The sequence below is a fragment of the Vibrio sp. 10N.261.51.C6 genome, from assembly GCF_041471785.1.
In the GTDB taxonomy this organism is placed as follows: Bacteria; Pseudomonadota; Gammaproteobacteria; order Enterobacterales; family Vibrionaceae; genus Vibrio; species Vibrio crassostreae_C.
Genome location: NZ_JBFRPB010000013.1, coordinates 1 through 57,671, shown reverse-complemented (window position 1 = coordinate 57,671; position 57,671 = coordinate 1). Strand labels below are relative to the sequence as shown.

Sequence of the window (57,671 nt, the reverse complement as noted above, 5' to 3'; positions counted from 1 at the left end):
CAGCGATTTCAGAATCGACTTCAAGGCTCTTCTCCTGATTTGCAGCCTTAGCTTGTTGTGTCGCCTTATCCGTAACGGAAACTCCTGCAACAGAAGCACCGGTGATATTACCTTGGGCTTGTTCTACCTGACCTTGCTGAGGCAAGCCTTTGCCGTTTGGCGCTTGATTTAGGGTTTTGTTTGCCTCATCCAATTGACCAAGCAATTTATTGCCTTCGCTCATCGCTGCATTGGCTTGCGATGCCTGCGTAGCACCATCTACCGCTGATGGACCCTGAGTTTGGGATTGAGCAATATGTTCTTTAGACTCGTTAGTCGTATCCTGCGCATCTTTACCATCTGCCTTATCTGCAACAGTCTTATCAGCGACAGTGCTATCAGTGCCCGAATTGGCTTTGAGCTGAGCCTCAGATCCAGACGCAGCCTCTGCTGATGTTTTATCAGCAGCTTTCTCGCCTTCTACTTCTGAAGCTGCTTGCTTGCTTTGCGCTTCGCTCGCTTCGGCTGACGCTTCACCTTCGGTAGATGGCTGTTTAGTATCAGGTTTCGCAGTGCTTTCTGTGTCTTTTGCTGCGACTTTACTGTCACTTTCTTCAAAGCCGAGCGCTTCTTTAAAGGACTCAAAGAAACCTTTAGAGTCGCCGGTTTCTTCTACCTTGGAAGAGGCAGAACCGGTGTCCAACAACGATGACATTTTGTTGGTCGCTGAATTTGAGGAAAGACTAACATTCATATATACAAGCTCTATCTACTAGCTTTGCTGCCATGAATCAGGCAACAAAAAGAAAGTCGGATGCTTTTCATGCCTTTGGTGGGCATAACGCGCAATTTTATATAAAACGGAGCAAGAAACATGCCTATAAGTTCGGTTCTCACAATATCAAGAACAGCACCTACGTCGTTCGTGGCTTAGGATCACATCTTCTTTCGGCTGTATAACAGAGTCGAGAACTCATCCATTTGCTTTTGTTCTCTTTGATCTTGCAGCTTTGCTTTCTCTTTCTGCTTTTTCTCCATCAACCACTCGTAGGATTTACGTTTTTTGCGTAACTCCATCCAGTAGTTTTGGCAGTTGTCGACTTGATTTTTAAAGTGGTGCTCGGCTTCTCTCTGCTTGGATAATGTCTCATCCAACTGAGTTAAGAAGCGATTCAAGTGACCATATTGGCTCGCCGTTAAGCCAGCCTTACCGCGGTCAACGAGCTGCTGACAATAATCCAGTCGATACTTTTCAATCTGCGCAACTTGCTCATAGTAACCTTGCAGCTCTGAGTTCGCTTTGTTGAGCGCAAGTACCGCTTGGTTCTCTTGATCTTTGGCTTGATCGAGCAAAAATTCTAATGCGTTATCCATGACTAACCTTATTCACTCGTTAGCCACCCAATACATGCTTCAACATGTTGACACACATGTCGTATGGAACGGTCTCTTTCATCCTCTGCTGCAAGTACTCATCCAGTTTTGGCTTCAACGTGAAGGCACTATCGATTGCTGGATCCGTTCCTGGCTTGTAAGCACCAATCGACACCAAATCTTGGTTTTTACGACAGATAGACAGCACTTGCCTTACCGCTTTCGACATCAAGACATGTTCTTCAGTGGTGATTTGCGGCATAACACGACTGACGGATTTCTCAACATCAATCGCAGGATAATGACCGGCATCGGCCATTTCACGCGACAACACAACGTGACCATCAAGGATCGCTCGCGACGCATCCGCAATCGGATCTTGTAAGTCATCACCTTCGGTTAACACGGTAAAGAAAGCCGTGATAGAACCTTGTTCATCATTGCCGTTACCTGCTCGTTCCACCAGCGCAGGAAGCTTAGCGAAGACGGATGGCGGGTAGCCTTTGGTTGCTGGCGGCTCACCCACAGACAGAGCAATTTCACGCTGAGCCTGAGCAAAACGGGTCAATGAATCCATTAGAAGCAGAACATCTAAGCCTTGGTCGCGGAAATACTCGGCGACAGCTAGGGCGGTTTGACAGCCTTTTAAGCGCATCAATGGTGATGAGTCGGCAGGAGCGGCCACAACAACCGAACGTTTACGGCCATCTTCACCAAGAATCTCTTCAATAAACTCTTTAACTTCTCGTCCACGCTCACCGATTAAGCCAACAACAACCACTTGCGCAGTAGTACCTCGAGTCATCATCCCGAGCGTGACCGACTTACCCACACCAGAACCTGCAAACAGACCGATACGTTGCCCTTTACCCACGGTTAGCAAACCATTAATGGCTTTCAAGCCGACATCAAGTGGTTCAGAAATCGGTTTACGAGCTAACGGGTTGATTGGCTCCGCATTAAATGAAGCGCGTTGCTCAGTATAGATTGGACCTAACCCGTCGAGTGGATTACCTACGCCGTCGATCACTCGACCGAGCAGTTCCATTCCAACAGGGATACCACTTTCGGTAGTCATTGGCGTGACGCGAGCGCCAGGTAAGATCCCGGTGATTTGTTCACTCGGCATCAAAAATAGATTATCGCCAGAGAAACCGACGACTTCGGCTTCCATCTGACCAGACATGGTTTCCACTAAACACAAACTGCCGATTGGCGCTTTACAGCCGGTCGCTTCAAGCGTTAAGCCAACAACGCGTACTAATTTACCAGAGGCAATTGGTCGCGATTTTAGCCCCTCGACTTTGTACTGACTGAGACGATTCACTAACTCAAGCATTACTCATGACCTTGGTGACGATTTGCGCCGCAGAAATTTTGAATAACGTTCTTTACACGATCTTCCATGCGGTAGTTAACGCTCGACTCACCCGCTTCAATTTGTACATCACCACGGTTGAGTGCTGGCTCTGCGACCAGCGTCCAATTACGGCAGTCCAATTCAGTCTCGCCATACGCAGAGCGAATGATCGCCACATCTTCCGGATTGAGTTTCAATGTGATTGCGTGACCAGAAATCGGCAACGACTCTACCGATTCTTTAACGGTATCTAATATGATTTGTGGGTTGGTTTGCACTTCAACATGAACCACTTCTTTGACCATGGTAAGCACCATGTCGACCAATTGCTTCTCCACCTGAGCGTTCATCAACTCTAATGGTTGAGCGAACTGGTTTGCCAGCCCCATGAAGACGGCCACCTGCTGTTGAATGTACTCTTGACCCGCGGTTACGCCTTCAAGCTTGCCGGCTTCGTTGCCTTCTTCGTGACCGGCAGCAAAACCTTCTTCTTTGCCTTTTTCATAGCCTTGCTTAAAGCCCGCCTCTTGGCCTTGATGCAGCCCTTCCTGATAAGCGCCTTGTTTAATCAGCTCGATTTGCTCTTCAGTCAGAACCAGCTCTTCATCTTCAATGGCTTCTTCAACCGTTGGCATCCAACTAGGGTCGTAGTTAAAAGCGGTTTCTTTGGCTTGTTTGCTCACGTCAGAGGTGTAGTCAGGCAGCCCCCATTTCTGAGGTTGGGCAACCGTATTATCTTCTTCAGGGCGAAGGAAGCCGCGTTTTCTATCACCTGACATATCAGTACCTATCTATGAGTGGCTTAACTGTATTGTGAATTCAAGCAGTTAAACTGAGTTAATCTGTAGTTCGAGATTGGATAAAGAAAAGCCCCAACAGTGTGGGGCTTTTGAGATTTCTGTATTAAAGGAACTCGTCGGCGCCACCAGACAGCATAATTTCGCCACTGTCTGCCATCTTCCTCGCGATACCCAAAATCTCTTTCTGAGCCGCTTCAACATCAGAGACTTTGACTGGCGGCATCGCCTCAATATCGTCTCTCATCATATCGGCAGCACGTTTAGACATGTTCTTGAAGATCTTCTCACGTAGACCTTCATCTGCACCTTTAAGTGCTTTCTGTAGAATATCTTGTGGAACATCACGTAGTAGTCGTTGAACACCTTGGTCATCAACTTCAATAAGGTTTTCAAAGACAAACATCAGATCTTGAATCTGTGTTGCCATGTCTTCGTCTTGGTCACGGATTTGATCCATCAAGACGCCTTCCACGTTGTTATCCATGTAGTTCATGATCTCAGCCGCGGCTTTCAGGCCACCAATTTTGGCAGCTTGAGCACCCGCTTGACCCGCGAACTGTTTCTCCATGATTTCATTCAGTTCAGCAAGCGCCGAAGGTTGAACTTCTTCAAGGTTGGCAATACGCATCATCAGATCCAGACGAACTCGCTCTGGGAACTGAGACAGGATCTCAGCCGATTGATCGGCATCGAGGTACGACAACACAATAGTTTGAATTTGAGGGTGCTCGTTGATGATAATGCTCGCCACCTGACGAGGATCCATCCACTTAAGCGAATCCAAACCTTTCGAACCTGTGCCGAGAAGGATTTGGTCAACAAGGTTATTCGCCTTGTCTTCACCCAGAGCAGCAACTAACGCATTACGCATGAAGTCTTCGCTGCCCATACCAATGTTGGTGTACTTCTGAATATCATCTAAGAAAGCACGGTGCACAGCGCCTACTTTCTCTTGGGATAGGTCTGTAGCTCGCGCCATCGCACTACCCACACGCTGAACCTGCTTTGGCTCTAGGTGACGAATAATACCAGCAGCATCTTCTTCATTTAAACTGAGCAACAAGATCGCAGCGCGCTCATCGCCTGAGATAGAGCCGATATCCACGCTAGAGACATCAAGCACTTCACCGCCTTCAGTTTGTTGTGGAACTATTTCGTTAGCCATCTACCATCCAATTCTTAACTACTTGAGCTGCTAGCTCTGGTTCATTCGCTACAAGTGCACGTACTGCTTTCAGCACGTCCTCGTCTTTATGAAGGTTTGGTAAGTCGATACTTGAACCAAATTCAAACAGCTCACCACCTTCAATATCACCACCAATTAAGCTGGTTTCGCCGTTGGCACCAATTGGCATGCCATCAGGTCCGTACATCTGTTCATCGTTGTCTGCTGCTGGGTTAAGCAGTTTCTTCATTGCAGGGCGAACAAGTACCAACACCACCACAATGATAACCAAGGCACTTGCAAACCAACGAACCCAATCATTGAAGTTTGGATGCTCCCAGATTGGCACATCAGCAACAACATCTGTTACTTGAGGTGCAAACTGCATGCTTAATACGTTGAGCAAATCACCACGAGTTTCATCAAAGCCCACCGTACCAATCAGTACTTGGCGAATCGCATTGATCTCGCTCGCCGGAATCGGAGTATGAACCACTTCACCCGTATCTGGGTTCAAGGATTGGCGGTCTTTGATCGCAACAGAAACCGTCTGACGATTAACCGTGCCGCTCTGTTTACGTTCATGACTGATGGTGGTGTCTAGCTCAAAGTTTCGAGTCGCTTCTTTGTGAACAGAGCCTTGACCTGTCATCGCGCCGTCTTTCATCTGAGCCACATCTTGTGGAATTGAGGCATCCGCTGGAGGCTGGTTACTCAACGCACCCGGAATACCCGCCACCGTATTTCCATTGTTGTAATCTTCTAAGGTGTATTCACTTCGAGTCGCCGGTGTATTCGGATCAAAACGTTTTCTGGTTTGCTCCACAGCACTGAAATCGAGCTGGATATCAACCTGAGCGGTGTAGTTACCAAACCCAAGAATAGGAATCAGGATGGAGTCAATTTTTTCACGCAGCGCTTGTTCTTGATTGCGCTCTAACTCGTGTTCTTTACGACGCGCCGCTGACATAGGGTCTTGAGAGCCTGAGCTCAACAATCGGCCATGCTGATCGGTCACCGTAATACGTGAGGTTTTCATTCCCGGAACGGCACTTGCCACCATATCCACAACAGAATCAACTTCTTGCTGCTTGAGGTTAGTACCTGTTTTTAGAGTTAGGAATACAGAAGCAGAGGCTTCTTGATTATGACGTACAAAAACACTCTGCTTCGGCAGGGCCAATAAAACCTGAGCTTTACGCACCTGTTTCATCTGCTCAATGGCTTTGGCAAGTTGTCTTTCGCGGCTTAATTTAAGGCGTTCTTGTTCTAAACGTTGTGATACACCAAAACCCATGTCTTGCATGAGGATGTCATCACCCGCGTTTCGCTCTTGATTCAAACCCGCTCGTACCATATTAAGCTTTAATGAGTTGTACTCACTCGCCGGTACTGAGATGGTATTGCCTTCAAGCGTGTAATCGATCTTTTGCAGATCTAAGTAATCAAGAACGGGGATCAATTCTTCTGTTTCGTAAGCCCCTAATGGACGCATTTCTGGCTCTTTTACCCAGAAAAACAGCATCACAATCAGCGCTACACAGATAGAGATAGAAAGGACTAAGACGACCTGACGAAGTAAATCGAGATCACCGACAGCCATATCGAACTTCGATGAACTGCGTTCACCTAGATCGGGATTTTGCCCTTCTCCGTCTAGCTCAGAGCCTGCAATCAGTGCGTGGTCGTTGCTATCGCTTACGGTTAAATCTGTTGTTTGACTATTATCTGCCACTATTTAACTACCCAACTTATACCGGCATATTCATCAGCTCTTTGTAAGATTCGACCAATTTATTTCTAATTTGGATCGTCGCCTCAAAAGCCACACTAGATTTATTACGAGCAATCATCACGTCCGATAGGGATACGCTTTGGTCGCCACTATCAAAACGAGCTTGAAGATCACCTGAAGTCTTTTGTAATGAGTTCACATTATTGATGGCATTAGTCAGCATGTTGCCAAAATCTGCACCGACCGCTTGCCCCGTTGCTGCGGGACGCGCGCTGGCAGCTTCGACCATCATCGCCTGCATTTCGCCTTGTAAACCATCTATTCTCATCTACTACCTCAGGAGTCAAAATTATGACCATCTATTTAGCTATATTATTGACAGAGCAATTAGCGTGCCACACATTTAATTGACTAGATATCGTATTACACTAGTCAGAAAGCTGACACTACTAATCTATCCTCAGTTTGGGATATCTATTCCAGCATCGCGCATTTTAGCCAACTTGTAACGCAGTGTACGAGGGCTAATGCCCAGTTTTTCAGCCATATCTTTGCGTCGGCCATTACATGCAATCAGGGTTTCAAGAATGATCGCATACTCTTGATCTCTAAGCTCATTACCTAACCCTTCGCTGCTAGCCGCGATTTTATTGATTGGGTTTGCTTCGGCAATAGGCTTAATTTCTGGCGCAGCTACGTCACTGCCTTCGACGATTTGTTGTAGGCTGCTTGCGTCTTGCCAATCGACACCTTCAAGAAGGATATGCTCACCAGAGATGTTCTCTTGTTCGCTCAATATTAGCGCACGCTGTACCACATTGTCTAATTCGCGAACATTGCCCGGCCACGGATAATTGACGAGTTTGCTGATCGCTTGTGCTGACATAACGGGTACAGGCATACCAAGTTTGGTGCAGTGGCGCTCAACTAAGTGCTTGGCTAAAGGCTCAATATCGCCTTTACGCTCGCACAATGGAGGCCAAGAAATTGGGAATACATTCAGGCGGTAGTATAAATCCTCACGGAAATTCCCTTCAGAAACATACTGTTTAAGGTCTCGGTTACTGGTCGCTAATACACGAACATCCAATTTGATGCTCTTACGACTACCTAATCGCTCAACTTCGCGCTCTTGCAAAACACGCAGTAGTTTGGCTTGTAGGCTAAGATCCATTTCACTGATCTCATCCAACAGAATTGTACCGCCCTGCGCTTGCTCGAATTTCCCCGGGCAAGCTTGAATAGCGCCAGTAAATGCGCCTTTTTCATAACCAAACAGGGTCGCTTCTAACATGTTGTCTGGGATCGCCGCGCAGTTAATCGCGACAAACGGGCCATCTTTTCGGCTAGAAGCATTGTGAATGTAGCGAGACATCACCTCTTTACCAGAACCACTCGGGCCCAACACCATGACGTTGGCATCGGTTTTCGCAACTTTATCAGCCAGCATCATTAGCTTGATACTTTTTTCATCAGCAACGATAGCGTCACCATTGTCATCCGACTTTACAGGCGCATAACGGCTGACCATGTTGAGCAGCACTTCTGGCGCAAATGGCTTTGCCATATAGTCGATAGCGCCCTCTTTCATTGCAGCAACGGCATCTTCGATGTTGGCGTACGCTGTCATTAGCAATACCGGCAAATTTGGCCAATGCTGCTTAATGTTTCTCAATAGTGCCAAGCCACCCATGCCCGCCATCTGCACGTCAGATACGACAATATCAACGGAGTTCGATTTTAATTTGACCAGAGCATCTTCCGCACAATCCGCTTCCAGCCATTCATAGCCAGCAAGCGCGAGTGTGTCGACAAGGGCTTCGCGTAGACCTTCATCATCTTCGACGATTAACACTTTGCTTTGAGCCATAGGATTCTCCAGTGTAAATTCAGTTAAAACTTATTAGTCTTCAGAAGAAGCACTTCTTTCAAGCGGTAGACACATGGTAAAGCATGCGCCGTCGCCTTCTTCTGATATCAATTCCAGTCGGCCTTCATGTGCTCGACATACCATTTGTACAACCGCTAAGCCTAGACCTGTACCTTGTGAACGAGTGGTAAAGAAGGGTTCCATTATTTTACCTTGAAGCTCTTTCGGTACGCCGGGGCCACTGTCTTGCACTGATATCTTAAGCTCGCCATTTACGGGCCTAAAAAACACATCGATCTGTGATTCCTTACCCGCAATTTGAACCGCGTTCAACACTAGGTTGCTTAACGCTGAGGCGATAGCATTGGCGTTGCCGAACATTTGAGTCTGTTCGCCCTCAACTTCTTGGCAATAATCAATCTGGTTAGTTTTCAATGCCGCTTCCACCATAGGGTGAAATTCAGTGATCAATTCAGCCACAGTAAATGGCTTAACGACTTTGTTGTCACCACCTTTGGCAAACAACAGCATGTCGTTCACTTGCTTCTCTAAGTCATGCAATCTATCCATAAGCTTAGATTGAAAACGCGTTTTTGTTGCCGGCGGCAGATTTGGCGCGGCAAGGTTTGATGCATACAGCATCGCACTTGAAAGCGGCGTTCGCACTTGATGGGCAAGCGAGGCCACCATTCTACCTAATGAAGACAAACGCTGAAGATCACTCACGCGAGACTGCAATAGTCGGGTCTCGGTCAGATCGGTAATCAAAATCAGCTGACCCGTGGTAGAGGCTGAAATCGCCAAACGCACTTTTCGCCCGTTCTTCAATGAGATCTCATGACCGTCATCGTCTTTTGGGTCAAAGGCACTTTGAATCACTGAAAACCACTTCTCGCCAACCAACTCAACACCAAGAATACGATGCGCTTCAGGGTTCGCTTCTCTCACTTCGCCGTGTGTATCTAACAAGATAACCCCTGCTGGCATCACGTCGAGTACTTGCTTATAGCGCTCAACCTGCTGTTCAACAGAATCTAGGTGTGATTGATTTTCTGGTTCGTTAGATACGCGCATGTCAAAAATTTGCCTCAAATACTAAAACAGCCTGAGACGTACAACACGAGTCAGGCTATTTGCTATATTTATCACATAGTTAAGCAAGCAACAACTCGACTATGGTTTATCTGTTCACTTAGCTAGAGTTACCAAATAGCTAAAAAGTGTGTGCTAGTTTTTCGTTTTCATCGAAAACTGGACACTATCGCTGCAAGTTATATTTACGCATTTTTTCAACCAGAGTGGTTCTACGCATTCCAAGCATGTCAGCAGCACGAGCAACAATGCCGCCCTGCGCTTCCAACGCTTGATTGATCATATTCACTTCCATATCCGCGAGTAGCTCTTTCAAGTTAACCCCTTCTGGCGGTAACTCTTGAGGCGCATTAGCATTGTCGGCAATATCATCTTGCTGATCAAAACTGAAATCTTCTGAGAATAAGTCAGCAAGTGCATCACGCTCTTGCTCCTCTTCAGATCCAAAGCTATTAAACTCTGGCTGGAACTCAGGGATATCGCTGTATCGATATTTAGTTGGCAGGTGATTCACATCAACCAAGCTGTTTGGATACAAGATAACCATTCGTTCAACCAGGTTCGCTAGTTCACGAACGTTACCTGGCCAGTAATGCTCCATCAAAGAGTTGATAGCACGAGCCGTGAAACAGATAGGCATGCTGCCTTCCGCTTCCATTCGAGTCATCAGCTCTTGAAGCAACAGTGGAATATCTTCTTTACGATCTTGAAGCGCCGGCATTTCAATCGGGAATACATTTAAGCGGTAGTAAAGATCTTCACGGAACGAATCATCGTCGATCATATCTTCAAGGTTGCGGTGGGTTGCCGCAATCACTCTAACATCAGCTTGTATGGTGCTATTGCCACCTACACGCTCAAAGCATCGCTCTTGCAGTACTCGTAGCAGCTTAACTTGCATCGCCATCGGCATATCGCCAATTTCATCAAGAAACAGTGTGCCACCTTCAGCCAATTCAAAACGGCCTTTACGTGCGGTAATCGCCCCAGTAAATGCGCCCTTCTCATGACCAAACAGTTCACTTTCAAGCAAATCAGGTGGAATCGCGCCACAGTTTACAGGAACAAAAGGCCCTGAACGACGTTTAGAGTGATAGTGAATGTTACGCGCTACGACTTCTTTGCCTGTACCAGATTCACCAAGAATCAGCACGTTCGCTTCCGTAGAAGAGACTTGTTCAATTAAGTGACGTACTTCTTGAATGCCAGCACTTTGTCCTACTAGGCTGCGAAACAGGGTGTTCTTGCGTGCCGAAGACACAACTTGAACACCTTTGCGGCCTAAGAAGTCTTTACAGTGTCTTAATGCATCACTTAATTGCGGGTAGTTAAGAGGAAGTTCAAGCTCACCAACATAGTTAGTCAACTCGTCAACCGGGTGATTGTTTTTGCCAATCACCAGTAAAGGGATGTGATTGGCGTGAACAAGCTTCTCATTCAGTAATGCGTTGAAGCCTTTACCTTTAATGGTACCAATAATGCAGCCGGCCCACTGTAGTGACCAGTCAACTTTACGTGCTTGTTCAGAGCTGATTACTTCGCAGCTCTCTCCTACAAACTCTAATATTGTGCTTAAATTGTGACGATCTTGAGCGTTATCGTCGACGACAAGCAGTTTTGCCAAACCTTGCATAAGTAGGAATTATTGCCTTTATTTTGGTGCGATGCGGAAAAACGGTGAGCAACGTAGTCTATAAAACAGTGAGATGTATCAATGATTATGGTCTACGTGGACAAATTTAGGAAATCAGCAACGAAAAAAGCCATTAGGCTATCTAATGGCTTCTATTTTATTTGATTAAAAAAATAAGGCAACCAACCAATCAAGGGATATGAGATTGGTTAAAACTGCAATTTTTCTTTAAATACCTACGTCAGCGGACGTCAAGTTGTGATATTCGTTCGGAATTTGGTCCCAAGCGCTCTTAATTTCGCGAATAATATCGATAACATCATCAATAGGCTGTGGGTCATTTTTGTGATTTGCCGCAGAAATTTGCGTGATCATGAACTCATAAAGTTGATCTAGGTTTTTCGCAATATCGCCACCATCGTCCATAGATAGGCAACTACGTAGGCTAATAATGATATCTAGAGCCTTACCAAGTCGCTCACCTTTCACTGGGATGTTGCCTGCTTGCATTGCCGCTTTGCCTTGAATCAAACGCTCGATAGCACCGGCCATTAGCATTTGTACAATCTTATGCGGTGAGGCAGCCGTTAGCTGACTATCCACTGATACCTTTTTATATGCCTGTAAAGAACCGCGCATAGTAAACCTCTTCTATAAAAACTTTTTGTATTGTTGAACTGATTTAGCGCCGTGACGGTATTTATGTAGGGTCTTACCTACTCGACTCGTCTCAGACTGCATCAATTCGACTAATTTTCTGGTTCTGGTAATGGCTTCAAACCATTCAGAACTTTGCTTAACGTCGGGATGTGAGTCGATTATTTGAAGCACGTTTTGCAATAACTGTTCTCTGTTATCGACAAGCTGCGTTATTTCTTCAGCATTAATTTCACTAAATTCCAGTTTAGAGATAATTAGTTGATCGAGTTCACAAAGCTCTTGTAGCTGGCTATTCATCTATTAGCCCAACGCATTCATCATACTGCCCAGCTGAGATTGCATCTTACTGGTCGCATCTTGCATGGCTGTGAACTTAGAGTGGGTACGGCTCTCTAGGCTGTCCATGCGGCGGTCGAGCGCGCTTTGGTCATCAACCAAACGGTAGTTTTGCTCGACCAAGCTCTTTTCTCTAGTACGGATTGAACCCGTGATACCTGTGATACCTTGAATCGCATCTTCCACTTTTTTGGCGAAACCGTTGTTGCCACCAAAGAACTCACCCAACTTATCAAAGTTATTGTTGAGTTGACGGTCAAGCATATCGTAGTTGATTTCTAGCGAGCCTTGTCTTGTGGTCGTGATACCAAACTCGGTCAAAGATTTTAGGTTATCAGGCGCGCCTTCAATGCTTGATGAGAACACACCTTTTAATCGTGAGTCGGCGTTACGCACGGTACTGTCACCAGACAGCGGGCCTTTTTGGCCAGTCGTTGGGTCAACACCCGCCAAGTTTTTAGACACTTGGTAAAACTGATTATAAGAATTAACAAAAGCTTCAATGTCTTGGCGAACACTATTACGGTCGTACTCCACACCAATTTCTGCCGGCGGCTTATCTTTTGGCGTTTTTCCTTTCACCGTAATATCAATACCTTCAATGGCATCTTCAATCACATTGTTATTACTAGAGAGTTGAGCAACACCATCTAGGACAACCATAGAATCTTGGCCAGCCTGAACTTCAGTCATTCCACTATAGGTATCAAAAGATTGCTGTGCTTGTTCAAGGTCTGCTTGCGCTTTATCGACCTTCTCTAAGAGCTCGCGCTCTTCGGGTTCTAATTTGGCACGCTCAATTTTCTTGGCTTGCTCTGCGGTGAGTTCGCCTTTTTGAACTTTCTCAGCCAACTCCGCTTTTTCTTGTGAAATCTTCTCTTCGATACGCGCTTGCTCAGCCTCAAGCTTTTGTTGGGCTTCTTTCGGTGTCACGTATGAATCGGTCAGAGTACCTGAGGCAGCATTTGACCACCCCGGCACATCGGGTGCCTTCTCTATCGCTTTTTCATCAAGCTCAAGTTCTGGTGTGTAGTAAGAATCTAAAAGCGTACCTGACGCGGTTTCAGTCCAGCCAGGGATATTATCTTCAGGCATCACAGATTTTGCCGCTTGAGCTGCGTCTAGGGCGGCTTGGCCGTCGGCGGCTGCTTGCTCACCGTAGCTGAGACTTTTAGAGTCTCCGTCAACATCTGAAGTAGAATCGGTTTGGGCTGCTGGGATGATATTGCCATCTTTATCGAGTGTTTCATTCGCATTTGGGTCATCGCTAGCGATCACTTCATCGATGAGTTCAACGGCTTTTCCTGCAGGGGTTAGAGCTAGAATAGCTTGAGCAGCAACACGCGCTTTCTCTAGCGCTTTAACACGTTCTTCAAGCGTTTTGTATTCGAGTTTTTTTAAGGGATTGGCAGCATCTGACTCAACATTAATGCTGATCTGCTGATCTGAACCAGACTGGTTCGAGGCAATAATAAGTCTTGGACCTTCGACATCGTTGATAATAGATGCACGAACGCCTGGGTTGCTATCTGCACCGTTGATACCACGAACAACTTCGATAAGTCTCGATCTGTCGCCAACTTGCACGTCAAAGCTGTCATCACCAAGCGAAACCTGCAGCTTACCTGGGCCAAATTTCATGTCCTCTGACAGTACATCAGAAGCCACTTTATGGCTTTGGGCAAGCTGCAACACATCGATGGCATATTTGCCAGCGATCGCTTCGGTAGTCGCGGTTGCAGAGACAAGACCTTCATCGGTACTTTCGACTGTTCGCACAGCAAAAGCTTTTTCCTGACGAAAGTTTGTCATCAGGTTTTTCATCGAATCAAGGGATTCTCTGAGTCTTCCATAGGCACTAATGCTGGTATCGATTCGCGTTCGTTCATTGTCGATTCGTTGCTGTTTAGGTACACGCTCCGAATCAACAATTTTGCTGACCATGGAATTGATATCCATGCCAGACGAAATCCCCATTGGGCCAAAACTCATTAAATCACCTCAATAATACGACTTAAACCTTCACCTCAAATATTCGACTATTCGAGTTTTGGGCTGCTAGGCGTCTTAGAATTTCAAGCATTTCTTCATCAGGGATCTGGCGAATAATATCACCGGTTGTGGTCTCATAAATGGTAACCACATCTCTCCCAGATTCTTCATCGACCTTAAAAGCCACACCTTTATTGAGAGAGGAGATAAACTCGTTTACCTTCTCCACCATTTTGACTCGCTCTTCATCATTTAACTCTTGTCTATGTTGAGCTAATTGAATCGCCGCTTCGGTAGCTTCCTCTTTCGATTTCTCTACCTTGTCATAAGATGTTGCTTCTTTTAGTCGCGAAAGACTCGACGCACTACTACCTTCATCGCTTGCAATTTTAATGCCATTAGGTGAGCCATAAGGCTGGATGTTCGATGCGTTGGATGATATTTCCATAACACTCTCCCTCCCTCCTTTATGAGCCAAACAGTAAAACTCTACCCAGAGTAGAGTTTACCGCTACTTACCGAGGTAAGTTTAGCCCAATAAGCTTAGAGCTGCTGATGGTGACTGTTTTGCTTGAGCTAGGATAGAAGTACTCGCCTGTTGTAGGATTTGAGACTTCGTCATAGCTGTTGTTTCTTTCGCGTAATCGGTATCTTTGATACGGCTCTTAGACGCATTAACGTTTTCGTTGATGTTGTCTAAGTTGCTGATTGCATGGTCAAAACGGTTTTGGAAAGCACCTAGAGAAGCACGTTGGCTATCAACAGATTTTAGAGCACCATCAATGATAGATACTGCTTCGTTTGCACCTGCAACAGAAGTTACGTCGATATCGTTAACGGTAACGTCTTTACCAGCACCGATACCTAGTTCGCCCGCAAGGCTGCCGCCAAACTCAACATCACCTTCAACTTTTTGGCTTGAAGCGAAAAGTTGCAGTTTACCGCCTTCACCCACAGACGCTTTAACGTCTTGGCTTTGACCATTGATGTAAGTTGCTAGCTCTTCGATATCGTTGCCTTCTTTAGCAGAGATAGATAGCTCTTGCGCTTCACCAAACTTATCGTTGTATTTGATTGTTAAATCAGCACCCGCACCTACACGCCAAGAAGCATCTTTGCCTTCTTCTACGCCGTAGCTCTTACCGCCCATGTCTTGAGTATCGGTGCGCATGTTCCCCATAGAAAGCATTACCGCCTCACCAGAATCTGCACCGATTTGGAAAGATTGACTACCGTAAGTTCCGTTAAGAAGCCTGTTACCACCAAAAGAAGTTGTTTCAGCGATACGGTTAAGTTCTTTGTTCAGAGCAGAGACTTCTTCTTGGATCGCAACACGTTCAGATTTGCTGTTTGAACCATTTGAAGATTGAAGAGAAAGGTCACGCATACGTTGTAGAATGTTGGTTGACTCATTCATTGCACCTTCAGCTGTCTGTGCAATAGAGATACCGTCATTCGCGTTTTTCACAGCCATATCTAGGCCACGACTTTGCGACGTTAAGCGGTTAGAGATTTGTAGGCCTGCAGCATCATCTTTTGCGCTATTGATTTTATAGCCAGAAGACAAACGCTCCATTGATTTTTGAGTACCTTCAGCCGCGCTATTTAGGTAGCGCTGAGCCGTCATTGCAGACACATTTGTGCTTACATTAATCGCCATAGTTGATCTCCTTTAGGCATTTTTTAATGTACTTATGTGACTCTCACCTCACACTAATACATGTCAATTTTGTTTATGCACCAGTGTCTCTCTCACCTTACATTGGTACATATCATTTCTCTCAATCCCTTTAACGGCCCCTTAATTAGAAGCTTTAATAAAAAATGCGATTTTTTTCGTATTCTTTTCAACAACAAAGGAAAGTGTGATCGGGCTTCAATTAATAGGGCGACATTCGCTAAAGTTGCCCCATTATTTAAGTTAATGAGCGTAGTGTTGAATATAAAGTCAGAAGAGATCCCTGATATCTCGTTCTACTCGATTCTGGGGTGACGAAAGACTGCTTCGATGTAGTAAGCGAGGAAACCATCATTTCCCAATTCCCGTCACTCCCTACAGTGAGGAACGAACGCGATAGGGAATCTCGCTTTTGCTCCTGCTTACCAACATTGCACTTTTTCAAATACACCTTCGCCAAATTGCAGGCAATAAAAAACCCAGCCGAAGCTGGGTCTGTTTAGCGCTCATCTCTCACCACGAGCTAATTTGTGGAAGCCTTGCGTCAACACTATTGGTCAACGTGGCTTTTTAATCGATTAACCTAGTAGGCTAAGTGCCGAGTTCGGCGCTTGCTTCGCTTGAGCAAGAATCGAGCTTGAAGCTTGAGAAAGGATCTGAGACTTAGTCATCTGAGTCGTTTCTTTCGCGAAATCGGTATCTTTAATACGGCTCTTAGATGCGTTAACGTTCTCGTTAATGTTGTCTAAGTTGCTGATAGCGTGGTCGAAACGGTTTTGGAAAGCACCTAGCTCAGCACGGTGGCTATCTACATACTTAAGTGCCGCATCGATAATAGCTACAGACTCTTGTGCGCCGCCAACTGATGTTACATCGATAGTGTCAACCGTTACGTCTTTACCTGCTTGAATACCTAACTCACCAGCAAGACCACCAGAGAAAGACACATCGCCGCTCACTTTGTTGTTGCCAGTGAACATTTGTAGCTTGCCGTCTTCAGTTACAGATGCTTTAACAGAATCTTGTTGACCGTTGATGTACGTTGCTAGCTCTTCAATGTCGTCACCCGCTTTTGCGCTGATGTCGATTTCTTGTGCTTGACCGAAGTTATCAGTGAACGACATTTTTAGGTCGTTAGAGCCTGCTTGAACGTTCCAATCTTTATCTTTCGCGTTCTCAGTTTGGTAGCTCTTACCACCCATCTGAGCGTTATCAGAGCGCATGTCTTTCAGTTGAAGCATTACCGCTTCACCGTTGTCTGCACCGATTTGGAATGATTTAGTACCGTGAGTACCGTTAAGCAACTTGTTGCCACCAAAAGACGTCGTTTCCGCGATACGGTTCAGTTCGTCGTTCAGCGCTGTTACTTCTTCTTGAATCGCTACACGCTCAGATTTTGAGTTTGAGCCGTTTGAAGACTGTAGAGACAAATCACGCATACGTTGCAGGATGTTAGTCGTCTCATTCATTGCACCTTCAGCTGTTTGTGCAATTGAGATACCGTCGTTCGCGTTACGTACAGCAACATCAAGACCACGACTTTGAACGTTCAAACGGTTCGAGATTTGTAGACCCGCAGCGTCATCTTTTGCGCTGTTGATTTTTGAGCCAGAAGCTAGACGCTCCATTGATGTTTGTTGTGCGCTGTTTGCGTTGTTTAGGTAACGTTGCGCTGTCATCGCTGAAACGTTTGTATTTACATTCACTGCCATGGTGATTTCTCCAATTGATTTTCCGGTATAGCGGTTTCCGACGTCTCGGAAAACCAAGTAGTTCTCTCAAAGTTACTTTTAATAACGGCGCGAAAATCAGAAGCTTTAGAAAAACTTTCAAAAAACCACAAAAAAATTATTAATTTAATATTTATCAACAACTTAATTTTCATCACTTTCTAATACAGCGATAGCTTTCAATTGAGAAAAGATCTTAATCTGTTTGAGAAATGTACGAATTTCAGTCTAAGTTACTCAAGGTGGAGAAATGATCAATCGCCAAAGATCTCCGAGTTAGGCAGATCTTGTGTAATAGATGAGATTATTTATCGTGAAGAAGAACAGTCAAATAGAGATTTGAAAAAGGTAGTGCGAGAAAGTTCACAGGAAAATAAATAGCAAAAACAAGAAATACAGAAAGGAAAAAGCCCCTTTTCCTTTGAGAGAACCGGGGCTAGTTGGCGCGTCAGAGCCTGTGTGGAGATCATCGAGAAATGAACACATTTCCGACTTGCCGTTGCATTCTTACTGCAAAAATGGATAGCAGGTGAGAGATGAGAGAGCTAAACATTCAATAGTAAGTATGCTTGCCAGTTTCCCTTGCTGCATGGCTCACGTCTGAACACGAGCAGCAAGTTCAACCAATAACTATTGCAATAATGACATTGCAGAGTTAGGCAACTGTTTTGCTTGAGCAAGTATTGAAGTACCTGCTTGTTGCAGAATTTGTGATTTGGTCATTTGCGTCGTCTCTTTCGCAAAGTCCGTATCTTTGATTCGGCTGTTTGAAGCGTCTACGTTCTCTTGTACGTTTGCCAAGTTATTAATACTGTGGCTTAGACGGTTCTGTTTTGCACCCAAATCAGCACGCTGTGAATCCACGTACTTCATTGCAGAATCGATCACGCTGATCGCGTTCTGTGAACCCGCAACGCTGGTTAAGCTAACATCTTGAACCGAGGTTGCGCGGCCTTCACTCTTAATACCTAGCTCAGACGCTAGACCACCAGAGATAGACATTGGGCCGTCAAGGTCAGGTTCAGCAACGAACAGTTGAATGCGACCATCATCAGTAACCGATGCGTTCACAAGATCAGACTGACCATTAATGTAAGTCGCAAGCTCTTCGATATCATCGCCCGCTTTGGTATTGATATCTAAAACGATGTCTTCACCCGCTTTGGTTTTGAATTCGAACTTAAGATCGCTCGCTGTTGGCGGCACTTCCCAGTTCTTATCTTTCGCGTTTTCTGAATCGAACGTAGTACCACCCATACGGTAGTCATCTGCACGGATACTTGTCAGAGCCATGATCATTGCTTCACCAGAGTTAGAACCGATCTGGAATGAAGCTTCACCGAATGAACCGTTCAGTAGACGACGACCACCAAACGATGTGGTTTCCGCAATACGGTTAAGCTCATCTTGAAGTGCCATTGACTCTTCGTTCAGTGCAGTACGCTCTGCCGGCGAGTTAGTGCCGTTTGATGATTGAATCGCTAGATCACGCATACGTTGTAGTACGTTAGTCGATTCGTTCATCGCGCCTTCTGCTGTTTGAGCAATCGAAATACCGTCGTTGGCATTACGCATTGCCACATCAAGACCACGAGACTGAGCGGTTAGACGGTTCGAGATTTGCAGACCTGCCGCATCATCTTTCGCGCTGTTGATCTTGTGACCAGATGACAAACGCTCCATAGAAGTCGCTAAGTCATTAGATGCTTTATTCAGGTAACGCTGTGCTGTCATAGCAGATACGTTAGTGCTTACATTGATAGCCATTTTGCTCTCCTTATGAGTTCGCAAAGTTTCTGCGAAGCGGCCAGCTTTACTCTCATATGGATAAGCACTGACCGTGTATTACTCGATAAACCCTATACAAGGTTTAAGATCTGTATTAATCATTTATAACCAACACAGATACAAGTTGTATGCCAAGTTTAATATCATATAAATAATTTTTTAATTATCTAAAAATCAGAAGCTTACAAACAACACTGCGCAATTATGATTTTCTACTATTAGAAGATGAAAAACATTCACCTTCCTTATTGCCGTTTTTTGCCGCTATTCTAGAAACATCATGCTTCGTACAAAAAAGCGGCAAACTGTGGCGTCATTCGCACGTATGGCATAGCACATACGGCAAGGAATCAACGCCATGGTGATCGACAAGCCACCATTAAATACCGATTGATCATTAAATATAGTTAAACAAGGTCAGGTCTTTGGTTTTGCCAAACGCTTGTTGAGAAGCTTGTAGTGCTCGAGAGTTTTCATTGAACTCAATGATCGCTTTCGAGTAATCCAAGTCTTCAAAGTTGCTTTTTGCTTTTGCTAAAGATAACTTGAAATCTTCATGTTGTTGCTCTTGAATATCCAAAGTACTCAAGCGTGCACCAACATCGGTTCTTGCCTTGGTCAAATGGATAAACGCAGCGTGGAACTCTTCAGTTACTTGGTGCAGTTTCGCTGTTGCTGATGCATCCGATACCGGGTTTTCAGCCTGCTCAGCAGCCTCTTTGAACGTATCAAAGATAGAGAAAGTCTCTCGTGGTTCTAAGGTGATCGAATCACCTTTAGTGATTTGGCCTTTGATTTGAATATTCAGCCCTTCATAAACAATGCCTGTCGAAGGATCAAAATCTTCTGCCGCAACCACTGCGCCGTCTTTTTCAAGCTGATAAGCGAAATTGCCCGTCTGCATGTCGACAAACGTCACTTTATAAGTAGACCCATCTTCATCGCTGTTGGTCGCACGCCCGAGCAATAACTCAGACGCAGGTTCAAGCTCGTACTGAGGTTCGTAGTCACCGAACGGGTTGTCTATTTCCATAAACATCTTGCTGCCCGGATCATTCATTGCCATTTCAAAGCTGCTTGCCACACGCATCTTGCGTTGGTAGTCATCACCTTGATATGTCACATTCCCTTCGTTATCTCGAAAGAAAGGCTGATTTTTCGGCTTAGTGCCTGCAAACGTGTAGTTACCCGACTCATCTTGAGAGTTGGCTAAATGCAGGAAGTTATTCGCCAGTTCTTGAATTTCACGCTTCTTAGCTAAACGGTCTTCCGGAGAAAGCGCACCGTTGATCATTTCCATCACGGTTCGTTTTGCTTCATCAGCAAAGCCTTCAGTGTTAGAAACCAATACTTCATGATGCTCAAGACGGTTTCTGACTAGAGTAATCGCATCGACATACTGTTTAAGCTGTTCTGACTGCTGACCAATGTTCTGTAAATAGTGCGTCGCTAATGGGTCATCACTTGGCGACTGTAACTTCTTACCCGAAGCAAGTTGTGCTTGGTTGTGATGCACCTTGTTCTCTTGACGGCGCAAGTCGTTTTGTACTGACTGATAATTATGGAAGCTAGAGATACGATTCAACATTTATACCTTCCTATCTCAGAGCCAAAATAGTGTTAAACGTATCGTTGGCTGCTTGCATGATACGTGAAGAAGCCATATACGCTTGCTGAAATTTCATCATGTTTGCCGCTTCTTCATCGAGGTTTACTCCCGAGATAGAAGCAATACGTTCTTGAGCCGACTGTTTTTCTAATGTCGCAATATCACTCAGGCGATTTGCCGTTGAAGACTTCAAGCCCGTATTAGTATTCAAGTTGTGGTAAAGGTCTAAAATCGTAGACTCACCATCATTCAACAGCTTTCCTGTTTGAAGATCTTGTAGCTTACGCAGGTTACCGTTGTCACCTTCTGATGGGACAAGGTTTGCCGTAAACTTATCATTTGCCACCGCACCGGGTGTGAGCTCAAACGTTGTACCGTTGATGGTCACTGGCCCTTGTGGCGGATACGGTTGAGGCTGCATTAAAATGTTACCCTTCGGATCCGTCACAGCAAACTGCTCACCTTTTGGTGAGACAATCACTTCAAACTCACGCAGTTGACCTGCTTCTAGAATTTTGAAACCAGCAGTACCCTTGGCAAACGTGGTCGATGCCTCATAACTTTGCGCAGCAATGTCTTTCGGGTCTTTGGTTTCCATATGAATCTGCGCAGCAAAATTACGCGTTGGACGCAGTAACAGTTTCTCTCCTAGTTCAGGAGGGTTACGTACTTCCACTCGCATGCCATCAAGATAAAAAGCACTACCGCTAGAGTCGGTCGCCATCTTAACGGTCTCACCGTTCGGCTTAGTCACGACATAATCACTGCCATCGTATTTCAGTCCATACTCACCGCCTTTTAAGGCAGAAGTATCATCAATGTATACCGCAACATCGGCTTTCGATTGCCCGCTAGCCGTGACACGAGATTTTGCCACCAGCTCTGAGTTCACGTCGGTAAACAAGTCCTTACCTACGTTGCCGTTAAGATCCAAACCTTGTTCTTGAAGACTATTGACCTCATATGAAAACGCGGTCGCCAAACGACCAAGCTCATCCATGATTGCTGGGATATGTTCGTCACGCATGTCTAGCATGGCGCCGATTTTTCCGTCGATATCACTGCTGGTGATCGGTTTTAAAGACTTACCTTCAACAATCGCTAGGCGGCGCTGATGTGCATCGGGTAAGCCATCAACCATCTTCAGCTGACTCGCTTCACTACCAGAGACCAAGGTATGGCCATTACCAATATGGACATTAAACCCTTCGGCATTTGAGCGTGGTGTCACCGTAACTTTGGTGTAACCAGAAAGCTCATTAATCAACTTTTCATGCTGATCTCGTAGGTCATTATGAGGCCCGGGAGTTCGCATCATTAAACGCTGAACATCACGGATCTCGTACGCAAGTTGGTTAACTCGCTCGATACCCATATCTAATTTTTTATTCGTAGAATCAGACTGTTGACGAACTGTTTCATGAAATTCATTCAAGGTTTTAGTTACAAGCCCTGCTTTCTCTAACACGACCTTACGCGCACCCACATCATTTGGGGTATCGGCGAGAGTCTTAACGGAATCAAACCATTCGTTGAGGTTTTCTGGAATCTTCTTTGAAGCGACCGACGACAACATGCTCGACAACATATCGAGGTTGGCTTCGGTATCGCCTTTGTTGGCGGCATTGGTTGTCGATAAGTTAAGTTCTTTGACGGCAAACTGATCCCAAGAGCGGCGAACATTTTCCACATGTACACCCATACCGTAGGATTGCCCACCGTACTGGCGCGGGTCATTCACACCTTGAATCACAGACTGGCGGCTATAGCCCTCTGTGTTAGCGTTAGAAATGTTATGACCTGTGGTGTTGAGCTGTCTCTGAGCCGTAAGAACACTTTGTGCCCCTACATTCAGAAGATCCGACGCCATAATGCCCCCAAAAAACTTAACAAAACCAGAATGAACTGATTAACTACAACCGTATATTACTAAGATAAAAGCAATATATGTGCCAACAAAAACAATAGGAAATTAAAAGACGATAATTTATTGAAGTGTAAGGAGATAACTATGGATTACGCGTAAGAACTGAAGGGGCGGAGAAGAAAAGAGCCTGCCAGTAGCAAGCTCTCTATGTTGATTTATGACGCTAGTTCATCTCATCAATCTTGGCTTTAACTCGTAAAACCTTGTCTGCATAGTTAGGGTCAGTTGCGTAACCAGCCTGATGAATACCTTTGATGAAATTCTCTGAATTGCCTTGATGCTGTAGCGCCGTTTCGTATCTTGGATTTTCGTTCAAGAACTTCACGTAATCATTAAAGCTATCTTCGAAATTAGAGTAAGAACGGAAGGAAGCTGACTCTTTAACGGCGGTTTTGCCATGGAACTCAAGAGTTTGAGTCGCGACCTTATCGCCCTTCCAACTTCTATCTGCTTTGATGTTAAATAAGTTATTGCTGTTGCCCAAAGAGTTCTTAACCATTTTAGAACCCCAACCCGTTTCAAGGGCAGCTTGTGCCAATAGAAGAGACGAGTCCACACCAAGCGCACTTGCCGCTTTTTCCGCGTAAGGCTTCATTGAGGTCACAAACGATTCTGGAGAGTCAAAGGATACTGGCTGTTTTGCTGCTTGCGCAGGTTGAACGTCTGACGCTCGCTCTTCCGAACGGCCTGAATATTGCGGTCTTTGCAATGAAGCATCAAAGCCTTCACTGCGAACCTTCTCTTCAGACGTATCGCTTGCTTGGCCAGCGCTTAGTTGAGCCACGATCATATCTGCAAGACCTAATGAACCTGAAGCGCTTAACTCACTCGCCATTTGGTCATCTTGCATCTGACGATAGAACTGCTCGTTCTGGCTGTTCAACATATCCGACTTAAAGCTCGAGTTAGCGTCGCGCATTGACTTAAACAACATCGAGGTGAAAATCGATTCAAACTGTTTTGCCGCCGCGGTTAATGCTTCTTTCTCGCTACCTTCTTCACCGTTTACCGCTTGTTGACGAAGACGGTCTAAACTACCGATGTCGTGAATAAAGCCGATGTCATTGTTATTTTTAATCATGCTTTACCCCTTCTTAGATAATGATCAATTGGCCTTCAATTGCACCCGCTTGTTTCAGTGCTTGAAGGATTGCCATTAAATCAGAAGGTGCAGCGCCCACTTCATTGACTGCGCGTACCAAATCGTCCAGCGTTAGGCCAGGTTCAAATTTGAACATCTTACCATCGCCTTCCGTGATTTCGATATCAGAATCAGGGACCACTACCGTTTGGCCACCAGAGAATGCATTCGGTTGGCTTACGTTTAGATTTTCTTTAATTGCAACCGTCATACCACCGTGGGTGACCGCCGCCGCTTTTAGGCGAACGTGCTTACCAACCACAATCGTACCTGTACGAGAGTTGACGATGATTTTTGCAGAGCCTTCAGCAGGGTCGAACTCGATGTTTTCGATAGCCGACAAGAATGCTACACGCTGGCTGATTTCACGCGGTGCACGAACTTTTACTGAAGTTGCGTCTACCGCTGAAGCCATTTGTGGGCCTAGGAAATTATTAACCGCATCAGCCATACGCTGAGCCGTTGTGAAATCTGATTGGATTAGGTTGAAGGTGATGTAGTCACCACGACCGAATGGCGTTGGGATCTCTTGTTCAACCGTCGCACCGCTAGAGATGATACCAACGTTAGGGTTGTTACCGACAATCTTAGAACCGTCGTTACCTTGTGCACTAAAGCCACTTACCACCAAGTTACCCTGCGCGACCGCATACACTTGACCGTCTAGACCTTTCAAGAAGGTCTGTAGCAAGGTACCACCACGAAGGCTTTTTGCTGAACCGATAGAAGAAACGGTTACGTCAACTTCTTGGCCTTGCTTAGAGAATGCTGGCAGTTCAGCAGTCACAATAACAGCCGCGACGTTTTTGGTTTTTGGCTTAGTGCCGGGCGGCAATTGGATGCCAAAATTTTGCAGCATTGCGTTAAATGTTTGATCGGTAAAGGGAGTTGTCTCACCAGTACCCGGCAAGCCCGTGACCAAACCATAACCGACAAGTTGGTTACTACGAACACCCGCCACTTTTGCCACGTCTTTGATTCGCGCAGCATGGGCACTGGTGGCAAGAAATAGCATGCCGAATAGTACGAGTGTCAGTTTTTTCATTGAGTAACCTGTCTGTATTGCTTTAATTTATAATAGCTTAGCTAAATGTGGCTGAGTGATAGAGGCTGTCAGTATATCGTCGTCCTATCAAGCTCTACAGAGATACATTAAAGAATCGTGCCAAGAATCCAGGCTCTTGCATATCTTTCTGTACGCCAGTCCCTGAGTACTGAATTCGTGCGTTAGAAACACGGTTTGAAGCAATGGTATTTTCGAAATCAATATCGTCTGGACGGATGGTACCGCTTAGACGGATGTACTCATCGCCGGTGTTCAGTGTCATCCACTTCTCACCACGAACCACTAGGTTGCCATTGGCTAATACTTCGATCACTTCTACGGTGATATAGCCGCTGATGCTGTTACTTTGGTTGGCTGATGCATCACCAGCGAAGGTATTGGTGTTGCTCAGATCGTAAGAGAAGTTGTACTTATCGATCGTCAGCTCTTGACCACCAACAGCCAGCGGCTCCATCGATGCATCATTCGACTTAGACATGTCTGCGTTGGCTTTTTTGGTCGCTCGAGTACTCTCATCTAGCGCTACAGTGATGATGTCACCAATACCACGAGGCTTTGAGTCGTCATACATGCTGCCAATGTGGTTCACATTAAACAGTGAGCCCGTTGCCGCTGCATAATGCTCTGGCTTCTGCTTGGGGTTGATTGGCGCCCATGCAGGGTCACCAGCAATTGGATCGGTTCGCCCACGAAGCGTGTCGATGATTCCTGAACTTTCTTCTGCCGACTTATCGCCTTCAACCGCATCAACCACTGTGGTCGCGTTCTCTTGTGCTGGCGTCTCAATTGGATCCAGTACTGTACAACCAGTCATCGAAGCTAACAGGGCTAAACAAAAAATACGTTTCATGGCGATATACTCTCAGCAGGCAGTGGTAAATGGGTCAATTAGCAAAAACAGATAGATTAATTAAAAAAGTAAACGGCGAATAAACCAATTACAGCTGTTGGTTAACAAAGCTCATCATCTTGTCTACTGACGAGATAACTTTCGAATTCATTTCGTATACACGCTGAGCTTCAATCATGTTTACCAGCTCTTCGGTTACGTTTACGTTCGATGTTTCTAGCATCGATTGGCGGATGTTACCCAGGCCATCAAAACCCGGTACACCCTCTTGTGGGTCGCCACTCGCGCCAGTTGGCAAGTAAAGGTTTTGACCTACTGGCTCTAGACCACCTGGGTTTACAAAGTCAGTAATGGTAATTTGACCAACCACGACGTTGTTTTGCTCGCCACGTAGACGAACCGATACTTCACCGTCGTTACCAACCGTTACCGAGATCGCGTCTTCAGGAATCACAATTTCTGGTTGTAGAGGATAACCTTGGCCCGACGTTACGATCGCGCCTTCACCGTTCAGTGTGAACTGACCATTGCGGCTGTAACCTGTTTCACCGTCTGGCATTTCAACTTGGAAGAAACCGTCGCCTTCAATCATCATGTCTAGGCTGTTAGATGTCGTTTGTGCGTTACCGTGAGTGTGCACTTTTTGAGTCGCGACGACCTTAGAACCGGCACCCAGCATCAAACCACTTGGCAGCTCAGTATTCTGAGACGATTGACCACCCGGTTGATTAATATTCTGGTAGAACAGATCTTCAAATACCGCGCGGCTCTTTTTAAAACCAATGGTTGAGGCGTTGGCAAGGTTGTTCGAAATCGTTGAGATATTGGTTTGTTGGGCGTCTAAACCCGTTTTACTTACCCATAATGCTGGATGCATAGCAATGTCCTTTAAATTCTATTAGCTCATACGAAGCAGTGAATCAGACGACTTGTCCATTTCCTCTGCTGTGCTCATCATTTTGACCTGCATTTCAAACTGACGTTGTAAGTCAATTAGGCTGGTCATTTCACCTACGGCATTTACGTTACTGCCTTCGATAGCACCTTTTAGCAACGTTACCGCTGCATCTGCTTCGTATGCCTGATCTGGGTTTTTCGAACGGAATAGACCATTCGTGTCTTTAAACAAACTTTGGTTGTCTGGACGTACAAGCTTAATACGATCAACCACGGCCAATTCTTCAGCTGGAGCGCCTTGAGGAATCACCGAAATCGTACCGTCTGTACCAATTTCTACTTTGCTGATTGGGATTGGCAGCGTGATTGGTGCATCGTTTTCACCAAGCACTAAGTGACCGCTTGCGTTGGTTAGTAAACCGTTTTGGTCAACCCTTAGGTTACCGTTACGTGTTAAACCTTCACGGCCAGTATTGTCCATCACTGAAATCCAACCATCACCTTGAATGGTAACGTCTAGATCTCGGCCAGTAGTAACCACACTACCCTGAGCGAAATTATGACCCGGACGCTCTGTCATGCTGAAAACACGAGTAGGCATGCCTTCGCCATACGCTTGCATTGAACGTGCCTGTGCTAAATCAGCACGGAAACCCGTTGTACTTACGTTGGCAAGGTTGTTTGCACGTAGCTGCAAAGCTTGCATATTTTGCTTAGCGCCACTCATGGCAAGAAACAGTGCGCGATCCATAATTTTGCTCCAAAAATCATCTTCTGGGGCTAATAAAGCAAACACTGTGCCAATATTTTTAACTGTTATTTATCAATAATTTAAATAGAAAACGAACGAAGATGGGTGATCGTCAAAGGATCATTGAGGAATAATTGTTGCCAGAGGCATTACCGGGCGGCAATAGGGGCGGCAAATAAGAAGACAAACAACAATACCCAATTCAATAACATTGAATTGGGTATTCGCAGATGATTCAAACGCTCGAAACGATTAACGAATCTGAAGAATATTCTGTTGTAGCTGGTTGTGTACTTCTAGAGAACGCGAGTTCGCTTGGAAGTTACGTTGAGCAGAAATCAAATCAACCAGTTCTTGAGTCATATCGATGTTCGACTGCTCTAGCGAGCCGTTGTTGATGCTACCAAATGAACCTTTGTTCGATTCACCCCAGATCTTGTCACCAGAGTCGTTGGTAGAATCCCATTGAGTACCGCCTTTCTTATCCAGACCTTGCTCATTTGGTACACGAACCAAGCCTACACGGCCAAGCATCACGTTTTCACCATTTGAGTAAGTACCTAGAACACTGCCGTACTCATCGAAATCGATTTTTGTTAAGAAACCTGTTGTCGCGCCATCTTCATCAAACTTAGTCAATTCAAACGGGGCGGCAAACTGAGTTGACGAATCTAGACCAAACTTAAGCACTTGAGTTGGATCAGCACCGTTCAAGTCAATTGGGTTCGCGCCAGCACCCAGTGGTTCCGAGTTAATCGGCTGACCATTGTTTAGGCTTGCTAACGTACCGTCATTGTTGAACTTCATTGTGTGACCAACATGACCTTGTGCATTCGTCGCATCACCACCAGTAATGTTGACCGGCTTTTCACCGTTCTCATCTGACATGGTGTAGTACGTTTGCCAAGTGTTTGGTTGAGTCTGATCTTTGAGGTAGTAAGTCGTTAACTTGTAAGACTGACCCATAGAATCGTATACGGTCGAAGACGTTGCACGGTTATAAGTATCAGCATCTTTGAAGTTAAATGCAGCCGGGTCTTTAAGATCACCGTTTGCAGGAAGGTTAACCCCTACTTCAATGTTTTCTGTCTGTTTTGGCTTACCAAACTCAGCAGGAATGTCGAGAGGCTTTGGCGCGTAAGAAAGAACTTCACCCGAGTTTGGATCAACATCGTAACCTAAAAGAAACTCATCGTTAGCGGTAACCATGTAGTTGTCTTTGTTTAGGTGAAATGCACCATTACGCGTTAATTCGTTAATCTCTGGCACCATGCGGTCTTTCGATACTGCAAAGAAACCTGTACCACTTACACGTAAGTCCATTGGGTTGTTCGTATAAATACTTGAACCTTCGTGGAACTGTTGCGCCACTTGGCTAGCTTGCGCACCGCCACCTGCCGTCGTTTTTGCGTTAGTGAACAACGAGCTTGAATAAACATCACCGAACTCGGCACGAGACTCTTTAAAGCCAAATGTGTTTGCGTTCGCAATGTTGTTACTGGTTGTATTAAGGTCTAATTGTGCAGCGGATAGGCCGCTTAAAGCTACATATGACATTCCATTATTCTCCTAATCTATCTAGCTAGCATAGTCACTCAATAAAGAGCTACGCTTTACCAACTTCTAGTACTTCAGCAAGTCGTACTGGCGATGTGAAACCAGCCAGATTGAGTAGTACGTTGCCATCGCCCTTACCAAGAAGCACACTGTTCACGTTCGCATAACTGGAAACTTGGAACTCTGTGTTCTCGCCATCCAGCAAACCCGACGCTTTCACGTTGTATTTACCGGCCGGCAATGGGTTACCGTCTTCGTCTTTTCCGTCCCATTCAACACGTGTATCACCAGATGGTTTAGAGCCGATATCAAATGTGCGAACCAATTGGCCAACTTCGTTCTCAACACGGACCATTACATTGTCCATTGCCTGAGGAAGCTTAACCATTGCCGCCATACCGCCATCACCGGGTTTTACACCTGCCGCACCAGGAACCAATACATCACGCCCAACTAAAGAGGAGGCCTGAAGAGCTTGGTTAGAGGTCATTGATGAATTCAAGCTTTCAAACTGTGTATTCATTTTGCCAATGCCATCTACGGTCGCAAATGAAGCCATTTGCGCAATCATCTGGTCATTACTAACCGGCTTGAAAGGGTCTTGTTGTGCTAGTTGCTTAGTCAACAAAGATAAGAAGTCTTCTTGTTTAAGATCCTGCTTACCTGTTGTTTCGTCGGGCTTTTTAGCGCCATCTTGAAGACTCTTCAGCTGGTCAACATAGGACAAGCCGCTTTGACCAACATTGTTGTTGATTCCAGCCATGTGCTACCTCCTTATCCTTATTGACCCATCTGCAGCGTACGCAGCAGCATTTGTTTACTCGAGTCAGCAACCTGCACGTTTGTTTGGTACGCGCGTGATGCCGAAATCATGTTTGCCATTTCTTCCATGACGTTCACGTTAGGCTTGTAGATATAGCCTTCGTTATTCGCTAATGGGTGATCTGGGTTGTACTCCGCGCTCAACGGCTTATCGCTTTCCACAATACCTAATACTTTCACAGGCACAGTGTGACCACTGTTGCGTGCTTTATTTAACTCAGCGCCGAACACTGCGTGGCGAGCCTTGTAAGTTTCTTCAGCAGAACTACTTACACTGTCCGCGTTTGCAAGGTTGCTCGAGGTCGTATTTAGACGAACAGATTCGGCACTCATCGCAGAACCAGTCACATTGAATACATTGAATAAACTCATCTAATTATTCCCCTTTAATCGCTTTAGTTAAATTCTTGAACTTACTTCCTAAGAAGTCGAGAGAGGCTTGATGCCTAATTTGGTTTTGCATGAAAAGGTTTCTTTCCAAATCCAAATCAACCGTGTTGCCATCTCCTGTATCAGGTTGGGTAGGAATGCGATACTTCGTTTCCCCGTTCACCGTTGTTGAGGCAGAAATGTGCCGACCATCTGTACGGCTAAGACCAATGCTTGCCCCAGAACTTGCCGCTTGCAGTGATTTCTTAAAGTCTAATCCCTTTGCTTTATACCCAGGCGTGTTTGCTTGCGCGATATTGGTGGAAAGCACCTCAGCGTTACGCTCACGTACACCAACTGTGTGCTGGTGAATGCCCAAAGCATTGTCAAAAGAAATAGCCATGTAAACCTCAACTCAAGAACTGACTGTTATGAAATAACCAAAGCAATATATATACCAACTTTTGAAACAAGGCGGTCTATCAATGCTTTTACAGGTTACTCGTGGGTAAACTTGCAATAAACAAGCCAAAAAATAGAGTAAATTGGAATGTCACTCTGACTTAAAGATATAGCTTAAGCAGGAAAAAGAAAACCCAGCACTTGGCTGGGTTTTAAATTTAGACGGTAACCTTACACCTAATATCGGTGCCGCTCGTTACTTTAATTTGTAGATGATGCCTGGATTACAGCGAACCATTTCAAAACGATCGGTTAAGCCTGTTAACGATTCAGACGCGCCCAATAGTAAGTACCCACCAGGGTTCAGGCTATTTGCCATCTGGTTAAGTACCTTTGACTTCATATCAGGCGAGAAGTAAATCAGCACGTTACGACAGAAAATAATGTCGAACTTGCCTAACAATGCATAGCTGTCCATCAGGTTCTGAGGGCGGAAGTTCACCATGCGCTTGACGTTATCTTTCACTTTCATACGGCCATCGCCCGCATCTTCAAAGAAAGTACGACGGCGCTCTGGAGAAAGTCCACGTCCCAATGCAAGGTTGTCGTAAGCGCCAGTGCGGCACATATCCAACATACTTGCTGAGATGTCAGTTGCGGTAATCGATACATTTGGCAGCATACCTGGCTTACGAGCTTGAGTTTCAAGAATCGTCATTGCCATTGAGTATGCTTCTTGGCCTGAAGAGCTTGCCGCAGACCAAATCTTAATAGGACGTTTATTTGCCGCTATTTCCGGTAGAAGCTTATCCGCAAGCACAGCAAACGGGTAAGTATCACGGAACCAAAGTGTCTCGTTCGTCGTCATGGCATCGACAGCAGCCACACGCAGCTCACGGTTTCGACCTGTTACTACATCTCTCAACAAATCAGACAAAGAAGCTAACTTAAACTTCGTTACTAATGGGCTTAGACGACTGCGCACTAAATACTGCTTGCTGTCACCTAATACAATGCCACATTGAGATTCTAAGAAACGGCTGAAATCGCGATACTCTTGATCACTTATTGTTATAGCAGTCATTAATGTCTCTTTTAGTTAGTTAACGCAGCTTTTACAGCTGCACCAAGCTCATCTGGGTTGAATTTAGCGATGAAGGAGTTAGCTCCAACACGCTCAACCATGGCTTGGTTAAATACACCACTCAACGATGAGTGTAAAATTACGTATAAATCTTTAAGTTCGGCGTGACGACGAATCTCAGCAGTCAGCGTGTATCCATCCATTTCTGGCATTTCGATATCAGAAATCACCAATGAAATCTGATCGTAAATACTGCCTTCTGATGACATCTGTATCAGCTTCTCGTAGGCTTCTTTACCATCCTTCACCGAGATAACTTCAAAACCAATCGACTCAATAGCACGTTGAACCTGCTTACGAGCAACGGTCGAGTCATCAGCAATCAAGATGCGGCGAACCAGTTCTTTCTCTTGTTCTACTTTCGCAATATCTTCAGCAATCTTGCTGTCCATTGTTTCATCAACAGGAGAAATTTCTGCAAGAATCTTCTCAACATCAAGAATTTCTACCAATTCATTATCAATGTTGGTTACCGCTGTCAGGTAGTTAGCTCTACCTGCGCCATCTGGCGGCGGAAGAATCGATTCCCAGTGCATGTTAATAATGCGCTCAACTGAACTTACCAAGAAACCTTGAATGGTTCGGTTAAACTCAGAGATAACCACAAAACACTTTTCAATATCCGTTGTAGGACGGCCACCAATCGCTAAGCTCAAGTCGATCACAGAGATCGTTTGGCCACGAATGTGTGCTACACCTTTAACCAGTGGGTTCAAGTTTGGCATCTTTGTCAGCTTAGGGCATTGCAGCACTTCTTTTACTTTAAAGACATTAATGCCGTAACGCTGACGCCCCATTAGGCGAAAGGTTAGTAATTCTAATCGGTTTTGACCGACGAGTTGCGTACGCTGATTCACCGAATCAAGAATACCCGTCATGAGCTCATCTCCATATCAAACTTTTTTGTATAAAAAGTGTTAGTCTACTGCAGGCTACGAACCACCAGAGAAACGGAATGACGTATTATAAAACAAATTTGCCACCTCTTTCCATAGCAATGTGTAGAGCTACTTTTAAAACTGTCGCTAAGTTTATCGGCATTTTATCAATATTGTTTAGTTTTTTTGTACAAGCTGCGACCCCAGAACAAATTGAGATGATTCAGTCTGCAGCGGAGCAACATATCCTTGATACAGTTGAGCAGCCACAAGGTGGCGAACTCTTTGTTAATTCAGCAAATGTTGACTCAAGAATCAAAGCGACAGACTGCCCAGTGCCTTTAGAGACCAGCGCCTCAACCACCACCAATACCCGCAGCAGTATTACGGTTTTAGTGCAATGTGTTCCTGATGAGTGGCGCGTTTATGTACCCGTGCATCTTTCGATGTCGGTGCCCCTTGTCACCACCACTCGTTCACTCGCGAGAGGCGAAATCGTCGGTCAATACGATGTCACCACCGCTATGATTTCTCTTAACAAGTTTCGTCGCCAAGGTTTCACAACCCCACAACAAGTCATCGGCGCTAAGGTAAAAAAGAACCTAAGACCGGGCGATGTTGTAGAAAGAGGTGATATCTGTGTCGTCTGCCGAAACGAGAAGGTTATCATACAGGCAGTAAAAGGTGGCATGACCATTACCACCAAAGGGACTGCGCTTACCGATGGCTCTATGGGTGATCAAGTAAGAGTGAAAAATGACAAATCACAGCGTATAATTGAAGGAATTGTTACCAGCATGTCTGAAGTCACAGTTTACTTTTAACTCTTTACTTCTAAATTGACGGTATCGTTAGCGATTTCACTCTCTACTCTAACGCCAAATGTGACGGCGGCGGTGTTTTGTCGCTTTTCGACTATTGAGCTAAAAATTGCTAAAGTATTCGAACCCTTGGTCGATATTGACTGTACAGGTTCCCATTTTTGAAGAAAAAGGCTTAACTATGGCAGGCATTGATAATATTCGTTCAGGGCAAACCCTAACGACCACTAACCGATCAGCAGTACGCTCTGATTCTAGTTCTGAGGCATCACGTTCTGATGTATCAACTAAATCACCAGCAAGCAAAGATGCGGTTTCACTTAGCCAACAAGGCAAAGCGATTGGTCAGCTCCACCAAGATATGGCAGCACAGCCAAGCTTTGATTCTGTGAAAGTAGCAGCGATCAAAGAAGCGATTGCGAACGGTTCATACACTGTTGATCCAGAAAAACTGGCAGACAACATGATCAAGTTCGAAGATGAATTAAAAGGTCTTTAAGCCAACACTCACTTTTGATTGAAGTGATTGTCTTAAAGCATACGAGGTTATGAATAGGTTTACGTTATGGCGGCACTAGCAGATTTAGTTAATTTTCAACTTCAAAATGCCAAAGCCTTATCTGAATTATTAAGTTCAGAGAAAACCGCTATTACGAGCCGACAATCAAACGATATTGAGCGAATCGCCAAAGAAAAAGTAGTCCTTGTTGAACAATTAAGATCAACCGATCAGCGAATCGCGACCCATACCAATATCTCAGAACTGACCGAGAATCCTGAACTTGCTCAGTTAGTCACAAAGATCCAGTCGATAGTGCACGATTGCCAGCAAGCGAACCTTGTTAATGGCGAAGCCTTGAATCGAGCACACCTTAGCTTCAAAAAACTCAGCAATATGATGCAGCAAAGCCACGGTAAAATTGGCATGACCTACAATGCCGGTGGTCAAACGCATACTATTTCCACGCTGGGAACCAACGTAAAAGCCTAGTTAAGCTACCTCTTCAACAACACTCCTACTTAAGTCTGTATCTCAGGCTATTTCTGTCGTTGTTCTTTATCAAAATTTCTAATCAGCCTTTGAACACCCTGACAAAATCGATAAACAAAAAAGCGGCAAGTATTTTCATACTTGCCGCTTTTACATCCATATTAGTTATTGGTTGCCGATATGCCATCTGGAAAGCGAGTAGCAACCAATATCACTGAATATTCAATTCGAACACCGAAATTAGAACAGTGTTTGTTGTCTCTTCTCAGGTACTGCCTGAACTTCACCGTAGTTACGTAGCTGATCCATCTTGCGAATATCCAACTGAAGCTCTGTTACGTAGCTATCACCCACAGGGTAACTGCGCACCACTTCTGCGCCACGGATAACACCATCAACCGCACCTGACGTACGCTCTGTACCAAGCCGTTGATCTTCAAGTTCTGCTCGACCGCTTACTCGCATGCCGTAAACCTGTTCAGCAAGCTCACGATAAGCATCGATCTTAGAGGCTCTCATCGCGCGGATACGTCTTTCTTCATCGTTACGACCTTTCTGCTCACTGATACTCGCATAGCCAACAGCCACTAAGAAATCATCAGGTCTCATGCTCTGCAATGGCTGACAGCCAACAAGCAATAAAGCGGCAACAACAAACATTAACTTCTTCATCTCGAACTCCTAAGGGCGAAGAATAACAGTATAAGGCTGACTGATCGTTGGATCGGAACGAATGATCACGCCATCTTGAGTTCGAATACTGTTGAGAGTATCTAGGTCACGGCCAATACGGTCTGCAGGTAAGAAGCCTTGTGCCGTCGCCACTACAATTCGAGTTTGCATGCCAACAACGCGAGCATTTACTAGTACACCGCCTTCTTGGCGAAGCATGGTGCCTGTCAGTACATACTGTACGTCTTGCTCTTGAGCTAAGTCTTTCCAATCGCGGCTCAACGCAAAGTCACCTTGGTGAGTCACTTGGATAGAGCCAGTAGTTTTAAAATCAACCACCTTGAAGCCACGACGCTGAAACTGATGAATGAAGCCTTCTGATACCGAGTTGCCTAGCCAGTTCGTTGTGTCCATGTGCTGCAGGTCCACAAACGAAGTAATTGCTATTGGCGTTCTCGCTGAAATACTTGTATTCGAAATGATCAAATCTTCAGTCATACTTTCCACAAAAAAATCCATGGTATGACGAGGGCTATCCATCAACATAAACTGACTGCCTGAATATTCAGACTTGCCGTTATAGATTGGCGAATAAGCGCATGAGGTCAACAACATGACACTCATTACTACGAGCCATTTTTTCATTCTCTTATCTCCAGATAGGTTTAGTGCTCCCTGTTCCAATATGTTCTCACCATTATTCTTTTCAATGGATTACAATGTTGGAACAGTCTTTGCTTTTCATTAATGGTTCAGATTAAGAAAAACGCACTTAAGTCAGCTTCAAGCTTATAGTTATTTGTTAAGCAATATTTATACCCAACTGGTAACGAATAGATGAAAAAAATAATTTCTTACTTATTTTCAATAAGTTCACTGATAACCATAAGCTTCAGTGCTCATGCCTCTTGGTATGAGGTTACCGGTACCGCAGCCATCGTATCGTCAGAGGAAACGGCAAGGGTCCATGCTCTGGAAGACGCGGTATATAAAGCGATCCAGTTCTCAGGTGCTGATATTGGTAGTATCTCCAACCTCACGCCCTACCTCGACGCAAACAAGAAAGAGTTTCAATTTACCAATCATGAAGTGCGCTACATCTTGGTAGAAAAAGAGAAAAAACGCAGTGGCAATATAATGATCACCGCAAGGATCGATATCTATCCTTCGGCAAATGCTTGCCATGAGAGCCAATATAAGAAGACATTTTTGGTCGGCAACATCGATGTGACTTCCCCACAGCAAGCTGTAATGGGCAGAATCTATAACATCGGTGATGATTTTGGTCATGTCGTAGATCGACAGCTGGCGCAAGAGTCTCGCAGCTTTGTTTCCGTTGGCACGACCAATTACAACATCGACAAACGTCGACCTGAAGTGATCAAGATGATCGCCCAAGACACTGGCGCACAATACATCATTGGTGGCGACATTACCGATTTAACCGCGACCATCGAGTCCAAACTGTTGAAAGACGACATCATCAATCGCCAGTTTGCGTTAGAGATGCAAGTCTTCGATGGTAAAACAGGACATCAGGTTTACAACCGTAGCTATCGTGAAGTGGCAAAGTGGCCATTTGCTAAGACCAGTGAAGTCGACACCCGCAGTGCTCGTTTCTGGGCATCAACCTACGGCAGTATGATGCTGCGTGTTAGCCGCAATATTATGTTGGACTTGGAATCTGAAGTGTCATGTAAGATCACGCTTCCAGAGGTGGCAGCGGTATTTGGTAACACGGTGACCATTGATTTAGGTCGAATGCATGGTGTTCAACAAGGTGACAAACTGCAACTGTGGCACACAGGTTCGTTTATCGACCAACGCGGCTTGCCACGTAATAAGGTATCTCAAAGCGATATCACACTGACCGTTTCTCGCGTTTATGAAAACGAAGCAGAACTGACGATCGACCAACCAAGCCTTGCTGGAAGCATTCAAATTGGTGATGTGATGCAGAAAATCATGTAGTTAGCGACACGCCCGCCTCACAGTTTCTAATAAAGCCTTAGCACTTTTGTTAAGGCTTTATTTTTTTCATGGGTATTAGTTTCGGTTTTGCAGTATTTGGCGTAATCTTATTAATAACATAATCATCACTTAGCAAACTATGAGTCAGAATAATCTAATTGGTGCTACCGGTTACCGCTTTATCTCGAAAGGTAAAACCGCTTTTAAGATCCACATTCATACTCCCGAAGATACGGTGTTGCATCGGTCGGTCGGTTTTGTTCGTATGGGTGAAGACAAAGCACTGAAGAAAACCATTAAATTAAGAGATGAACTGGGCAGACAGCTATGGGGCAAATTTTGGCCCAAAGTCCTCAAAGAGCCCTACCTGATGACGCGCCTGCCTCATAGTCTAGAACCCAAAATTGTATTCAAACCAAATCCAACTCAGAGTGATCCTGAACACCGCGACGAGTGCTACATCGCTAAGTGGCGCGTCTTCTCTGAGAATGGTGACTACAAGTACAAAACCAAGGTATGTTCAATCAGAAAGCACGGCCGACTTGCCGCTTATAGCCAAACCAAACGTGCGCTGCTTGATGCTCACAAAGACGTAATTGATCTACTTATATTTATGGGACGATTGAACAGCATCGACTTAAAATAGGCTTAAATCCGATTAAGCTGACCGCCCATATTTTTCAGATACAAAAACAGCCGCACATTGCGGCTGTTTTTAATTTATGACGATCCATCGTGGCAATTTAGAGTATTGCTACATACAAAATCGATTACCTAGTTTCGGCATATCTCAGCCAGTGTCGCCAATCGGCGCTTAGACTCTTTCACATAAGGGTTGGCTTGATCCCATGCGTAACCCGCCAGAATTGAGCACACCATCTGCTTAATCTTTGGATTTGGATCTTGATAGAAAATCACATCCTGCAAAGTACCTGAGTACCACCCCTCAACATACGTTCTAAAGGTGTTTACACCAACCATCAAAGGAGCGGCATAATCGCGTTCCCAATCTACCTTCTCACCGTTAAGTTGCTTTTCGACACACTCAACCGCAAACTGTGCCGACTTCATCGCAATCGTCACGCCTGACGAGAACACCGGGTCAAGGAACTCGCCGGCATTGCCAAGCAACGCGTACTTATCCGTCGCCAAATGTTTTACATTGGCAGAATAGCCACCAATTTCACCCGCAGGGTTTGGATACTCGGCGCTTGCCAGTATCTCAGCCAAGCCCGGCTCTTCCGCTGACAGCTGTTTAATTGCAGCAATCTTGTCTTCTGGATAGGACTCAAAGAACTTAGGCTCTCCTACGACACCAAACGAAGAGACACCGTTACTAAACGGGATCAACCAATACCAAACATCAGGGTTGATTGGATGCACAGAGATAAGAATTTTATTTCGGTCATATTCAAGATCGGTATCCACCTCTGCAATATGATCGTTAATGTGCGTAAAAATAGCTTTGCGTGGAGGGAGCGATGACGGCTCTGCCAAGTTAAGCATTTTTGGTAGCACTCGACCAAAACCACTGCCATCCAGAACGTATTGCGCTTCTATCTGATAACGCTCTCCACCCAGCACTTGTACATCTAAAATGGTGCTGTCGTCGGTGAAATTAATGCCCATTAACTCATGTTGGTAATCAATGCAGACACCCTGCGCCTCAGCCGTATCTGCCAAAACCTTATCAAAGGCACCTCGCTGAACCTGAAACGTAGTTCCAGGGCCAGAAGAGAACTTGTCTTCAAAATTAAACGCCGTATAAACGCCATTTTTGCGAAAGGCAGCGCCATCTTTGTATTGGAAGTTAGCGTTGATCACTGCGTCAGTCATCCCAGCCTGTTCAATCACTTCCATACAAGCTGGTAATAGGCTTTCACCAATAGAAAAGCGAGGGAATACGCTCTTTTCAATCACTCGAACATCGATGCCTTTTTTATGAAGTAAAGACGCAGCAATAGACCCTGATGGCCCAGCTCCGATGATCACCACTTGAGTTGATAGTTTTTTCATTATTTAAGCCATGTTTGTTATTTTTATTGCGCGCCAGCTTTCAATTCTAGAAGCGTGTGACCAAGACCGATATCGTCGGTACGCGTTACCACTTCAAAGCCTGCTTCTTCAACAATCTCTAAGAAATCTTCACTGCGGTAAAAACGACTGTTGCCATTGGCCAAGCAGGTAAAGTAGAGAGACGTCGCGTTTAAACTATAAGAAGCCGCATCGTATTTCTGTGAATCCCAAAACAGTTCAAGGATATAGACAGTCGCATCTTCTGACATATGAGAGCGAACGCGCTTTAATATGCTCAGAATCTCCATTGGCGAGAAACAATCAAGGAACTGACTCATCCACCAAACATCCGCGCCCGTTGGCAGAGTTTGCTGTTTATCGAGCATATTCGCTGGGAATGGCGTGACTCGCTCTTGATGACCATGCTTTGCCGCGTTTGCCATTGCCATTTCTAGCTGCTGTGGCAAATCAACAATCGTCACCTCAACGTCCGCATCATGGTTGCAGCATTGCATCGCCCACTTACCCGTGTTGCCGCCGATATCCACCAGCGACTTAGGTTTCTTGCTGAAGACTTTTTCAAGTAACACAGGGAACGAGCGATCCGAATAGAAGTGATCAAACTTGAACCAACTCTCTTTTGCTTTTTCTGGCAATTGAGACAAGCCTTGGTAAATGGTTTCCCAATCACCCAACTCTTTCAAGCCTGCAGGTGTGCCTTCTTCAATCGCTTCTGTTAGATGCATCATCGCGGCATAACAAACATCGGCTGTGAAATCCATGTTTGCGTTAGTCATACCATCATGCAGAAGGTAGAAACCAAGGTTAGCCATTTTGTAGTTAGGCTTTTCCCAAGTCACAATATGAGCACTTAACGCCATATCGAGCAGGACTTTCACGCCGTACTCAGAGACACCGGTCGATTCAGAGATAGACTCTGCTGGTAAACCCTCGTTGCCCGCGTCATCTAACGCTTTCAAAATGCCTAAATCACGAAGTGTACGAGCAGTATGAAAAACAATCGGAGCGAAAGACAATTTCTGCGCTTCTGTTTTTGCTTCTAATGCGTTGAATGGATCTAATTTATATTCCGACACGAAAAACCTAACTTTAAATAATAGAGAGTTACTCAGCTGCCATTTGCGCAAGCTTACGTTTAATATCAACGTTTAAGTTATTAACCCAACGGTTGTAATTACGGTGTATTTCACCATCGTCGTACTTCAAATTCTCTGATTCAACGTAAAGAATAGAGTAAAACTTATCACTATAAGGAATTTCAACCACAGCGTGGTGCGAACGAACATACAATTCAGCGCGGATCAAACCAGGCTTTATTTCTGAAACCAACCAGCCTCGATTTTCAGCAGATTCAGAAATAGCTGATTTAACCTGTTTACTTTGAAGATTCAGTGCAACTGGAGTATCCTCAACATTCATTACAGGTTGGACGCGTCCACATCCTGCAAGAACGAATATGAATAACATTGAAACTGCTATTTTTAGTAATTTCATTTAAATTCCTTATCTGTGTTTATTTATAAGCGCGCATAGTATTTAGTTAGACTCAAAGCAAATCAATACTCTATGTCAAATCAATCCCAATTAATGTCGTTTAATATTGAGAAATGGTCTGCAAATTCAGCGGGGCTCAATTCTATTGCTGAATGGCAAGCGTGGAGCACTAATTTAGATTGGCCACAAGATGGCTCAACTGAATTTAAAGCTATTCCTCCAATGATGCGCCGCCGAATGAGTGTGCAAAGCAAACTTGCTGTCCAAACCGCGTTAACCCTATTAAAAGACACCTCGATTGATTATCTGGTCTTTGCTAGCCGACATGGTGAGTTACATCGAACCGCCACTTTGATTCAGTCGATATTAGAAGGTGACGATGCCTCACCAATGGCGTTCTCGCAGTCGGTACATAATACCGCAGCTGGTCTAACCACCATTGCCGCCAAAGCACCGATTCCACTGACTTCAATAGCCGCAGGGCAAGATACTTTCCATAACGCTCTGATCGAAGCTTATCTTTACCTTCATCAATATCCGTCGCATCGAGTGTTAGTTATCGATTTCGACCAACCTCTGCCCGAGCTCTACCAAGAGTACGAAACACAGAACTTTGCTGATTATGCGCTGGGCTTAGTGCTCACCGCTGGCAGTGAATACTCTATTACTAGGACAGTAGAGACCAACCAAGCACCTTCCGTGTTACCACAAGGGTTACAAACGCTCCAACATATCTTATTAGGTACAAATAGGTGGGCTATTGCTGGCAAGCACCAAACTTGGTCTTGGGTAAATAACACCGAGACAGGTACAGCGTAATGAGCAGAGTAGACCAGTATTGGCGAGTATTCGTGACAGGCCTCTGCTTTACCATCTTTGGTTTGGGTGGCTTAGTATTGAGCTTCTTAATCTTACCGACTATCGCGCTAACCAATCCCAATACCATTAAAAGAGAGCTTAAAGCACAGCGATTAATCCGTTTCTCATTCAATGCGTTTTGCCAGATCATGAAGTTCACCGGAGCAATCGATTACCGAATTGATGGTGCAGAACTACTGCGTAACGACCGTAACTGCATTATCGTCGCCAACCACCCAAGTTTGATTGACTATGTGCTGATCGCCTCTCAACTTCCTCAATGTGATTGCCTCGTCAAAGCGGCCATTTGGGAAAACCCTTTTATGAAAAGGATTGTCAAAGCGGCAGGTTATATACCGAACCAAGCCCCTGACGATCTTTTAGAGCGCTGTGAAGAACGCTTCTCACGTGGCAATGTCATGCTGATTTTTCCCGAAGGAACTCGCACAACGCCAGGAATTGAACCATCCTTACAGCGTGGGGCGGCACAAATCGCGACTCGAACACAAACCGATTTACGCGTGATTCATATTACGGTTTCTCCGACATTCTTAACGAAAGAGAAAAAATGGTATCAAGTTCCTGCGTCGAAGCCCTTTTTTCATGTCGCGGTGAAAGGTAAAATAGAAGTCGAACCATTTATTGAAGGCTCAAATAATTTAACTTCGGCAGCAAGGCGCCTTAATCATCATCTTGCACAAACAATTTTCCCTTCCGAAGAAAACATTTAGCGTATCAATAACATAACAGGCGATATCGGCATTTCGAAAATACCTCATATAATGTAGAATCGCCCCCTTAAAGCAGCATTCAGATAAAGCATTAAGTAGGCCAAAGTGGAAACATTACACAACGAACTGAAACAACTGATCATCGACGCATTGAACCTTGAAGACATGAGCATTGATGAGATTGAAACGGAAGCTCCACTATTTGGTGATGGACTTGGACTAGACTCTATCGATGCCCTTGAGCTTGGCCTTGCTATCAAGAAAAAGTACAACATTGTTATCGATGCAGATGATTCAAACACTCGACAGCACTTTGCGTCAGTTGAAAATCTAGCGAACTACATCTCTTCTCAAACGAATAACTAGACAGATCTTTATGACACAAGCTAACCAACAAGAAGTATACAACCAGGTTAAAGATGCGCTTATTGAGCTGTTCGAGCTTGACGCTGAAGATATCACCCCTGAAGCTCATCTCTATCTTGATCTAGACCTAGACAGCATTGATGCCGTTGATTTGGTCGTTCACCTACAGAACGTCACAGGTAAGAAGATAAAACCTGAAGAGTTCAAAGCAGTGCGCACCGTTAATGACGTTGTCGAATCTGTGGTTGAACTATTGAAGGACGCCTAATGCGTCCTCTGCTGACTTTACTGTCGGCAATTATACTTTTCACTTATCCAATAGCGGTTTACTTTGGACTCAACAAGTTTGGCTTACAAACCGTTGGTATTGCCTTAGCCGCTATCTTTGCTGTACGCATTTTCACCGGCGGTCAGGCTAAAATCAAAGAGCTAAAACACCTAGCTTGGATCAGTGGAAGTGCCGGTATTGTTCTGCTGGCTTTAGGCTTAGCCTTTAAGCAACACGGCTGGCTAACCTATTATCCCGTTATCGTTAATGTTTGTATGCTGGTTGTATTCGCTTCGAGCCTATGGCAACCACAAACGATTATCGAACGTCTTGCTCGCCTTCAAGAGCCTGAACTTCCGCAAAGTGGCGTTGATTACACACGAAAAGTCACCAAAGTGTGGTGCTTGTTCTTTGTTATCAATGGCTCTATTGCCCTTTACACCTGCTTCCAACCGCTAGAAGTATGGACCCTATACAATGGCTTACTCAGCTATCTGTTTGCAGGGTTACTCTTTGCAGGAGAGTGGGTAGTAAGACAGCGCATTCGTCAGAGTTAAATTGTTATGACCCAAACCGTATCTTACACCTCGTTGTCTGAGCTTCTTAGCCAGGACAGAGCCCCTGAATCTATTGTCTGCTTTGACGACAATAGCGAGATTACGTGGCAAACATTTAACGACGACTTATCTCAACTCGTACAATTTTTGTCTTTATCCCCTTTTCAACGAATCGCGATTTGTACCCAAGACAGCTACCTATTTGCGGTGGCCTTTTTGGCATGTACAGCAGCCAACAAACACATCATCTTACCGGGCAACTACCAGCCATGTGCGCTTGCTGAGTTAAGTAAGCAGTTTGATTGCCTGCTAGTTGATAACTCGATTGGCGAAGTTGAGGTGAATGACGTTCGTAATATCCAAACCTTATTGGATTCAAACACTGAAGCACAAAAACCTCTAACCGAGAATCTTACGACCATTGATTTGGCAACAGTCCCATTAACTCTGTTCACTTCAGGTTCAAGTGGCACGCCAAAAGCGATAGATAAAACGTTAGAGCACCTCGATATTGAGACCGCTCAGTTACACAAGAACTGGGGTGAGTTACTCAAGGGAAACCAAATCCAAAGCACAGTTTCTCATCAACATATCTATGGTTTGCTGTTTAGAATCTTATGGCCACTATGCTCTGGTGTTCCATTTGCTCGACACAACCTTGAATACCCAGAACAGATCTTATCTCACGCAAATCAAAACTGTGTACTGATCAGCAGCCCAGCGCTACTTAAACGATTAAAGCATGAGACCAACAAGGTACAACTTGCAGGAATCTTCTCTTCGGGTGGTCCATTGCCTACCGAGTCGGCTCACCAGTCACGAGATCTGCTTGGTCATTTACCGATTGAAGTCTTTGGTAGCACAGAAACCGGTGGCATCGCATTTCGTCAGCAAGAGAGCGCTCAAACGCCTTGGCAGCTTTTTGCCTGTATTGAGGCTAGTCTCAACAGTGAGAGTTGCATTAAGTTATTGTCGCCGTACATCGATAAGAATAACTGGTATCAAACCTCTGATGAGTGCGAGATGGTCTCGGAGAATCAATTCATATTGAAGGGCCGAACGGACCGAGTGATCAAGATAGAAGAAAAGCGAGTATCACTGGTTGAAGTGGAAAAGCGACTGGAGCAACTGCCTTGGATAAGTGAGTGCGTGGTTATTCCATTTGAGGAGCCTGAGCGATTAATATTAGCCTCTGTTTTGGTATTATCAGATGAAGGCCAAGCCGCTCTATCGACCATGAGCAAAGGTAAATTCTGGTTGATGCTGCGTACAGAACTCAGAAAGTGGTTAGAGCCAATCGCAATCCCGAGAAAATACCGTGTTGTCGATGAGATCCCCCTCAACAGCCAAGGTAAGCGATTAACATCTCACATAGAACAGCTAATAAAATCATAGAAACCGCTGATCGTATTTTACACTGAGATTATCTTTTTATATTTTTGTCAAAGAACCAATATTTGCCCAAGGATTCTAAGCACGCCCTATGGATAAAAGAAAACCAAACATCATTGCTGTAGACACGGTAGAAAATGAATCGACCCTGACACTTCATGTTAGCGGAGATATCACCGACTTTAATGGGCACTTCAAGAGCTTCCCTATTCTACCTGGCGTCACGCAAATTGATTGGGCACTTCACTACGCAATCCAAGAGTTAGGCGTTCCTGGTTTCTTTAAAGGAATGGAAGTCATCAAGTTCCAAGAGCCTATCCTGCCTGATGCTACAATCCAGCTATCACTCAAATGGGATGCTGACAAAGACAAGCTGAGCTTCAGTTACACCTCAAACAACGGTGAACAGACCCATTCTTCAGGCAAAATGAAGCTGGGAGAGAAAAGTGAATAGCACTCCCGTCGAGGCTACTTCTCAACACCACACAAAAGAAAGCAGCTACAAGGCTTGCTTCCTTATCCCGTGCTTTAACCATGGCGCAACCATGCCGGCTGTGGTGTCGTCACTCCATCATTTTGAGTTACCGATCATCATCGTTGACGATGGCAGTGAACTCACAACAAAACAGTTTCTGTCTCCCCTAGCAGAGAATTCAAACGTAACCTTGGTGACGCTTGAACAGAACCAAGGTAAAGGCGGCGCAGTAAAAGCCGGAATCAAAAAAGCGCAGCAACTAGGCTTTAGCCACGCTATTCAGATAGATGCTGATGGGCAACACGACCTGGAAGCCTTGCCAACATTGATTGAGGCCTCACAAGCTAAGCCACAACGTCTGATATCAGGCCAGCCTATCTACGACGACAGCGTACCCAAAGCAAGGCTCTATGGGCGCTACGCGACACATATCTGGGTATGGATAGAAACCCTTTCTTTATCAATTAAAGACAGCATGTGTGGCTTTAGAGCGTATCCTATCAACCAAACTCAAACTGTGTTGAATAAGTACGATGTTGGTTCGAGAATGGACTTCGATATCGAGATTTTGGTTCGCCTGTATTGGGAAGGTTGCGAGATAGACTTCGTTGAAACGCGCGTTATCTATCCTGAGAACGGCATCTCTCATTTCGATGCGTTGTGGGATAACGTCAAAATCAGTTGGATGCATACACGTCTATTCTTCGGCATGCTGCCAAGAGCACCAAAACTGATTGCTCGCCATTTCAAATCCGATTCAGCTGATAATAACCCAAATTTATCGACTGATTCAGAGCCGCAAGCTTCTGAACAACCACACTGGTCCCGCACTCAAGAACGCGGCACAGTATTAGGCATTAAGCTGTTATTAACCATTTATACCTTGTTAGGTCGCGGTGTGTTCAACCTCATTCTGCGTGGTGTGATGCGTTACTACCACTTGACGGGCCAGCGTGCGCGAAACGCTTCCGAACAATATCTATTCCAATTAAAAGCCTATGCGGAACAGCAAAATATTGAGCTCCCCGGAGAACTAACCAGTTACAACCATCTGCTTTCATTTGGCCATACGATGCTCGACAAGCTCGCGGCATGGAAAGGTGATTTCTCGGCAGATAACCTGACTATTCATGGCCAAGACCAGTTCGAGAGCATGGTGGCAAATAAGCAAGGTGTGCTAATCCTTGGATCTCACCTTGGCAATATTGAGCTGTGCCGAGCTTTGGGTCGCAGACACTCGAACATTAAAATCAACGCTCTGGTTTTCACTGAGCACGCTGAACGTTTTAATTCAGTAATGAAAGCAGTTAACCCGCAGTCTGATTTAAACCTGATTCAAGTGACATCAATGGGGCCAGATACGGCTATCTTATTACAACAGAAGTTGGAGCAAGGAGAATGGATCGTAATTGTTGGCGATAGAACTTCCACCAGCAAAGAGAGCCGCTCAGTATGGGCTGAGTTCTTAGGTAAGGAAGCTCCATTCCCTCAAGGTCCATTTATGTTAGCCTCGGTTCTCAAAGCACCCGTATTTTTGCTGTTTGGGTTACGCGACGACTCACAATCTAAGCCGCATTTTAATGTCTATTTCGAGCATTTTAGCAACAAGATCGAGCTACCAAGAAAGACTCGCGAACAATCTTTACAGCAAGTCGTGCAGAAATACGCAGACCGACTTCAGCACTACACACTGCAAGCACCGCTTCAGTGGTACAACTTTTTTAACTTTTGGACATTGAGCAACCAGCACCATGACGAAAAAGAATCCAAATAGCATCACTTTTGGTGCCGAACGCCTCAGGATTGAGGATGTTGTCGCTATCTCACAGGGCGCAAAAGCCTCGATGAATTCAAGTAACGAGTTCACATCTAAGATCGACCGAGGTGTCGCTTTCTTAGAACGCCTGTTGAAAGAAGAAGGCGTGATTTATGGCGTGACAACGGGTTACGGAGATTCATGTACCGTAGCAATCCCACCAAACCTTGTTGATGAATTACCATTGCATCTAACACGCTTCCACGGTTGTGGCTTGGGTGAAATACTGTCTCATGAGCAAGCTCGTGCAGTATTAGCAACGCGTCTTTGTTCGTTGTCGCAAGGTGTCTCTGGTGTGACTCACGATCTGCTCAATCAAATCGTTACCCTGATCAACCAAAATATTTCACCGCGTATTCCGCAAGAAGGTTCTGTTGGTGCTAGTGGCGACTTGACGCCTCTGTCTTACTTAGCTGCAGCCCTGATCGGCGAGCGCGATGTTATCTACAAGGGTGAAATTCGCCCAACCAGTGACGTCTACAAAGAGCTAGGCATTAGCCCTATCAAACTCAAGCCAAAAGAAGGCTTAGCATTGATGAATGGTACATCAGTGATGACGGCACTGGCTTGTATCGCCTACAAACGCGCAGAATATCTAGCTCAGCTATCAACTAAGATCACCGCAATGGTATCTGTCGGCATGCATGGCAATGACTTCCACTTCGATGAAGCGCTATTTGCTGTTAAACCACATCCAGGCCAGCAGCAAGTTGCGGCATGGCTGCGTGATGATCTGCAAGCGGATCGCCCGCCACGTAACAGTGATCGACTCCAAGATCGTTACTCTCTGCGCTGTGCTCCACATGTTATCGGCGTGGTTCAAGACTCTCTGCCTTGGCTACGCCAAATGATCGAGAACGAGCTAAACAGTGCCAACGACAACCCGATTATCGATGGTGATAATGAACGCGTACTGCATGGTGGACACTTCTACGGTGGACACATTGCAATGGCGATGGATACGTTAAAAACTGCAGTTGCGAACCTTGCTGATCTGCTTGACCGTCAAATGGCTCAGCTGATGGACTACAAGTTCAACAACGGTTTGCCATTCAACCTAACGGGTGCTGAAGGCGAACGTAAGCCAATCAACCACGGCTTTAAAGCAGTACAGATTGGCGTTTCAGCTTGGACAGCAGAAGCATTAAAACACACCATGCCAGCAAGCGTGTTCTCTCGTTCAACCGAGTGTCACAACCAAGACAAAGTCAGCATGGGCACTATTGCGGCTCGTGACTGCTTACGCGTTCTTGAACTGACTGAACAAGTAGCGGCAGCATCACTTCTGGCGGGGACACAAGCGCTTGAGCTTCGTAAACGCCATAATGAGCTTGATGAGCACCACATGAGTGAAAACCTAAAGCACATTCGCGACGAAGTGCTTAAAGAGTTTGAATTTATCGTAGAAGATCGACCACTTGAAGGCGATCTACGCCACTTCATTGCTCGTATTCAAAGTCAACACTGGTCACTTTACTCCTAGAGTAGCTAACCCTTTACGCAATATTGTTGAGAGCGATTTATGTCTGAAATCCTTCATCCATTAAAATCAGAGGTTACTTTAGTAACCTCATTCCAAGATGCCGACCCAATGGGCGTGATCTACCATGGCAACTACTTCCGATTTTTTGAAGAAGTTAGGCGCATCATGATGGATAAGATTGAGTACAACTACCATGAGATGAAGGATTCGGGCTACATGTGGCCGATCATCGACACGCGCGTAAAGTACATCAAAGCAATACCGTTTAATCATCAGATCACGGTATCCGCTAAGTTAACTGAATGGGAAAACCGCTTGCGTGTTGACTACGAAATTCACGATGCCAACACCGGTGCTCGTATGACACGCGCTCACACCATGCAGGTTGCAGTAACCATTGAAGAGCAAGAGATGTGTTTTGCTTCGCCGAAGGTGTTTACCGATAAAGTCGAACGCTGGCATCAATTTGGCTGCTTACCCCAATCAGCTGAGCAGCAACCAAACGACCAACAATCAGACCCATCTCAAGTATCTAACACACAGCAGCAGGTGAAACATGAGTCTGTTTAAACACGGCCGTAAACAAATCAGTATCGCACTGCTAGGGCTTGCTTCAATGATGGCTAGTCACTTTGCTGGCGCTAGCGAGAACACAAATGCTGTCGGTTCTATTACAGAACTACAAACCGTGTTAAGCGAAAATAGTATCGTTCGTGGTCAGTTCACTCAAACACGCAACATGGAAATGTTCGCCCAACCTCTAACATCACAAGGTACTTTCCTGTTAGACAAGTCGAATGGTTTACTTTGGACACAAGCGACCCCCTTCCCTGTGAGCTTAGTGCTAACCGATAACAAACTGAGCCAAAGGTTTGCAGATCAACCCGCTAAAATCATCACCGACAAAGAAAACCCGATGGCGTTTTATTTCAGCCATATCTTCTTGTCAGTGTTTCATGGGGATACGCAAAAGCTTCAAGAGCAATTCTCACTTTCATTTGAACCAGCAACTGCGAAAAATTCTGATGAAAGTGCAAACTCAAGTTCAGAAGACACACAATGGACACTCACTCTAAAGCCAAAGAATGCACCAATAAACGCGGTGTTTGAAGCCATCACGCTGCAAGGACAAGATGACATTGAACGTATCGAACTTAGAGAAGTTCGTGGAGACAGCACAGTGATCGAATTTAGCCAGTTAAGCCATCTACCGGAAGTATTATCAGATGCTGAAGCGCAACAATTCCAATTCTAGTCTAGCCCTTGCTTGGCTTGTTGTTGTAATGCTGTTTAGCGGGTTGTTGACCAAACAATTCGCTTTTTCTTCGTCGGTACCGATTGAAAGCAACATTCTAAAGTTACTGCCCGAAAACCAGCAAGACCCAATGGTAGAGCAAGCCTTTCAGCAGATATCCAGCTCGATGAGCGAGCAAGTGGTATTTATCATAAGCGCTCCCGATATCGAACAAACCATGGTTGCGACCGACGCTTTTGAAAAAGCTCTCAACCAAAGAACTTTTTCAAGTCAGCCAACTCTGTTTAAGCAAGTTCAAGGTAAAATCAACGCCAGCACTCAAAGCCAGTGGAGCGATTTCTATTTTCGTCACCGATCTCAACTGCTGACCCAACAACAAAAAGAGACGCTGACACACTCGCCTGATTCGCGAGCTCAATATGTCATTCAGTCTCTGTACAATCCATTCTCAGGCGTCACTGCAGCAGAGTTATCTCTCGACCCATTCTTGTTATTTCGCGACTACATCAGTGCTATTGGCGTCCAATCAAGTAACTTTGTTCTGAAAGAGGGCTATCTCACGGCCCAGTCGAATGAGCAAACTCATATTTTAGTCACGGCTACTCTGGCGGACTCACCTTATAGCTTGGCGATTCAAGAACAACTTCCAGATCTTGATTCAATTGAGCGCGAGGTCGAAAAACAATTTGGCGTCAAGGTGCAGCATACTGGTGTGGTGTTCTACGCCAATTACGGTACCGAAAGCGCGAAATCAGAAATCAGTACCATTGGTTTGGGCTCATTGGCAGGCGTTATTTTATTGGTGTGGCTGACATTTCGTAGTGCGCTACCACTTGCCTTATCTTTACTCTCAATCAGTACAGGATTATTGGTTGCACTGGCAAGCACTGTCGCTATCTTTGGTAAGGTGCATCTATTCAGCTTGGTGTTTGGCGCTAGCTTGATTGGCGTATCCATCGATTACTCTTTTCACTATCTCACTGACCGTTTGGCCGCAGGAAGCCACTGGCAGAGCGATAAAGGCCTAAAGCATATTTTCATTGCCATCACTCTAGGTTTAATCACCAGCTTAATCGGATACTTAGGGCTACTGGTTGCGCCATTCCCAGGCTTGCAGCAACTGGCTCTGTTTTCGTCGATTGGACTGATCGCAGCTTACGCCAGTGTGGTGTGCTGGTACCCCGTTTTAGCGGTAAAACCAGGCCAAGAGCGCCCTCTTCCCCTGTCGAAACTTTGGCATACTTGGTTAAGCCTTTGGAGCAACCAAAAATTTAGAATTGGCTTACCGTTAACAGTGACTGTCGTTAGCTTGATGTCACTCAGTCAAATTCGTTACGACGACGATATTCGCCAGCTTCAGGCTATGCCCGAACAACTCAAACAACAAGAGCAAGCCATTACTGAGATATCAGGGTTAGGCAGTGGTCAAAATATGCTTTTGGTCACAGCTCAGAGCGACCAAAAGCTACTCAAAAAATTGACAGAAATCACCACAAGCTTAGATTCGCTGGTCAATAGCCAAGGTATCTCCGGGTATCGCAGCATCAATCAACACTTGTTAAGTAAACAAGAACAGCATGATAACTATCAGTTGGTTGAACAACTCTATAGTCAACAAAGCCATATATTACAAAGCTCTCTCGGTTGGTCTACGTTTCCAGAACTACCAAAATTCGAACCAATCACGGTATCTGGATTTTTGGAGTCTCCAGTCTCAGAGCCTGTTCGACCACTTTGGTTAAAACCTATCGACGGGCAAGCAGCGTCGGTCATTTTGATAAAAGACGTCACTGATGCTGAGCTGTTCTCACAGTGGTTGGAGTCAGATTTTGCTCAGAAGCAAGGTGTGAAACACCTCAATAAAGCGGATGAAATCTCCTCTCTTTTTGCTGAGTACCGCGTCAAGATTACCGAGCTGTTATTGATAGCATTGGCAGCTATTGGCATGCTGTTAGGCTGGCGCTATGGTGTGAAGCAAAGCCTGTTAATGCTGTTGCCTTCATTGATTGCAGGCGTAGCAGGTTTGGCGGTCACGGGCATTTTAGGCTCGACACTGAACCTATTTAACCTGCTTGGTTTGATTCTGATTTTAGGGATTGGCATAGACTACACCCTGTTCTTTGCTGAGCAAAAGAAATCGCTGAGCACCTTATTAGCGATCACCTTGTCAGGTCTCACAACACTACTTTCATTCGGCTTACTGTCGCTGAGCCAGACTCATGCTATTCATAGCTTCGGGGTGACGGTTCTGACAGGGATCTTTGTCGCTTGGCTGCTTTCTCCACTCGCGATCAACAGTAGTAAAAACGTAGAAGGACCAATTACTCGAGGGGCTTTTAGATGATCCAGACATTAAAGGTAACCTTCGCCATACTAGTGGGCATTCTAATGAGTGCCTGCTCGATGGTTTCTCAGCAGCCAAGTGGTGCGAGCGTGTCTATCGATCAAGACACCGATCTAGCACTACCACTGCCGGCTGAACTGGGATACTCATTAACAGCCAGTCAGTTGATTAGCGCTACGTGGGAAAATGATACACAGCAGCTTCCGGTTCAAGTCGAAGTCACACCAGGTAAAGTGGTTTTGGCGGGGTTCTCCTCTTGGGGTACTCGCATTCTATCGCTGCAATACCAGAATCAAGTAATTGATACGCAGGTTTTGTCTGGGCTTGGCGCAACTTTGCCACAACCTGAACAGGTGCTATTTAATTTAATGCTTACCTTATGGCCGGCTGAAGCATGGGCTCAGCCTTTACAAAGCATAGGTTGGCACCTAGTCGATACCGACAAAACAAGAACCGTATTTGATGAAAACCAACAGGCAATCATTCAAATTGATTACCAAACAGATCCTGGTACACACAAAACGGCAGGCGACATTGTTTTCAAACATTTGACCCTGGGCTACAACATCACCGTACAAACGTTGAACTCAACGATTGTCGACAATCCAAGTAAGAGTTGAACACTATGCCTATTTACATCCAAGACTGTGGTTTCCACTCAGCGCTAGGCTCAGAGATTGCCGATATTCATGGCTGTCTAAAAGACGAGCGTGAATCAAATATGGTCGAAGTGCACGATATGCTGAACGATGGTAAACACACTGTCGTTGGTCAGATCGCGGGTGAACTACCACCGATTCCTTCAGATCTTACGCAATACGCCACTCGCAACAATCAACTGGCGCTGTCGGCTCTTCACCAAATTGAAGATTCTATCGAGCAAGCCAAATCTCAGTTTGGCGTAGATAGAATTGCTGTTGTTATTGGCACCAGTACATCTGGGATCTCCGATGGTGAAGCAGTCTTCAAACAAAAATTGGCAAACGGCGAGTTTCCAGCAGATTACCATTACTCAAAACAAGAGCTTGGTGATACCTCAGAGTTCGTTAGCCAGTATTGCGCATTAACGGGGCCAAACTACGTCATATCTACGGCTTGCTCATCCAGTGGCCGCGTATTTCTGACCGCCCAGCGCTTATTAGATTCAGGTATGGCTGATGCCGTGTTAGTGGGTGGTGTGGATACATTGTGTAAGCTGACACTCAATGGTTTCCACGGTCTTGAAGCACTCTCAACAACACATTGTAAGCCATTTAGTGCAACCCGAGAAGGTATCAACATAGGAGAAGCAGCGGCATTTATGTTGCTCAGCAAAACAAAGTTAGCCGGTGTTAATGCAGCACATGACACGTCAAACATTGCCTTATTGGGCTGTGGGGACAGCTCTGATGCACACCACATTTCAGCGCCTCACCCTGAAGGCAATGGTGCTGAACAAGCAATGAAAAAAGCGTTACATTCTGCACAGTTAAACGCAGAAGACATTGGTTATATCAATGCACATGGTACAGCAACGCCACTCAATGACTCGATGGAAAGTAAAGCCATTCATCGTATTTTTGCAAACAAGGTTCCCGTCAGTTCTACCAAACCGCTGACCGGGCATACTCTAGGCGCAGCAAGTGCGATTGAGGCTGCAATTGCGTGGCATATTTTGAAATATGACTTACCGCTTCCCTTACAAAAATGTCAGGATAAAGCTGAAGATATTGAGATTGATTTGGTAAACTGTTCACAGAAACTTAAAGCAAAGAACATCTTAAGCAACTCGTTTGCTTTTGGTGGCAACAACATTAGCCTGATTTTTGGTGTAGTAAATGACTGATATCCCTTCTGTAGACCAACTTCTCCCTCACGATGATCCGATGATATTAATCGATCGTGCTATCAGCGTAGAGGCGTTGTCGATCCACTGTCAGGTCGATATTGGTGACCATAATCTGTTCTTTGACGCCGAATCTCAAACGGTACCAGCATATGTTGGAATCGAGTTTATGGCGCAGTCTGTAGCGGCATGGTCTGGATATCACGCACTTAAAAACGGCACCACGCCCCCAATCGGATTCTTACTCGGCTCTCGTCGCTATAAATCACTGTGTGATGAGTTTACTCAAGGTCAGACCCTTGATATCTACGCCGAACAGATGATGGAAGACAGCGGTATGGCTGTGTTTACCGCAAGAGTCGAAGACCGAGGTGAGTTAGTGGCTCAATGCCAACTCAACGTCTACGTGCCGACCGAACAAAAATTACAAGAAATGAAAACTAGGAGCCCATCATGAGCCGTCAGGTTTTAGTCACTGGTGCCAGTAAAGGTATTGGTAAAGCGATCGCTATTCAACTCGCGAAAGACGGGTTTGAAATCGCCGTTCATTACATGGGTGACAAGCAAGGTGCTGAAGAGACGCTAAAGTCGATCACCGAACTGGGTGGCGCTGGACGTCTTATTCAATTTGATATCAGCAAACGAAGCGAGTGTCGCGAAAAGCTTGAGTCTGATATCGCTGAACATGGTGCTTACTATGGTGTAGTGAACAACGCGGGCATTACTCGTGACACTGCATTCCCCGCGATGACGGAAGAAGAGTGGGATGGTGTGATCCATACCAACCTAGATAGCTTCTACAACGTACTTCACCCTTGTGTAATGCCTATGGTTCAAAAGCGTAAAGGTGGCCGTATCGTCACTCTAGCGTCGGTATCCGGCATTATGGGTAACCGTGGTCAAACTAACTATGCTGCAGCAAAAGCGGGGGTGATTGGCGCAACTAAGTCTCTTGCTCTAGAACTCGCAAAACGCAAGATCACGGTAAACTGTGTCGCTCCTGGCTTAATTGACACAGGTATGGTTGACGAGCACGTGAAAGATCATGCACTTCCTCAAGTACCACTGCGCCGTATGGGTGAGCCGGAAGAAGTAGCCGGCCTAGTCAGCTACCTAATGTCTGATATTGCAGGCTACGTAACTCGCCAAGTGATTTCAGTAAATGGAGGCTTAGTATGACCCGCCGCGTTGTTGTAACTGGAATGTCTGGTGTTACTGCTTTTGGTAACGACTGGCAACAGATAGAGCCTAAGCTAAAGGCCTGTGAAAATGCGACTCAATATATGCCAAGCTTCGAGCAATATGATGGTCTCAACACAAAACTTGCCGCGCCTATTGATGACTTCCAACTGCCTAAACACTACAAGCGTAAGCAAGTGCGTGGCATGGGCCGTGTATCACGCCTAGCTACCGTTGCGACTGAGAATGCATTGGAGCAAGCCGGCTTAATTGGTCACGATGTATTGACCAATGGCGAAACTGGTATCGCTTACGGCTCTTCAACTGGCAGTACCGATGCGGTTGGTGCTTTCGGAGTAATGCTGAACGAGAAGTCGACACGAGCAATCACAGCAACCACTTACGTTCAAATGATGCCACACACAGCCGCGGTAAACGTAGGTCTGTTCTTTGGTCTGCGTGGCCGCGTGATTCCCACCAGCAGCGCCTGTACTTCAGGAAGCCAAGCCATTGGTTACGCCTATGAAGCGATCAAGCATGGTTACCAAACCGTAATGGTTGCCGGTGGTGGTGAAGAGTTATGCCCAACTGAGTCTGCCGTTTTCGATACCCTTTTCGCTACCAGTTTAAAAAACGACACACCCAAGAAATCCCCTAGCCCATACGACAGCGAGCGTGATGGCTTGGTTATCGGCGAAGGCGCTGGAACCCTGATCCTTGAAGAGTACGAACATGCTGTTGCTCGTGGCGCAAAGATCTACGCAGAAATCATAGGTTTTGCGAGCAACTGTGATGCGGCTCATGTGACTCAACCTCAGATGGAAACCATGCAAATCTGTATGGAGAAAGCATTGAGAGACGCACAACTTCCAGCTGAGAAGATTGGCTATGTTTCTGCGCACGGTACTGCGACTGAAAAAGGTGATATTGCAGAGAGTAAAGCGACAGCGAATATCTTTGGTGAAGTACCAATCAGCTCTCTTAAGAGTTACTTTGGCCATACGCTTGGTGCATGTGGTGCAATTGAAGCGTGGCTCAGCCTAGAGATGATGCATAGCGGTTGGTTCAGCCCAACCCTAAACCTTAAGAATGTCGATGAACAGTGCGGCAAGCTCGATTACATCACGGGCTCAGGTCGCGAATTGGATGTTGAATACTTGATGAGCAACAACTTTGCTTTTGGTGGAATCAACACCTCTATCATCTTCAAGAAAGTCTAAGCTTAGCTACATAAAACGCTAAGTAAATAAAAAGGTTCATCGCGGATTAGCGGGAACTAAAAACAAAAACGGTAGTAAGTGATATGGTTTAGTCGCCAAACAAAAATCATACACAAACTACCGTTTTCATGCCGAATCATACTTTCCTATCTTCATTCTGGGAAGGCTTTCAAATAGTAAAGTCTCACCAGACAGCATCACTTATTACCCTGACTCTTAAACCTAACTCTTAGGCTAAGTGCCTTTGTGGTCTCGAGGCCGAGGCTATTCATGAGTATCAATGGCGTCATGTAAAAGAGGCCATGTTGCTCGGTGTTCCTGTTGAACTTTCCGTTCAAACACGAAGAATCAAGTGTCGTGACTGCGGCATAAAAACAGAGTCTCTATCTTGGTTAGAGCCTTATGCTCGTATAACGAAGCGCTTAAAAAGTTATATAGAACAACTGCTGCCTCTTCTTCCCATTAAGCATATCTCCCAGTTAACAAGCGTACATTGGCACACCATTAAAGAGATAGATAAACGCCGACTTCGCCAAGTGGTACCGTCAGTGAAATGGGAGGGGCTAAGGCAACTCGTCATGGATGAGTTCGCTATCTTTAAAGGACATCGGTATGCCACGGTCATTGCTGACGCTAAGACTCACCAAGTCATTTGGATAGGGTTAGGCCGTAGCCGCAAGGACATACGACCGTTCTTCGAGCTGTTAGGCAAGCATGGCAATAATATCGAAGCGGTCGCGATGGACATGAATACGGCTTTTGACCTTGAAGTTCAAGCGCATTGCCCGAACGCAAAAATCGTTTACGACTTATTCCATGTTGTTGCTAAGTTCGGTCGTGAGGTAATGGATAGAGTCAGAGTCGACCAAGCCAACAAACTCAAGCAAGATAAAAAAGCGAGGCAATGGGTCAAGCGCTCACGCTGGGTGTTGTTGAAAAATAGAGGCAACTTAAATCCACGGCAAGACAGCTATCTTACAGAAATATTGAATATCAATAAGGACTTAATGACCACTTATATACTCGGGGCACAACTCAAAGAGCTTTGGTATTGTGAATCAGAAGCACATGCTAAAGGGCTCTGGGAGGCTTGGTGGGCACAAGTACAAGAGAGTGGAATTAAGCCATTGAAAGAGTTCGCACGAAAACTGAGTCCTTATCTTCACGGTATTATCGCATCGGCAAGTTATCCGCTAAACACCTGCACCCTAGAAGGGATAAACAACAAGATAAAGCTAATCAAGCGAATGGGGTATGGGTATCGAGATACCGACTACTTCTTCTTGAAGATAAAAGCGGCTTTCCCCGGAA

57 protein-coding genes and 1 pseudogene (1 of these 58 running past the window's edge) are annotated in these 57,671 nt (G+C 45.3%); 23 read left to right on the top strand and 35 right to left on the bottom strand.

The genetic code is table 11. The features are described from left to right. The 30 genes from AB4375_RS03530 to AB4375_RS03385 form a co-directional block, all read right to left on the bottom strand. On the bottom strand, positions 1 to 733 hold the 5' portion of the coding sequence (locus AB4375_RS03530; RefSeq protein WP_372051032.1) for a flagellar hook-length control protein FliK. 1,355 nt of this gene lie to the left of the window's left edge; only the first 733 of its 2,088 coding nucleotides appear in the window; its start codon is at positions 731 to 733; the stop codon falls past the left edge of the window. Positions 734 to 915: 182 nt separating this feature from the next. Next, complete coding sequence (gene fliJ / locus AB4375_RS03525) at positions 916 to 1,353, bottom strand: flagellar export protein FliJ (RefSeq protein ID WP_017631772.1); 438 nt, start codon at positions 1,351 to 1,353, stop codon at positions 916 to 918. A 19-nt stretch (positions 1,354 to 1,372) separates the two neighbouring features. Further along, entirely contained in the window at positions 1,373 to 2,692 is a 1,320-nt protein-coding gene (gene fliI / locus AB4375_RS03520) for a flagellar protein export ATPase FliI (RefSeq protein ID WP_372051031.1), read from the bottom strand. Continuing rightward, the gene (gene fliH / locus AB4375_RS03515) at positions 2,692 to 3,492 is read right to left on the bottom strand and encodes a flagellar assembly protein FliH (protein WP_017060681.1); all 801 of its coding nucleotides are present in this window, start codon (positions 3,490 to 3,492) and stop codon (positions 2,692 to 2,694) included. Before fliH ends, fliI begins: the two co-directional genes overlap by 1 nt. Positions 3,493 to 3,616: 124 nt before the next feature. Next, entirely contained in the window at positions 3,617 to 4,678 is a 1,062-nt protein-coding gene (gene fliG / locus AB4375_RS03510; protein ID WP_017060682.1) for a flagellar motor switch protein FliG, read from the bottom strand. Further along, positions 4,671 to 6,413, bottom strand: coding sequence for a flagellar basal-body MS-ring/collar protein FliF (fliF, locus tag AB4375_RS03505; RefSeq protein WP_017068985.1), 1,743 nt, complete (start codon positions 6,411 to 6,413; stop codon positions 4,671 to 4,673). The genes fliG and fliF overlap by 8 nt, the downstream gene beginning before the upstream one ends. Positions 6,414 to 6,429: 16 nt before the next feature. Further along, positions 6,430 to 6,741 (bottom strand): flagellar hook-basal body complex protein FliE, encoded by a 312-nt coding sequence (gene fliE / locus AB4375_RS03500; RefSeq protein WP_017060684.1) that lies wholly within the window; start codon positions 6,739 to 6,741, stop codon positions 6,430 to 6,432. 132 nt (positions 6,742 to 6,873) lie between these two features. Further along, entirely contained in the window at positions 6,874 to 8,283 is a 1,410-nt protein-coding gene (locus AB4375_RS03495; RefSeq protein ID WP_017060685.1) for a sigma-54 dependent transcriptional regulator, read from the bottom strand. A 33-nt stretch (positions 8,284 to 8,316) separates the two neighbouring features. Next, positions 8,317 to 9,357: a PAS domain-containing sensor histidine kinase gene (locus AB4375_RS03490; protein WP_017060686.1), complete on the bottom strand. Its 1,041-nt coding sequence runs from the start codon at positions 9,355 to 9,357 to the stop codon at positions 8,317 to 8,319. Between the two features lie 184 nt (positions 9,358 to 9,541). Further along, a complete protein-coding gene (locus tag AB4375_RS03485; RefSeq protein ID WP_017064122.1) occupies positions 9,542 to 11,008 on the bottom strand; it encodes a sigma-54 dependent transcriptional regulator in 1,467 nt (488 codons plus the stop codon). Positions 11,009 to 11,236: 228 nt separating this feature from the next. Continuing rightward, positions 11,237 to 11,647, bottom strand: a complete 411-nt coding sequence (gene fliS / locus AB4375_RS03480; protein ID WP_004736194.1) for a flagellar export chaperone FliS — start codon at positions 11,645 to 11,647, stop codon at positions 11,237 to 11,239. Between the two features lie 12 nt (positions 11,648 to 11,659). Then, positions 11,660 to 11,965 carry a flagellar protein FliT gene (locus AB4375_RS03475; protein WP_017060688.1) on the bottom strand — a complete coding sequence of 102 codons (306 nt, stop codon included), beginning with the start codon at positions 11,963 to 11,965 and terminating at the stop codon, positions 11,660 to 11,662. Between the two features lie 3 nt (positions 11,966 to 11,968). Further along, a complete protein-coding gene (gene fliD, locus AB4375_RS03470; protein WP_372051030.1) occupies positions 11,969 to 13,996 on the bottom strand; it encodes a flagellar filament capping protein FliD in 2,028 nt (675 codons plus the stop codon). 22 nt (positions 13,997 to 14,018) lie between these two features. After that, complete coding sequence (flaG, locus tag AB4375_RS03465) at positions 14,019 to 14,444, bottom strand: flagellar protein FlaG (RefSeq protein WP_017066380.1); 426 nt, start codon at positions 14,442 to 14,444, stop codon at positions 14,019 to 14,021. 81 nt (positions 14,445 to 14,525) lie between these two features. Continuing rightward, positions 14,526 to 15,656 carry a flagellin gene (locus AB4375_RS03460; RefSeq protein ID WP_017068988.1) on the bottom strand — a complete coding sequence of 377 codons (1,131 nt, stop codon included), beginning with the start codon at positions 15,654 to 15,656 and terminating at the stop codon, positions 14,526 to 14,528. A gap of 596 nt (positions 15,657 to 16,252) precedes the next feature. After that, complete coding sequence (locus AB4375_RS03455) at positions 16,253 to 17,386, bottom strand: flagellin (RefSeq protein WP_372051029.1); 1,134 nt, start codon at positions 17,384 to 17,386, stop codon at positions 16,253 to 16,255. Between the two features lie 648 nt (positions 17,387 to 18,034). Then, positions 18,035 to 19,171, bottom strand: a complete 1,137-nt coding sequence (locus tag AB4375_RS03450) for a flagellin (protein ID WP_017064128.1) — start codon at positions 19,169 to 19,171, stop codon at positions 18,035 to 18,037. Between the two features lie 418 nt (positions 19,172 to 19,589). After that, positions 19,590 to 20,780 (bottom strand): flagellar hook-associated protein FlgL, encoded by a 1,191-nt coding sequence (gene flgL / locus AB4375_RS03445; protein ID WP_017064129.1) that lies wholly within the window; start codon positions 20,778 to 20,780, stop codon positions 19,590 to 19,592. Positions 20,781 to 20,790: 10 nt separating this feature from the next. After that, entirely contained in the window at positions 20,791 to 22,671 is a 1,881-nt protein-coding gene (gene flgK, locus AB4375_RS03440) for a flagellar hook-associated protein FlgK (RefSeq protein WP_017067655.1), read from the bottom strand. A 220-nt stretch (positions 22,672 to 22,891) separates the two neighbouring features. Continuing rightward, the gene (flgJ, locus tag AB4375_RS03435) at positions 22,892 to 23,809 is read right to left on the bottom strand and encodes a flagellar assembly peptidoglycan hydrolase FlgJ (protein WP_017064131.1); all 918 of its coding nucleotides are present in this window, start codon (positions 23,807 to 23,809) and stop codon (positions 22,892 to 22,894) included. Between the two features lie 13 nt (positions 23,810 to 23,822). After that, complete coding sequence (locus AB4375_RS03430) at positions 23,823 to 24,914, bottom strand: flagellar basal body P-ring protein FlgI (protein ID WP_017062257.1); 1,092 nt, start codon at positions 24,912 to 24,914, stop codon at positions 23,823 to 23,825. Between the two features lie 94 nt (positions 24,915 to 25,008). Next, positions 25,009 to 25,785, bottom strand: coding sequence for a flagellar basal body L-ring protein FlgH (gene flgH, locus AB4375_RS03425; RefSeq protein WP_017069006.1), 777 nt, complete (start codon positions 25,783 to 25,785; stop codon positions 25,009 to 25,011). Positions 25,786 to 25,873: 88 nt separating this feature from the next. Beyond that, entirely contained in the window at positions 25,874 to 26,662 is a 789-nt protein-coding gene (gene flgG, locus AB4375_RS03420) for a flagellar basal-body rod protein FlgG (protein WP_017062259.1), read from the bottom strand. Between the two features lie 21 nt (positions 26,663 to 26,683). Next, entirely contained in the window at positions 26,684 to 27,433 is a 750-nt protein-coding gene (gene flgF, locus AB4375_RS03415; RefSeq protein WP_017056855.1) for a flagellar basal-body rod protein FlgF, read from the bottom strand. 252 nt (positions 27,434 to 27,685) lie between these two features. After that, positions 27,686 to 28,990, bottom strand: coding sequence for a flagellar hook protein FlgE (flgE, locus tag AB4375_RS03410; RefSeq protein ID WP_017062260.1), 1,305 nt, complete (start codon positions 28,988 to 28,990; stop codon positions 27,686 to 27,688). A 49-nt stretch (positions 28,991 to 29,039) separates the two neighbouring features. After that, positions 29,040 to 29,753, bottom strand: a complete 714-nt coding sequence (flgD, locus tag AB4375_RS03405; RefSeq protein ID WP_010439286.1) for a flagellar hook assembly protein FlgD — start codon at positions 29,751 to 29,753, stop codon at positions 29,040 to 29,042. A 17-nt stretch (positions 29,754 to 29,770) separates the two neighbouring features. Beyond that, complete coding sequence (gene flgC, locus AB4375_RS03400) at positions 29,771 to 30,184, bottom strand: flagellar basal body rod protein FlgC (RefSeq protein WP_004736176.1); 414 nt, start codon at positions 30,182 to 30,184, stop codon at positions 29,771 to 29,773. 4 nt (positions 30,185 to 30,188) lie between these two features. Further along, positions 30,189 to 30,584 (bottom strand): flagellar basal body rod protein FlgB, encoded by a 396-nt coding sequence (gene flgB, locus AB4375_RS03395; protein WP_004736175.1) that lies wholly within the window; start codon positions 30,582 to 30,584, stop codon positions 30,189 to 30,191. A 255-nt stretch (positions 30,585 to 30,839) separates the two neighbouring features. Beyond that, on the bottom strand, positions 30,840 to 31,667 hold the full coding sequence (locus AB4375_RS03390; protein WP_004736174.1) for a protein-glutamate O-methyltransferase: 828 nt from the start codon (positions 31,665 to 31,667) through the stop codon (positions 30,840 to 30,842). Positions 31,668 to 31,678: 11 nt separating this feature from the next. Then, a complete protein-coding gene (locus AB4375_RS03385) occupies positions 31,679 to 32,605 on the bottom strand; it encodes a chemotaxis protein CheV (RefSeq protein WP_017066180.1) in 927 nt (308 codons plus the stop codon). A 77-nt stretch (positions 32,606 to 32,682) separates the two neighbouring features. Here AB4375_RS03385 and flgA point away from each other — a divergent pair, with 77 nt between their 5' ends. From flgA to AB4375_RS03370, 3 genes are all read left to right on the top strand, one after another. Continuing rightward, the gene (gene flgA, locus AB4375_RS03380; RefSeq protein WP_372051028.1) at positions 32,683 to 33,429 is read left to right on the top strand and encodes a flagellar basal body P-ring formation chaperone FlgA; all 747 of its coding nucleotides are present in this window, start codon (positions 32,683 to 32,685) and stop codon (positions 33,427 to 33,429) included. 178 nt (positions 33,430 to 33,607) lie between these two features. Beyond that, positions 33,608 to 33,925, top strand: coding sequence for a flagellar biosynthesis anti-sigma factor FlgM (flgM, locus tag AB4375_RS03375; RefSeq protein WP_017062263.1), 318 nt, complete (start codon positions 33,608 to 33,610; stop codon positions 33,923 to 33,925). A gap of 66 nt (positions 33,926 to 33,991) precedes the next feature. Next, complete coding sequence (locus AB4375_RS03370) at positions 33,992 to 34,417, top strand: flagella synthesis protein FlgN (protein ID WP_017062264.1); 426 nt, start codon at positions 33,992 to 33,994, stop codon at positions 34,415 to 34,417. A gap of 240 nt (positions 34,418 to 34,657) precedes the next feature. Here the strand turns inward: AB4375_RS03370 and flgP are convergent, their stop codons facing one another. Both flgP and AB4375_RS03360 read right to left on the bottom strand, forming a co-directional pair. Beyond that, positions 34,658 to 35,089: a flagellar assembly lipoprotein FlgP gene (gene flgP / locus AB4375_RS03365; protein WP_016791311.1), complete on the bottom strand. Its 432-nt coding sequence runs from the start codon at positions 35,087 to 35,089 to the stop codon at positions 34,658 to 34,660. A gap of 9 nt (positions 35,090 to 35,098) precedes the next feature. Beyond that, positions 35,099 to 35,734 carry a FlgO family outer membrane protein gene (locus tag AB4375_RS03360; RefSeq protein WP_017064137.1) on the bottom strand — a complete coding sequence of 212 codons (636 nt, stop codon included), beginning with the start codon at positions 35,732 to 35,734 and terminating at the stop codon, positions 35,099 to 35,101. A 192-nt stretch (positions 35,735 to 35,926) separates the two neighbouring features. Here AB4375_RS03360 and AB4375_RS03355 point away from each other — a divergent pair, with 192 nt between their 5' ends. Together AB4375_RS03355 and AB4375_RS03350 are read left to right on the top strand one after the other, a co-directional pair. Further along, a complete protein-coding gene (locus AB4375_RS03355) occupies positions 35,927 to 37,060 on the top strand; it encodes a flagellar assembly protein FlgT (RefSeq protein WP_017069008.1) in 1,134 nt (377 codons plus the stop codon). A gap of 139 nt (positions 37,061 to 37,199) precedes the next feature. Further along, positions 37,200 to 37,706 (top strand): hypothetical protein, encoded by a 507-nt coding sequence (locus tag AB4375_RS03350; protein WP_017062268.1) that lies wholly within the window; start codon positions 37,200 to 37,202, stop codon positions 37,704 to 37,706. Between the two features lie 128 nt (positions 37,707 to 37,834). On the opposite strand, the gene AB4375_RS03345 is transcribed toward AB4375_RS03350, so the two are convergent. From AB4375_RS03345 to AB4375_RS03335, 3 genes are read right to left on the bottom strand one after another with little or no spacing between them, the layout of a single operon-like run. After that, a complete protein-coding gene (locus AB4375_RS03345) occupies positions 37,835 to 39,076 on the bottom strand; it encodes an NAD(P)/FAD-dependent oxidoreductase (protein ID WP_017069009.1) in 1,242 nt (413 codons plus the stop codon). Positions 39,077 to 39,099: 23 nt separating this feature from the next. After that, positions 39,100 to 40,173, bottom strand: coding sequence for a methyltransferase (locus tag AB4375_RS03340; protein ID WP_017062270.1), 1,074 nt, complete (start codon positions 40,171 to 40,173; stop codon positions 39,100 to 39,102). Between the two features lie 28 nt (positions 40,174 to 40,201). Then, positions 40,202 to 40,591, bottom strand: a complete 390-nt coding sequence (locus AB4375_RS03335) for a hypothetical protein (RefSeq protein ID WP_017062271.1) — start codon at positions 40,589 to 40,591, stop codon at positions 40,202 to 40,204. Between the two features lie 72 nt (positions 40,592 to 40,663). Between AB4375_RS03335 and AB4375_RS03330 the strand changes: the two genes are divergently transcribed. The 18 genes and pseudogenes from AB4375_RS03330 to AB4375_RS03245 form a co-directional block, all read left to right on the top strand. Then, the gene (locus AB4375_RS03330; protein WP_170963074.1) at positions 40,664 to 41,410 is read left to right on the top strand and encodes a beta-ketoacyl synthase chain length factor; all 747 of its coding nucleotides are present in this window, start codon (positions 40,664 to 40,666) and stop codon (positions 41,408 to 41,410) included. Beyond that, positions 41,410 to 42,180 carry a 1-acyl-sn-glycerol-3-phosphate acyltransferase gene (locus AB4375_RS03325; RefSeq protein ID WP_017069010.1) on the top strand — a complete coding sequence of 257 codons (771 nt, stop codon included), beginning with the start codon at positions 41,410 to 41,412 and terminating at the stop codon, positions 42,178 to 42,180. The genes AB4375_RS03330 and AB4375_RS03325 overlap by 1 nt, the downstream gene beginning before the upstream one ends. A gap of 105 nt (positions 42,181 to 42,285) precedes the next feature. Then, complete coding sequence (locus tag AB4375_RS03320) at positions 42,286 to 42,546, top strand: phosphopantetheine-binding protein (protein ID WP_004736154.1); 261 nt, start codon at positions 42,286 to 42,288, stop codon at positions 42,544 to 42,546. 10 nt (positions 42,547 to 42,556) lie between these two features. After that, positions 42,557 to 42,814, top strand: coding sequence for an acyl carrier protein (locus AB4375_RS03315; RefSeq protein WP_004739745.1), 258 nt, complete (start codon positions 42,557 to 42,559; stop codon positions 42,812 to 42,814). Continuing rightward, positions 42,814 to 43,371 (top strand): septation protein IspZ, encoded by a 558-nt coding sequence (locus AB4375_RS03310; RefSeq protein WP_017062274.1) that lies wholly within the window; start codon positions 42,814 to 42,816, stop codon positions 43,369 to 43,371. Before AB4375_RS03315 ends, AB4375_RS03310 begins: the two co-directional genes overlap by 1 nt. 6 nt (positions 43,372 to 43,377) lie before the next feature. Beyond that, positions 43,378 to 44,766, top strand: a complete 1,389-nt coding sequence (locus AB4375_RS03305; protein WP_017064141.1) for an AMP-binding protein — start codon at positions 43,378 to 43,380, stop codon at positions 44,764 to 44,766. Between the two features lie 88 nt (positions 44,767 to 44,854). Further along, entirely contained in the window at positions 44,855 to 45,217 is a 363-nt protein-coding gene (locus AB4375_RS03300) for a 3-hydroxyacyl-ACP dehydratase (RefSeq protein ID WP_372051027.1), read from the top strand. Further along, positions 45,210 to 47,012: a glycosyltransferase gene (locus AB4375_RS03295; RefSeq protein ID WP_372051026.1), complete on the top strand. Its 1,803-nt coding sequence runs from the start codon at positions 45,210 to 45,212 to the stop codon at positions 47,010 to 47,012. Before AB4375_RS03300 ends, AB4375_RS03295 begins: the two co-directional genes overlap by 8 nt. Then, positions 46,990 to 48,537, top strand: a complete 1,548-nt coding sequence (gene hutH / locus AB4375_RS03290) for a histidine ammonia-lyase (RefSeq protein ID WP_372051025.1) — start codon at positions 46,990 to 46,992, stop codon at positions 48,535 to 48,537. Before AB4375_RS03295 ends, hutH begins: the two co-directional genes overlap by 23 nt. A 39-nt stretch (positions 48,538 to 48,576) precedes the next feature. Then, entirely contained in the window at positions 48,577 to 49,107 is a 531-nt protein-coding gene (locus tag AB4375_RS03285) for a thioesterase family protein (RefSeq protein WP_009848597.1), read from the top strand. Then, a complete protein-coding gene (locus tag AB4375_RS03280; RefSeq protein ID WP_372051024.1) occupies positions 49,094 to 49,792 on the top strand; it encodes an outer membrane lipoprotein carrier protein LolA in 699 nt (232 codons plus the stop codon). The genes AB4375_RS03285 and AB4375_RS03280 overlap by 14 nt, the downstream gene beginning before the upstream one ends. Beyond that, positions 49,764 to 52,136: an MMPL family transporter gene (locus AB4375_RS03275; RefSeq protein WP_372051023.1), complete on the top strand. Its 2,373-nt coding sequence runs from the start codon at positions 49,764 to 49,766 to the stop codon at positions 52,134 to 52,136. Before AB4375_RS03280 ends, AB4375_RS03275 begins: the two co-directional genes overlap by 29 nt. Beyond that, the gene (locus AB4375_RS03270; RefSeq protein WP_029235408.1) at positions 52,133 to 52,756 is read left to right on the top strand and encodes a DUF3261 domain-containing protein; all 624 of its coding nucleotides are present in this window, start codon (positions 52,133 to 52,135) and stop codon (positions 52,754 to 52,756) included. The genes AB4375_RS03275 and AB4375_RS03270 overlap by 4 nt, the downstream gene beginning before the upstream one ends. A 5-nt stretch (positions 52,757 to 52,761) precedes the next feature. Next, a complete protein-coding gene (locus AB4375_RS03265) occupies positions 52,762 to 53,961 on the top strand; it encodes a beta-ketoacyl-[acyl-carrier-protein] synthase family protein (RefSeq protein ID WP_372051022.1) in 1,200 nt (399 codons plus the stop codon). After that, positions 53,954 to 54,418 (top strand): hotdog family protein, encoded by a 465-nt coding sequence (locus AB4375_RS03260; RefSeq protein ID WP_017062284.1) that lies wholly within the window; start codon positions 53,954 to 53,956, stop codon positions 54,416 to 54,418. Before AB4375_RS03265 ends, AB4375_RS03260 begins: the two co-directional genes overlap by 8 nt. Further along, positions 54,415 to 55,140, top strand: a complete 726-nt coding sequence (locus AB4375_RS03255; protein WP_017062285.1) for a 3-ketoacyl-ACP reductase FabG2 — start codon at positions 54,415 to 54,417, stop codon at positions 55,138 to 55,140. The genes AB4375_RS03260 and AB4375_RS03255 overlap by 4 nt, the downstream gene beginning before the upstream one ends. After that, a complete protein-coding gene (locus tag AB4375_RS03250) occupies positions 55,137 to 56,360 on the top strand; it encodes a beta-ketoacyl-ACP synthase (RefSeq protein ID WP_372051021.1) in 1,224 nt (407 codons plus the stop codon). Before AB4375_RS03255 ends, AB4375_RS03250 begins: the two co-directional genes overlap by 4 nt. A gap of 128 nt (positions 56,361 to 56,488) precedes the next feature. After that, positions 56,489 to 57,671 (top strand): annotated as a pseudogene (locus AB4375_RS03245) (ISL3 family transposase); the annotation flags it as partial.

Coding starts and splice junctions, on each gene's coding strand:
- fliJ (WP_017631772.1), bottom strand. CDS start 1,353: ATGGATAACGCATTAGAATTTTTGCTCGATCAAGCCAAAGATCAAGAG.
- fliI (WP_372051031.1), bottom strand. CDS start 2,692: ATGCTTGAGTTAGTGAATCGTCTCAGTCAGTACAAAGTCGAGGGGCTA.
- fliH (WP_017060681.1), bottom strand. CDS start 3,492: ATGTCAGGTGATAGAAAACGCGGCTTCCTTCGCCCTGAAGAAGATAAT.
- fliG (WP_017060682.1), bottom strand. CDS start 4,678: ATGGCTAACGAAATAGTTCCACAACAAACTGAAGGCGGTGAAGTGCTT.
- fliE (WP_017060684.1), bottom strand. CDS start 6,741: ATGAGAATAGATGGTTTACAAGGCGAAATGCAGGCGATGATGGTCGAA.
- AB4375_RS03495 (WP_017060685.1), bottom strand. CDS start 8,283: ATGGCTCAAAGCAAAGTGTTAATCGTCGAAGATGATGAAGGTCTACGC.
- AB4375_RS03490 (WP_017060686.1), bottom strand. CDS start 9,357: ATGCGCGTATCTAACGAACCAGAAAATCAATCACACCTAGATTCTGTT.
- AB4375_RS03485 (WP_017064122.1), bottom strand. CDS start 11,008: ATGCAAGGTTTGGCAAAACTGCTTGTCGTCGACGATAACGCTCAAGAT.
- fliS (WP_004736194.1), bottom strand. CDS start 11,647: ATGCGCGGTTCTTTACAGGCATATAAAAAGGTATCAGTGGATAGTCAG.
- AB4375_RS03475 (WP_017060688.1), bottom strand. CDS start 11,965: ATGAATAGCCAGCTACAAGAGCTTTGTGAACTCGATCAACTAATTATC.
- fliD (WP_372051030.1), bottom strand. CDS start 13,996: ATGAGTTTTGGCCCAATGGGGATTTCGTCTGGCATGGATATCAATTCC.
- flaG (WP_017066380.1), bottom strand. CDS start 14,444: ATGGAAATATCATCCAACGCATCGAACATCCAGCCTTATGGCTCACCT.
- AB4375_RS03460 (WP_017068988.1), bottom strand. CDS start 15,656: ATGGCGATTAATGTAAGCACAAATGTGTCTGCAATGACGGCTCAGCGC.
- AB4375_RS03455 (WP_372051029.1), bottom strand. CDS start 17,386: ATGGCAGTGAATGTAAATACAAACGTTTCAGCGATGACAGCGCAACGT.
- AB4375_RS03450 (WP_017064128.1), bottom strand. CDS start 19,171: ATGGCTATCAATGTAAGCACTAACGTATCTGCTATGACAGCACAGCGT.
- flgL (WP_017064129.1), bottom strand. CDS start 20,780: ATGTTGAATCGTATCTCTAGCTTCCATAATTATCAGTCAGTACAAAAC.
- flgK (WP_017067655.1), bottom strand. CDS start 22,671: ATGGCGTCGGATCTTCTGAATGTAGGGGCACAAAGTGTTCTTACGGCT.
- flgJ (WP_017064131.1), bottom strand. CDS start 23,809: ATGATTAAAAATAACAATGACATCGGCTTTATTCACGACATCGGTAGT.
- AB4375_RS03430 (WP_017062257.1), bottom strand. CDS start 24,914: ATGAAAAAACTGACACTCGTACTATTCGGCATGCTATTTCTTGCCACC.
- flgH (WP_017069006.1), bottom strand. CDS start 25,785: ATGAAACGTATTTTTTGTTTAGCCCTGTTAGCTTCGATGACTGGTTGT.
- flgG (WP_017062259.1), bottom strand. CDS start 26,662: ATGCATCCAGCATTATGGGTAAGTAAAACGGGTTTAGACGCCCAACAA.
- flgF (WP_017056855.1), bottom strand. CDS start 27,433: ATGGATCGCGCACTGTTTCTTGCCATGAGTGGCGCTAAGCAAAATATG.
- flgE (WP_017062260.1), bottom strand. CDS start 28,990: ATGTCATATGTAGCTTTAAGCGGCCTATCCGCTGCACAATTAGACCTT.
- flgD (WP_010439286.1), bottom strand. CDS start 29,753: ATGGCTGGAATCAACAACAATGTTGGTCAAAGCGGCTTGTCCTATGTT.
- flgC (WP_004736176.1), bottom strand. CDS start 30,184: ATGAGTTTATTCAATGTATTCAATGTGACTGGTTCTGCGATGAGTGCC.
- flgB (WP_004736175.1), bottom strand. CDS start 30,584: ATGGCTATTTCTTTTGACAATGCTTTGGGCATTCACCAGCACACAGTT.
- AB4375_RS03390 (WP_004736174.1), bottom strand. CDS start 31,667: ATGACTGCTATAACAATAAGTGATCAAGAGTATCGCGATTTCAGCCGT.
- AB4375_RS03385 (WP_017066180.1), bottom strand. CDS start 32,605: ATGACGGGTATTCTTGATTCGGTGAATCAGCGTACGCAACTCGTCGGT.
- flgA (WP_372051028.1), top strand. CDS start 32,683: ATGACGTATTATAAAACAAATTTGCCACCTCTTTCCATAGCAATGTGT.
- flgM (WP_017062263.1), top strand. CDS start 33,608: ATGGCAGGCATTGATAATATTCGTTCAGGGCAAACCCTAACGACCACT.
- AB4375_RS03370 (WP_017062264.1), top strand. CDS start 33,992: ATGGCGGCACTAGCAGATTTAGTTAATTTTCAACTTCAAAATGCCAAA.
- flgP (WP_016791311.1), bottom strand. CDS start 35,089: ATGAAGAAGTTAATGTTTGTTGTTGCCGCTTTATTGCTTGTTGGCTGT.
- AB4375_RS03360 (WP_017064137.1), bottom strand. CDS start 35,734: ATGAAAAAATGGCTCGTAGTAATGAGTGTCATGTTGTTGACCTCATGC.
- AB4375_RS03355 (WP_017069008.1), top strand. CDS start 35,927: ATGAAAAAAATAATTTCTTACTTATTTTCAATAAGTTCACTGATAACC.
- AB4375_RS03350 (WP_017062268.1), top strand. CDS start 37,200: ATGAGTCAGAATAATCTAATTGGTGCTACCGGTTACCGCTTTATCTCG.
- AB4375_RS03345 (WP_017069009.1), bottom strand. CDS start 39,076: ATGAAAAAACTATCAACTCAAGTGGTGATCATCGGAGCTGGGCCATCA.
- AB4375_RS03335 (WP_017062271.1), bottom strand. CDS start 40,591: ATGAAATTACTAAAAATAGCAGTTTCAATGTTATTCATATTCGTTCTT.
- AB4375_RS03330 (WP_170963074.1), top strand. CDS start 40,664: ATGTCAAATCAATCCCAATTAATGTCGTTTAATATTGAGAAATGGTCT.
- AB4375_RS03325 (WP_017069010.1), top strand. CDS start 41,410: ATGAGCAGAGTAGACCAGTATTGGCGAGTATTCGTGACAGGCCTCTGC.
- AB4375_RS03315 (WP_004739745.1), top strand. CDS start 42,557: ATGACACAAGCTAACCAACAAGAAGTATACAACCAGGTTAAAGATGCG.
- AB4375_RS03310 (WP_017062274.1), top strand. CDS start 42,814: ATGCGTCCTCTGCTGACTTTACTGTCGGCAATTATACTTTTCACTTAT.
- AB4375_RS03305 (WP_017064141.1), top strand. CDS start 43,378: ATGACCCAAACCGTATCTTACACCTCGTTGTCTGAGCTTCTTAGCCAG.
- AB4375_RS03300 (WP_372051027.1), top strand. CDS start 44,855: ATGGATAAAAGAAAACCAAACATCATTGCTGTAGACACGGTAGAAAAT.
- hutH (WP_372051025.1), top strand. CDS start 46,990: ATGACGAAAAAGAATCCAAATAGCATCACTTTTGGTGCCGAACGCCTC.
- AB4375_RS03285 (WP_009848597.1), top strand. CDS start 48,577: ATGTCTGAAATCCTTCATCCATTAAAATCAGAGGTTACTTTAGTAACC.
- AB4375_RS03280 (WP_372051024.1), top strand. CDS start 49,094: ATGAGTCTGTTTAAACACGGCCGTAAACAAATCAGTATCGCACTGCTA.
- AB4375_RS03275 (WP_372051023.1), top strand. CDS start 49,764: ATGCTGAAGCGCAACAATTCCAATTCTAGTCTAGCCCTTGCTTGGCTT.
- AB4375_RS03270 (WP_029235408.1), top strand. CDS start 52,133: ATGATCCAGACATTAAAGGTAACCTTCGCCATACTAGTGGGCATTCTA.
- AB4375_RS03265 (WP_372051022.1), top strand. CDS start 52,762: ATGCCTATTTACATCCAAGACTGTGGTTTCCACTCAGCGCTAGGCTCA.
- AB4375_RS03260 (WP_017062284.1), top strand. CDS start 53,954: ATGACTGATATCCCTTCTGTAGACCAACTTCTCCCTCACGATGATCCG.
- AB4375_RS03255 (WP_017062285.1), top strand. CDS start 54,415: ATGAGCCGTCAGGTTTTAGTCACTGGTGCCAGTAAAGGTATTGGTAAA.
- AB4375_RS03250 (WP_372051021.1), top strand. CDS start 55,137: ATGACCCGCCGCGTTGTTGTAACTGGAATGTCTGGTGTTACTGCTTTT.